Annotated in this window: 59 protein-coding genes and 1 pseudogene (2 of these 60 only partly in view); 20 read left to right on the top strand and 40 right to left on the bottom strand. The window is 64.9% G+C overall.

Features of this window, described 5'->3' with window-relative positions; all coding sequences use genetic code 11:
* From AC1DSF_RS05605 to AC1DSF_RS05580, 6 genes are all read right to left on the bottom strand, one after another.
* On the bottom strand, positions 1-914 hold the 5' portion of the coding sequence (locus AC1DSF_RS05605) for a hypothetical protein (RefSeq protein ID WP_478182443.1). The gene continues 502 nt to the left of window position 1, outside the view; only the first 914 of its 1,416 coding nucleotides appear in the window; the start codon lies at positions 912-914; its stop codon lies off the left edge, out of view.
* Positions 915-985: 71 nt separating this feature from the next.
* On the bottom strand, positions 986-1,378 hold the full coding sequence (locus AC1DSF_RS05600) for a DUF2946 family protein (RefSeq protein ID WP_478123867.1): 393 nt from the start codon (positions 1,376-1,378) through the stop codon (positions 986-988).
* A gap of 46 nt (positions 1,379-1,424) precedes the next feature.
* A complete protein-coding gene (locus AC1DSF_RS05595) occupies positions 1,425-3,209 on the bottom strand; it encodes a chloride channel protein (RefSeq protein WP_478123866.1) in 1,785 nt (594 codons plus the stop codon).
* Positions 3,206-3,631, bottom strand: coding sequence for a MarR family winged helix-turn-helix transcriptional regulator (locus AC1DSF_RS05590; protein WP_478182442.1), 426 nt, complete (start codon positions 3,629-3,631; stop codon positions 3,206-3,208). Before AC1DSF_RS05590 ends, AC1DSF_RS05595 begins: the two co-directional genes overlap by 4 nt.
* 67 nt (positions 3,632-3,698) lie before the next feature.
* Entirely contained in the window at positions 3,699-4,268 is a 570-nt protein-coding gene (locus AC1DSF_RS05585) for a ferritin-like domain-containing protein (protein ID WP_478123996.1), read from the bottom strand.
* Positions 4,269-4,325: 57 nt separating this feature from the next.
* On the bottom strand, positions 4,326-5,027 hold the full coding sequence (locus AC1DSF_RS05580; protein WP_478182441.1) for an RNA polymerase sigma factor: 702 nt from the start codon (positions 5,025-5,027) through the stop codon (positions 4,326-4,328).
* Between the two features lie 148 nt (positions 5,028-5,175).
* Here AC1DSF_RS05580 and AC1DSF_RS05575 point away from each other — a divergent pair, with 148 nt between their 5' ends.
* Positions 5,176-5,643 (top strand): hypothetical protein, encoded by a 468-nt coding sequence (locus AC1DSF_RS05575; protein WP_478123863.1) that lies wholly within the window; start codon positions 5,176-5,178, stop codon positions 5,641-5,643.
* 50 nt (positions 5,644-5,693) lie between these two features.
* Here AC1DSF_RS05575 and AC1DSF_RS05570 read toward each other — a convergent pair whose 3' ends face one another.
* Both AC1DSF_RS05570 and tsaE read right to left on the bottom strand, forming a co-directional pair.
* Positions 5,694-7,127 carry an N-acetylmuramoyl-L-alanine amidase gene (locus tag AC1DSF_RS05570; RefSeq protein WP_478182440.1) on the bottom strand — a complete coding sequence of 478 codons (1,434 nt, stop codon included), beginning with the start codon at positions 7,125-7,127 and terminating at the stop codon, positions 5,694-5,696.
* Positions 7,124-7,621, bottom strand: a complete 498-nt coding sequence (gene tsaE / locus AC1DSF_RS05565; protein ID WP_478182439.1) for a tRNA (adenosine(37)-N6)-threonylcarbamoyltransferase complex ATPase subunit type 1 TsaE — start codon at positions 7,619-7,621, stop codon at positions 7,124-7,126. Before tsaE ends, AC1DSF_RS05570 begins: the two co-directional genes overlap by 4 nt.
* Here tsaE and queG point away from each other — a divergent pair.
* A complete protein-coding gene (queG, locus tag AC1DSF_RS05560; protein ID WP_478182438.1) occupies positions 7,607-8,677 on the top strand; it encodes a tRNA epoxyqueuosine(34) reductase QueG in 1,071 nt (356 codons plus the stop codon). The genes tsaE and queG overlap by 15 nt on opposite strands.
* Here the strand turns inward: queG and AC1DSF_RS05555 are convergent.
* Together AC1DSF_RS05555 and AC1DSF_RS05550 are read right to left on the bottom strand one after the other, a co-directional pair.
* The gene (locus AC1DSF_RS05555) at positions 8,664-9,092 is read right to left on the bottom strand and encodes a hypothetical protein (protein WP_478144376.1); all 429 of its coding nucleotides are present in this window, start codon (positions 9,090-9,092) and stop codon (positions 8,664-8,666) included. The two genes, queG and AC1DSF_RS05555, sit on opposite strands and share 14 nt — an antisense overlap.
* Positions 9,093-9,129: 37 nt before the next feature.
* Positions 9,130-10,038, bottom strand: coding sequence for an AEC family transporter (locus AC1DSF_RS05550; RefSeq protein WP_478123858.1), 909 nt, complete (start codon positions 10,036-10,038; stop codon positions 9,130-9,132).
* 106 nt (positions 10,039-10,144) lie between these two features.
* Here AC1DSF_RS05550 and AC1DSF_RS05545 point away from each other — a divergent pair, with 106 nt between their 5' ends.
* From AC1DSF_RS05545 to AC1DSF_RS05520, 6 genes are all read left to right on the top strand, one after another.
* Positions 10,145-11,119: a tripartite tricarboxylate transporter substrate binding protein BugE gene (locus AC1DSF_RS05545; RefSeq protein ID WP_478123857.1), complete on the top strand. Its 975-nt coding sequence runs from the start codon at positions 10,145-10,147 to the stop codon at positions 11,117-11,119.
* A gap of 161 nt (positions 11,120-11,280) precedes the next feature.
* Positions 11,281-11,604, top strand: a complete 324-nt coding sequence (locus tag AC1DSF_RS05540) for a hypothetical protein (RefSeq protein ID WP_478123856.1) — start codon at positions 11,281-11,283, stop codon at positions 11,602-11,604.
* Between the two features lie 196 nt (positions 11,605-11,800).
* Positions 11,801-12,202 (top strand): RNA recognition motif domain-containing protein, encoded by a 402-nt coding sequence (locus tag AC1DSF_RS05535; protein WP_478123855.1) that lies wholly within the window; start codon positions 11,801-11,803, stop codon positions 12,200-12,202.
* A 102-nt stretch (positions 12,203-12,304) separates the two neighbouring features.
* Positions 12,305-13,207 carry a site-specific tyrosine recombinase XerD gene (xerD, locus tag AC1DSF_RS05530; protein ID WP_478123854.1) on the top strand — a complete coding sequence of 301 codons (903 nt, stop codon included), beginning with the start codon at positions 12,305-12,307 and terminating at the stop codon, positions 13,205-13,207.
* Between the two features lie 48 nt (positions 13,208-13,255).
* Positions 13,256-14,230, top strand: a complete 975-nt coding sequence (locus AC1DSF_RS05525; RefSeq protein ID WP_478123853.1) for a Bug family tripartite tricarboxylate transporter substrate binding protein — start codon at positions 13,256-13,258, stop codon at positions 14,228-14,230.
* A 273-nt stretch (positions 14,231-14,503) separates the two neighbouring features.
* The gene (locus AC1DSF_RS05520) at positions 14,504-14,971 is read left to right on the top strand and encodes a MaoC family dehydratase (protein WP_478144380.1); all 468 of its coding nucleotides are present in this window, start codon (positions 14,504-14,506) and stop codon (positions 14,969-14,971) included.
* Positions 14,972-15,006: 35 nt separating this feature from the next.
* On the opposite strand, the gene AC1DSF_RS05515 is transcribed toward AC1DSF_RS05520, so the two are convergent.
* The 15 genes and pseudogenes from AC1DSF_RS05515 to AC1DSF_RS05445 form a co-directional block, all read right to left on the bottom strand.
* On the bottom strand, positions 15,007-15,384 hold the full coding sequence (locus AC1DSF_RS05515) for a VOC family protein (RefSeq protein WP_478182437.1): 378 nt from the start codon (positions 15,382-15,384) through the stop codon (positions 15,007-15,009).
* Positions 15,385-15,414: 30 nt separating this feature from the next.
* On the bottom strand, positions 15,415-16,890 hold the full coding sequence (locus AC1DSF_RS05510; RefSeq protein WP_478182436.1) for an SRPBCC family protein: 1,476 nt from the start codon (positions 16,888-16,890) through the stop codon (positions 15,415-15,417).
* A 1-nt stretch (position 16,891) separates the two neighbouring features.
* A complete protein-coding gene (locus AC1DSF_RS05505) occupies positions 16,892-17,335 on the bottom strand; it encodes an SRPBCC family protein (protein WP_478123849.1) in 444 nt (147 codons plus the stop codon).
* 3 nt (positions 17,336-17,338) lie between these two features.
* On the bottom strand, positions 17,339-19,033 hold the full coding sequence (locus AC1DSF_RS05500; protein WP_478182435.1) for a flotillin family protein: 1,695 nt from the start codon (positions 19,031-19,033) through the stop codon (positions 17,339-17,341).
* 15 nt (positions 19,034-19,048) lie between these two features.
* Positions 19,049-19,888 (bottom strand): phosphoenolpyruvate hydrolase family protein, encoded by an 840-nt coding sequence (locus tag AC1DSF_RS05495; protein WP_478182434.1) that lies wholly within the window; start codon positions 19,886-19,888, stop codon positions 19,049-19,051.
* Between the two features lie 21 nt (positions 19,889-19,909).
* The gene (locus AC1DSF_RS05490) at positions 19,910-21,127 is read right to left on the bottom strand and encodes a Tm-1-like ATP-binding domain-containing protein (RefSeq protein WP_478123995.1); all 1,218 of its coding nucleotides are present in this window, start codon (positions 21,125-21,127) and stop codon (positions 19,910-19,912) included.
* Positions 21,128-21,628: 501 nt separating this feature from the next.
* A pseudogene (locus AC1DSF_RS05485) lies at positions 21,629-22,138 on the bottom strand (ABC transporter ATP-binding protein); the annotation flags it as partial.
* Positions 22,138-22,956, bottom strand: coding sequence for an ABC transporter ATP-binding protein (locus AC1DSF_RS05480; RefSeq protein ID WP_478123846.1), 819 nt, complete (start codon positions 22,954-22,956; stop codon positions 22,138-22,140). The pseudogene AC1DSF_RS05485 and the gene AC1DSF_RS05480, both read right to left, overlap by 1 nt.
* A 6-nt stretch (positions 22,957-22,962) precedes the next feature.
* On the bottom strand, positions 22,963-24,216 hold the full coding sequence (locus tag AC1DSF_RS05475) for an ABC transporter substrate-binding protein (protein ID WP_478123845.1): 1,254 nt from the start codon (positions 24,214-24,216) through the stop codon (positions 22,963-22,965).
* Positions 24,217-24,232: 16 nt separating this feature from the next.
* Complete coding sequence (locus tag AC1DSF_RS05470) at positions 24,233-25,357, bottom strand: branched-chain amino acid ABC transporter permease (protein ID WP_478123844.1); 1,125 nt, start codon at positions 25,355-25,357, stop codon at positions 24,233-24,235.
* An 88-nt stretch (positions 25,358-25,445) separates the two neighbouring features.
* On the bottom strand, positions 25,446-26,387 hold the full coding sequence (locus AC1DSF_RS05465; RefSeq protein WP_478123843.1) for a branched-chain amino acid ABC transporter permease: 942 nt from the start codon (positions 26,385-26,387) through the stop codon (positions 25,446-25,448).
* Entirely contained in the window at positions 26,384-27,667 is a 1,284-nt protein-coding gene (locus AC1DSF_RS05460; protein WP_478123842.1) for a metal-dependent hydrolase family protein, read from the bottom strand. Before AC1DSF_RS05460 ends, AC1DSF_RS05465 begins: the two co-directional genes overlap by 4 nt.
* 15 nt (positions 27,668-27,682) lie before the next feature.
* Complete coding sequence (locus AC1DSF_RS05455) at positions 27,683-28,975, bottom strand: metal-dependent hydrolase family protein (protein WP_478123841.1); 1,293 nt, start codon at positions 28,973-28,975, stop codon at positions 27,683-27,685.
* A 2-nt stretch (positions 28,976-28,977) separates the two neighbouring features.
* Positions 28,978-29,775 carry an alpha/beta fold hydrolase gene (locus tag AC1DSF_RS05450; RefSeq protein ID WP_478123840.1) on the bottom strand — a complete coding sequence of 266 codons (798 nt, stop codon included), beginning with the start codon at positions 29,773-29,775 and terminating at the stop codon, positions 28,978-28,980.
* 3 nt (positions 29,776-29,778) lie between these two features.
* The gene (locus AC1DSF_RS05445; RefSeq protein WP_478144647.1) at positions 29,779-30,645 is read right to left on the bottom strand and encodes a fumarylacetoacetate hydrolase family protein; all 867 of its coding nucleotides are present in this window, start codon (positions 30,643-30,645) and stop codon (positions 29,779-29,781) included.
* 171 nt (positions 30,646-30,816) lie between these two features.
* Between AC1DSF_RS05445 and AC1DSF_RS05440 the strand changes: the two genes are divergently transcribed.
* Complete coding sequence (locus tag AC1DSF_RS05440) at positions 30,817-31,611, top strand: TetR/AcrR family transcriptional regulator (protein WP_478123839.1); 795 nt, start codon at positions 30,817-30,819, stop codon at positions 31,609-31,611.
* Between the two features lie 3 nt (positions 31,612-31,614).
* Here AC1DSF_RS05440 and AC1DSF_RS05435 read toward each other — a convergent pair whose 3' ends face one another.
* Positions 31,615-32,424, bottom strand: coding sequence for a ferritin-like domain-containing protein (locus tag AC1DSF_RS05435; RefSeq protein ID WP_478123838.1), 810 nt, complete (start codon positions 32,422-32,424; stop codon positions 31,615-31,617).
* 37 nt (positions 32,425-32,461) lie between these two features.
* Between AC1DSF_RS05435 and AC1DSF_RS05430 the strand changes: the two genes are divergently transcribed.
* Together AC1DSF_RS05430 and hslO are read left to right on the top strand one after the other, a co-directional pair.
* Complete coding sequence (locus AC1DSF_RS05430; protein ID WP_478123837.1) at positions 32,462-32,986, top strand: gamma carbonic anhydrase family protein; 525 nt, start codon at positions 32,462-32,464, stop codon at positions 32,984-32,986.
* A 23-nt stretch (positions 32,987-33,009) separates the two neighbouring features.
* Positions 33,010-34,008 (top strand): Hsp33 family molecular chaperone HslO, encoded by a 999-nt coding sequence (hslO, locus tag AC1DSF_RS05425; protein ID WP_478123836.1) that lies wholly within the window; start codon positions 33,010-33,012, stop codon positions 34,006-34,008.
* A gap of 1 nt (position 34,009) precedes the next feature.
* On the opposite strand, the gene AC1DSF_RS05420 is transcribed toward hslO, so the two are convergent.
* From AC1DSF_RS05420 to AC1DSF_RS05390, 7 genes are all read right to left on the bottom strand, one after another.
* Positions 34,010-35,002 (bottom strand): hypothetical protein, encoded by a 993-nt coding sequence (locus AC1DSF_RS05420; protein ID WP_478123835.1) that lies wholly within the window; start codon positions 35,000-35,002, stop codon positions 34,010-34,012.
* A gap of 49 nt (positions 35,003-35,051) precedes the next feature.
* Positions 35,052-35,735: an AAA family ATPase gene (locus tag AC1DSF_RS05415; protein ID WP_478182433.1), complete on the bottom strand. Its 684-nt coding sequence runs from the start codon at positions 35,733-35,735 to the stop codon at positions 35,052-35,054.
* 23 nt (positions 35,736-35,758) lie between these two features.
* On the bottom strand, positions 35,759-36,034 hold the full coding sequence (gene ftsB, locus AC1DSF_RS05410) for a cell division protein FtsB (protein ID WP_478123833.1): 276 nt from the start codon (positions 36,032-36,034) through the stop codon (positions 35,759-35,761).
* A gap of 75 nt (positions 36,035-36,109) precedes the next feature.
* A complete protein-coding gene (gene eno, locus AC1DSF_RS05405; RefSeq protein WP_478123832.1) occupies positions 36,110-37,393 on the bottom strand; it encodes a phosphopyruvate hydratase in 1,284 nt (427 codons plus the stop codon).
* Positions 37,394-37,556: 163 nt separating this feature from the next.
* A complete protein-coding gene (locus AC1DSF_RS05400) occupies positions 37,557-37,844 on the bottom strand; it encodes a DUF1330 domain-containing protein (protein WP_478144392.1) in 288 nt (95 codons plus the stop codon).
* Positions 37,841-38,698 (bottom strand): 3-deoxy-8-phosphooctulonate synthase, encoded by an 858-nt coding sequence (gene kdsA / locus AC1DSF_RS05395; RefSeq protein ID WP_478123830.1) that lies wholly within the window; start codon positions 38,696-38,698, stop codon positions 37,841-37,843. Before kdsA ends, AC1DSF_RS05400 begins: the two co-directional genes overlap by 4 nt.
* Complete coding sequence (locus AC1DSF_RS05390; protein ID WP_478182432.1) at positions 38,695-40,365, bottom strand: CTP synthase; 1,671 nt, start codon at positions 40,363-40,365, stop codon at positions 38,695-38,697. Before AC1DSF_RS05390 ends, kdsA begins: the two co-directional genes overlap by 4 nt.
* A 187-nt stretch (positions 40,366-40,552) precedes the next feature.
* On the opposite strand from AC1DSF_RS05390, the gene coaBC reads away from it, so the two are divergent.
* From coaBC to AC1DSF_RS05375, 3 genes are all read left to right on the top strand, one after another.
* On the top strand, positions 40,553-41,794 hold the full coding sequence (gene coaBC, locus AC1DSF_RS05385; RefSeq protein ID WP_478123828.1) for a bifunctional phosphopantothenoylcysteine decarboxylase/phosphopantothenate--cysteine ligase CoaBC: 1,242 nt from the start codon (positions 40,553-40,555) through the stop codon (positions 41,792-41,794).
* Between the two features lie 42 nt (positions 41,795-41,836).
* Positions 41,837-42,283, top strand: coding sequence for a dUTP diphosphatase (gene dut / locus AC1DSF_RS05380; protein ID WP_478123827.1), 447 nt, complete (start codon positions 41,837-41,839; stop codon positions 42,281-42,283).
* A gap of 188 nt (positions 42,284-42,471) precedes the next feature.
* A complete protein-coding gene (locus tag AC1DSF_RS05375; RefSeq protein WP_478123826.1) occupies positions 42,472-42,963 on the top strand; it encodes an outer membrane lipoprotein in 492 nt (163 codons plus the stop codon).
* A gap of 101 nt (positions 42,964-43,064) precedes the next feature.
* Here the strand turns inward: AC1DSF_RS05375 and AC1DSF_RS05370 are convergent, their stop codons facing one another.
* Positions 43,065-43,589 carry an FKBP-type peptidyl-prolyl cis-trans isomerase gene (locus tag AC1DSF_RS05370; protein ID WP_478123825.1) on the bottom strand — a complete coding sequence of 175 codons (525 nt, stop codon included), beginning with the start codon at positions 43,587-43,589 and terminating at the stop codon, positions 43,065-43,067.
* 14 nt (positions 43,590-43,603) lie between these two features.
* Between AC1DSF_RS05370 and AC1DSF_RS05365 the strand changes: the two genes are divergently transcribed.
* From AC1DSF_RS05365 to AC1DSF_RS05355, 3 genes are all read left to right on the top strand, one after another.
* The gene (locus AC1DSF_RS05365; protein WP_478123824.1) at positions 43,604-44,743 is read left to right on the top strand and encodes a JmjC domain-containing protein; all 1,140 of its coding nucleotides are present in this window, start codon (positions 43,604-43,606) and stop codon (positions 44,741-44,743) included.
* Positions 44,733-45,245, top strand: a complete 513-nt coding sequence (locus AC1DSF_RS05360) for a hypothetical protein (protein ID WP_478123823.1) — start codon at positions 44,733-44,735, stop codon at positions 45,243-45,245. Before AC1DSF_RS05365 ends, AC1DSF_RS05360 begins: the two co-directional genes overlap by 11 nt.
* Before the next feature lie 88 nt (positions 45,246-45,333).
* The gene (locus AC1DSF_RS05355; RefSeq protein ID WP_478182431.1) at positions 45,334-45,603 is read left to right on the top strand and encodes a hypothetical protein; all 270 of its coding nucleotides are present in this window, start codon (positions 45,334-45,336) and stop codon (positions 45,601-45,603) included.
* An 87-nt stretch (positions 45,604-45,690) separates the two neighbouring features.
* On the opposite strand, the gene AC1DSF_RS05350 is transcribed toward AC1DSF_RS05355, so the two are convergent.
* The 6 genes from AC1DSF_RS05350 to AC1DSF_RS05325 form a co-directional block, all read right to left on the bottom strand.
* Complete coding sequence (locus tag AC1DSF_RS05350) at positions 45,691-46,467, bottom strand: MBL fold metallo-hydrolase (protein WP_478123821.1); 777 nt, start codon at positions 46,465-46,467, stop codon at positions 45,691-45,693.
* Positions 46,468-46,479: 12 nt separating this feature from the next.
* Positions 46,480-47,562 (bottom strand): outer membrane protein assembly factor BamC, encoded by a 1,083-nt coding sequence (gene bamC / locus AC1DSF_RS05345; protein ID WP_478123820.1) that lies wholly within the window; start codon positions 47,560-47,562, stop codon positions 46,480-46,482.
* 115 nt (positions 47,563-47,677) lie between these two features.
* The gene (gene dapA / locus AC1DSF_RS05340) at positions 47,678-48,604 is read right to left on the bottom strand and encodes a 4-hydroxy-tetrahydrodipicolinate synthase (protein ID WP_478123819.1); all 927 of its coding nucleotides are present in this window, start codon (positions 48,602-48,604) and stop codon (positions 47,678-47,680) included.
* A gap of 60 nt (positions 48,605-48,664) precedes the next feature.
* A complete protein-coding gene (locus AC1DSF_RS05335) occupies positions 48,665-49,225 on the bottom strand; it encodes a class I SAM-dependent methyltransferase (RefSeq protein ID WP_478123818.1) in 561 nt (186 codons plus the stop codon).
* The gene (locus AC1DSF_RS05330) at positions 49,225-49,365 is read right to left on the bottom strand and encodes a hypothetical protein (RefSeq protein ID WP_478123817.1); all 141 of its coding nucleotides are present in this window, start codon (positions 49,363-49,365) and stop codon (positions 49,225-49,227) included. Before AC1DSF_RS05330 ends, AC1DSF_RS05335 begins: the two co-directional genes overlap by 1 nt.
* A gap of 7 nt (positions 49,366-49,372) precedes the next feature.
* Complete coding sequence (locus tag AC1DSF_RS05325; protein WP_478123816.1) at positions 49,373-50,590, bottom strand: MFS transporter; 1,218 nt, start codon at positions 50,588-50,590, stop codon at positions 49,373-49,375.
* 123 nt (positions 50,591-50,713) lie between these two features.
* On the opposite strand from AC1DSF_RS05325, the gene AC1DSF_RS05320 reads away from it, so the two are divergent.
* From AC1DSF_RS05320 to parC, 3 genes are all read left to right on the top strand, one after another.
* Entirely contained in the window at positions 50,714-52,711 is a 1,998-nt protein-coding gene (locus AC1DSF_RS05320; protein ID WP_478123815.1) for a DNA topoisomerase IV subunit B, read from the top strand.
* 76 nt (positions 52,712-52,787) lie between these two features.
* Positions 52,788-53,642, top strand: a complete 855-nt coding sequence (locus AC1DSF_RS05315) for a lytic transglycosylase domain-containing protein (RefSeq protein ID WP_478182430.1) — start codon at positions 52,788-52,790, stop codon at positions 53,640-53,642.
* Positions 53,643-53,725: 83 nt separating this feature from the next.
* Positions 53,726-54,795 carry the start of a DNA topoisomerase IV subunit A gene (parC, locus tag AC1DSF_RS05310; RefSeq protein WP_478182429.1) on the top strand. 1,315 nt of this gene lie beyond the right edge of the window, so the window shows 1,070 of its 2,385 coding nt (coding positions 1-1,070); its start codon is at positions 53,726-53,728; its stop codon lies beyond the right edge, outside the window.

Below are 54,795 nucleotides of genomic sequence, written 5' to 3'. Positions count from 1 at the left end.
ACGAGCGCCTGGTCGCTCGCCTTCGCGTTCAACACTGACGCGCCCGCGCGCCAACTGCTGCTGTTGCCGATGTCGCCGCCCGTGTGCAGACTCAGTGCCGTCATGCCCGCGCCGTTGATGCTCGAATTGCTGCCCGGATAGGTGAGGCCGCGCCCGACTTCGGCGTTGATTTCCAGGTACTGGTCGATGGGCGCGATCCAGCTCAGCTGCATGCCGTCGTCGCCGTACTGGTTGCCCAGCATGGCCTGGTAGGCCAGCGGGCTGTCGACGAAGTCCCAGGTGTGCGAATGCTGCGGATTGAGATAGCCGATGCTGGAGAAGAAGCGGCCGCCCTTGAGCGACAACCCATTGCCGAGCGAAGTCGTCTGCACGTAGGCTTCTTCGATGGACACCGAGTTGTCCGCCTCCAGCGCGATGTTCGCGGCGCCGCGCAGCCAAGGGTCGATGCTTGCCGAGAACCCCAGTTCTGTTTCGGCCAGGCTGAAGCCGCGCGTACCAGGTCCGATTTCGGCGTTGGGCGGCAGCGGAAAGCCGCTGATCGTGTATTTGGCGGGGTCTTGCGATGTGTTGGTGTAGCCGCCCGAAAGGATCAGCGACATCGCAGGGTTGAAGGCATTCGTGCCGCCGCCGCCGCCGCCGGTGGACGCCACTGCCGACGCCGCCGGCGGGGCAGCGGGCGGTGCACCAGCAACCGTCGCCGGCGGTGCGCTCGTCGCTGCGGCGGTCGCACTCGCGGCAGTCGCTTCAGCCGCCTTGACGCGCTGTTCGAGTGCCTCCATGCGCGTCTCGTAATCCGCGCGCATGGATTTGATCTCCTGTCGAAGTGCTTCGACGTCAGAGGAAGATGAGTCGGCCATCGCGCCGAATGGCGTGGCCAGGGCCAGCGCAAGGCTGACCCGGGAAAGGGTATGCATGAAAAGAAAACTCCTCGCAAGGACGTTGGATGGCACCCGCCCGCTCTGTGAGCGGACCGGGGGGCCGGCGATCAACGGTCGAAGCGAGGTGTCGGGGGTGCGCGGCTTTCGTAGATGCGCGGGGGCAATCCTGGCCATACGCTTGCGACGGCTACAGCCGGCGCTTCGTGCGGCGCGGAATACGGTGCAAAGACAACCGGCGTGCTGGGCAGCGCGCCCCCGTGAATGGCCGCGGCGGCCAGGCAGAGGTCGCAATGTGCGGCGTCCGGTGTCTGCTTGCCCTTGAGGTCGCCACTCTCGGAATTGCCCTCGGAAACGGCCTCGGAACTGGCTTGGGCCGTGTGCGAGACCGTATGCCACGTCGTGGCCGCCTGCGCGACCGGAAGCAGCAGCACGAGCCACAGCAGCCATGCGAGATGGCGCGGGGGGCGGGTGCGGAAGCGAAGGGCGCGAAGGGCGGACATGGCGAAGACCCGCATCTTAGCGACTGCGGGAGCCTCGCCCGCCGGACTACGGCTGTGATCGCCAGGGCATGCTGCGCATCCGTTCGCGGTTTTCTTCTTCGTCGAAATGCACGATCGATGGCTTGATCAGATCGCTGCGCGCCACGATGCCGACGAGCGCCATCGAGACTGGATCGGCGACGACGGGAAGGCGTTCTATCCGATGCCTCGCCATCCGCGTGGCGACCGTGCGGCAGCTCTCGCCCGGCAGCGCGTAGTGTGGCACCGAGCCTTCGCAGGCGCTGCCCACCGTGGCGCCGGGCGTGCGAAGTGCATGCGCCAGCATCCCGCGATCCACGATGCCGCGCAGTGCACCGCCGCTGAGCACCGGGAACGCCCGGTGCGCCTGCCCTTGGCCGAAGTGGGTCGCCATTGCATGGTCGATGGTCGATGCGGCATCGATCGCCACGACGTCGCGCGTCATTACTTCCTCGACGAAATGACGCTCCAACGGATCGATGCCGTATTCGCGGTAGATGTGATAGCCGCGCCGCGCGATCTTTTCGGTGAGGATCGAGCGCCGCATCGTCAGCACGGTGAACCCATACGCAACGGCTGAAGTCGTGAGCAGTGGCAGCAGCGCATTGCTGTCGTGCGTGAGGCCAAAGGCGAAGATGGTTGCCGTGAGAGGCGCACGCATCACGCCACCCAGCGTCGCGGCCATGCACACCAGCGGCCACAGCATCGGGTCGTTGCCAGGCAGCACCTGGGCCAGGCCAACACCGAGGCCCGCTCCCATCATCAGCAGCGGCGCCAGCACGCCGCCCGATGTGCCGGAGCCAAGCGCGATCACCCAGATCACCGCCTTGACCGCAAGCAGCGCCAGGACGACGCCAATCGCAAGATGGTTGTGCAGAAGATCGCCGATGACGTCGTAGCCCACGCCGAGTGCGCGGGGCTGGAGATAGCCCCCGATGCCGACCGCCAGCCCGCCAATGGCCGGCCACCACATCCAATGGACAGGCAGCTTGCCGAAAAGATCTTCGACCTTGTAGAGCGAGGCGGACAGCGCCGCCGCCAGCAAGCCGCACATCAGCCCGGCAATGATGCAGGACATCATCGCCACCGGACCGGGCACGGCCGTCTGCAGCGGAAAGAGCGGCCCGGGATCCATGAGCAGCGGGCGGGTGAAGCCGGCTACCGCACAAGCGACAGCGACTGGCAGCAGGCTGCGCGGGCGCAACTCGAACAGCAATAACTCCACCGCGAGCAGCACCGCCGCGACCGGCGTGCCGAAGACAGCCGTCATGCCGGCGGTGGCGCCCGCCACGAGCAGCGCCTTGCGTTCGGCAGAGGAGAGGTGAAAGTACTGAGCGATCAGGGAGCCGATGGCGCCGCCCGTCATGATGATCGGCCCTTCGGCCCCGAACGGGCCGCCGCTGCCGATCACGATGCCCGACGAAAGCGGCTTGAGCACCGCGACCTTTGCCGACATCTTGCTTTTGCCGAACAGGATGGCTTCGATCGCCTCGGGGATGCCGTGGCCGCGGATCTTGTCCGAGCCATAGCGTGCCATCAAGCCGACGATGAGGCCGCCGATCACCGGCACCGCGATGACCCACGCGCCCAGTGTGTTCGTGGCCGGCGATCGCTCGGCGATGGACAGCGTCTGAAAGAAAAAGAGATTGGTAAAGAAGCGAATGAGGTCCAGCAGCACGAAGGCCGCGACCGTACCGAGCGCGCCGATGGCGGCGGCCATGGCCGTGATCTGCAAAAGCCGCGCATTGAGCGCGAAATCGCCGCGATGGCCGTGATGGCTGTTGTGGCCGCTATCGCTATGGGATTTGCTCATGGTGCGTCCGGGTGATCGATATGGGGAACCTGGAACACGCCCTTCAGGGACTTGAGCTCCGCCCGGTGAACGGCTGCGAGGCGCTGCAGCAGTTGTTCGCCGCGCTCCAGAAGGTGTACCTCGACCTGGCGGCGATCCGTCTCGCTCGGCCTGCGCTCGACGAGATGCAATGCCTCGCAGCGGGTGACCAGGGCCACCGCGCCATGAGCCTGCGATTGAAGCCGTTCGGCGACTTCACCCACCGTCGCCCAGTTTCGACCCGGGAAGCCCTTGATGTGCAGCAGCATCAAGTACTGCTGCGGCGTGATGCCGTCGGCTTGCGCCGCGCGCTCGGAGAAGCGCTCGAAACGGCGCATCTGGTAGCGAAATTCGGAAAGGGCTTCGAAGTCTTTCTTGATGAGTGCGCGTGCGGGAGGCGACATCGGGTGGCGGCGTAGAAAGCCGCATTTATATCACGACGTGATATATCTGAGCCGCCTCCAGGCCCCTTCAGGTCATGAACGCCGCAGGCACCGGCGCTTCGCCGACGGCTTGGCGCAGAACCGCCCAGTGCATGGCTTCGTCGCCGAGGATGCTGGCCGCCGCCTTCGCCAGATCGCGCTCGCTGAACAGTGGCACTGCGCCCAGATAGGCACTGACGGCGCCTTGTTCGAGCTTGGCCGCGAACTTCAGCACGTCGGCCTGTGATTTCAGCTGATCGGCCGGGAAGTCGTACTTCGCCTTGGCCGAGACGGGTTGGCCGCCGAGCTTCGCGACGGTGGCGGCAAGCAACGCCGCGTGCGCCTTGTGATGGCCTTGGAAGGTCACGGCGAGGTCGAGCACCGGCTTCTCCAGCAGTTTGCTGTCGGCGCCGAGCTGGTAGGCCGCAATGGCTTCGAGTTCAGCACCGAGCGCAGTGTTGAGGATCTGCACGTCGTTGCCCTCGGAACCGCCCGTTTTCGCTGCGAGCGCATCGTTTCCGGCCAGCAGCGCGACTGCGGCGCCCGACAACATCAACCCCGACTTGCCCAGGAACAGGCGCCGTGCGGCGACGGGTGTGGGCATTTGAAGAAAAGACAGGGACAGCATGATGATCTTCCTTTCGAGTGGTGAGGGGGGGTGGGTGGTGGGTGGTGATCAGCGGTTCGGGAGCCTGGTGAGCACGCCGGCGACGATGCGATCGCATCGCACGCCATCGAACGAGAAGGCGTCATCGACCGCAATATCGATGTCGCGCGAAAGCGATTCGCGCAACATGCTGCGGGCCCGCAGAAAGCGCGTTCGCACCGTTGCTTCGGTGAGCTCGAGCACCATCGCCGTTTCGGCCACGCTCATTTCTTCGACCGCGCGCAGTACAAACACTGTGCGATATGCATCGGGCAGGCGGTCGATGCGCCGTTCCATGAGTCGACGAATTTCCTCACGCATGGCGACACGCTCCGGCTGGTGGTCCGGGTCGTCGGGCGCCTGCGATTCCACCGTTTCTCCGGAGGCGGACACCGCCGGATCCAGGGGAATGACAAGTGCGCTTCGGCGGCGCAGGCGGCCCAGAGATTCGTTGATGACGATGCGCGCGAGCCAGGTCGAAAGCCGGGCGTCTTCCCGAAAGCTCCCGATCGCCCGCCAGGCGCGAAGGTAGGCCTCCTGCAAGGCGTCTTCCGTTTCGTCGTCGCTCTTGAGGATGCTTCGCGCCGTGCGGAACAGCAGCTGGTTGTGGCGCCGCATGATGCATTCGAATGCGAGGGGATCGCCGCGCGAGGCGCGTGTCGCGAGTTCGCCATCGGACGCCTCCCCAGGCGGGGGCGGTGCGGCGTCGAGGGTGGGGTGGGTGGAGGGCATGGCTTGTTTGCTTCCTTCGCCCATTAGATGGCTTGGCGGCGCGGCACGTTTCAAGTTTCTGGCTGGAGCGCCTCCTGCGGGCTTCGCGGGGCAGAAACTGCGGCAATATCGCTGCTTCGCCCGGAGAATCGGTGCAACAGGAGAAGTTATGGATCGGGTTCAGCGCATGGCGCGCGCGATCATGGTTCTGGTGCTTGCGTCGGCATTCGGCGGGCAAGGCAGCGCCGCGACGAAAGAAGACATGGAGCGAGAGATCCAGCGCTTCAGCGTCGCCTGCGCCAAGAACGAGATCTACCCCGAGCTATACGACTGCCAGTGCCTGACCGAGGGGTACCGGAAGGGTGTGCAGGCGGCGGATTCGACGCATCAACGCAAGGCGATCGTGCGCGAGCTGAAGCTGCTGGAGTCTTGCCCCGCTCCGAAGCCGAAGATCTTCGGATGGTTCAAGCGAGACTGCCTCACGAGCTTTCGCAAGCAGGCTGATCGTGTCGAGCGCTGCGACTGCGGCGCGGAGCGTTTCACGACGGCTTTTCATGGCAGCCCGCCGACTTCGCGCCGTGAGATGGATGCGATGAAGAAAAGCTCGCTGCAGGCCTGCGGGCTGCCGGGCAAATAGCTGCGCAAACAGCTGCGCAAACAGCGGCAGTGACCGCCTGTACGCCGCCGCTACAACTGCCGGCTGCGCGCCAGGGGCGGGTTCTGCGCAAAGTAGCGCTGGATGCCGCGCATGAGCGCGTCCGCAAGGTCTTCCTGGTAGGCGGTGCTGCGCAGCTTGGCTTCTTCTTCGGGATTGCTGATAAACGCTGTTTCGACCAGCACGCTCGGAATGTCCGGTGCCTTGAGAACGGCAAAGCCGGCTTGCTCGACCTGACCCTTGTGAAGACGGGCGCCGATGCTGCGGATCTCCCCTAGCATCGCGCCGCCGAGCTTGATGCTGTCGTTGATCTGCGCGGTGGTGCTCATGTCGAGCAAGGCGCGTTGGACCTGCACTTCGTGGCTCCCGACGTTCACGCCGCCGACGCTGTCGGCCTGGTTTTCCTTGTTAGCGAGCCAGCGTGCGGCGCTGCTCGACGCGCCGCTCTGGCTGAGGGCGAACACGCTCGCCCCGCGTGCATCAGGCGTGGTGAACGCGTCGGCGTGGATGCTCACGAAGAGGTCGGCCTGTACGCGGCGCGCCTTCTGCACGCGCACGCCGAGCGGCACGAAGAAGTCGGAGTCGCGCGTGAGAAAGGCGCGCATCGGATTGCCGTTGACGCTGCTGGCGTTGATGCGTTGGCGCAGCCGGTGCGCGATCTGCAGCACGATGTCTTTTTCACGCGTGCCGTTCGATCCGGTCGCGCCGGGGTCTTCACCGCCGTGGCCCGGGTCGAGCGCGACGATGATGATCCGATCGGTCTGGCTGGCGGTCGCGCCTCCGCGTGCAACGGCTGGGGGCGCTGCGGGTGGCGGCGCGCTCGCGGCGGGAGGCACTTGCAGCGGCAGGCCGGTGCCCGCGGGCGCCCGATTGCCAGGCGCCAATGAGGACGGCTGCGGCGGGCGTGCCGATTGCTGGGCCATCAGCTCACCCAACGGATCGGGTGCTTCCGGGCCGGGCCGGGCCGGTTGACTTGCAGCCTGCGGGGCCTTCTGGGCATCACGCATGCGCTCCGTGATGAGTGCTTCGAGCGGGTCAATGGCTTGCTGCGGATAGAGATCGAGCACAAGCCGATCGCGGTAGGCCGCCACCGGCGCGAGCGAAAAGACCTGCGGTGCGACCGCCTGCTTCAGATCGAAGACGATGCGTACCACGCTGGGCGCGAACTGCCCGACGCGCAAGCCATTGATGTAGGGGTCGTCGGGCTTGATCTTGCCGACGAGCTCGCGCAGGGCCGGATTGAGGTCGATGCCTTCGACGTCCACTGCCAGGCGGGGTGGGTTGCCGACCACCAGTTGCTGCGACTTGAGCCGGCCGTCCGATTCGATGGTGACGCGTGTGTAGTCTTCAGCGGGCCAGACGCGGACTGCCACGATGGTGGCGCCGCGGGCGATTTCCTGCACCCCGAGCAACAGGGCCAGGCTACCGCCTTGCAGCAGCGCGCGTCGCTTCAGTCCGGCGCTCATGCGGCGTCGGCCAGCAACCGGGTGCCGCGCGGCGTATTGGCACGAAGGGTCACGGTGCGAGTGTCGTCGGTCATTGCTTCGATTTTAATAGCGAGGTCCGCAAGTGGAATGCGCCCCGCGGCGTTTTCTGGCCACTCAGCCAACTTGAGGCCGGGGCCGGCGAAGATGTCGCGGAAGCCTGCGTCTTCCCATTCGCGCGGATCGCTGAATCGGTAGAAGTCGAAATGGAAGATGGCGAGCCCGTCCGGCGCCTCGTGCGGTTCGACCACCGCATAGGTTGGGCTCTTGATGCGACCGGTGATGCCCAAGGCGCGCAGAAGGTGGCGGACAAAGGTCGTCTTGCCGGCACCGAGGTCGCCTTGCAGCGCGATGAAGGCGTTGCGCAGGGCGGGCGATCGAGCCAGCGCGACTGCCAGTGCATCCGTGTCGTCCTCGGTGCGCCACACGCGCGTGGTGCTGTGCGTTTCTACAATCGGCAGGTGATCGGCAGCCATCAACTCGTCATTCGGATTCAGGCCTTGGCCCGGGAGCTCGGATTCTCCCAAATCGGGGTCGCAGGTGTCGACCTGTCGAGTGCGGAAGAGGGCCTGATGCAGTGGCTCGCCGAGGGATTTCATGGCGACATGCACTACATGGCCGCGCATGGGACCCGGCGCGCAAGGCCGGCAGAGCTGGTCCCGGGCACGGTTTCGGTGATCACCGCGCGCATGGACTACTTGCCGCGGGACACGCCTGACGGGTGGCAAGCCATCGAGTTCGCGCGGTTGCAGCGGCCCAGCGAGGCCATCGTGTCGATGTATGCGCGAGGCCGCGACTATCACAAGGTGCTGCGGTCCCGCCTGTCGAAGCTGGCCGAGCGCATCGCAGAAGAAGTCGGCCCCTTCGGCCATCGTGCGTTCACCGATTCAGCCCCCGTGCTCGAAGCCGAACTGGCGTCGCGCAGCGGCCAGGGCTGGCGCGGCAAGCACACGCTGGTGCTCGACCGCGAGGCGGGCTCGATGTTTTTCCTCGGCGAAATCTACGTGGACATGGCGCTGCCGCCCAGTGAGCCTGTCACGCCGCACTGCGGGAGCTGCAGCGCCTGCATCGACGTGTGTCCGACGCGCGCCATCATCGCGCCTCATCGGCTCGACGCGCGTCGCTGCATCTCCTACCTGACGATCGAACATGCAGGTTCCATTCCGCTCGAACTGCGGCCGCTGATGGCCAACCGCATCTACGGCTGCGACGACTGCCAACTGATCTGTCCGTGGAACAAGTTTGCAAAGAAGAGTGCGCTTGCCGATTTCGATGCGAGAGAGGGCCTCACGGGCCGGCAGCTCGGCGAACTCTTTGCATGGACCGAGGAAGAGTTTCTCCGCTACACCGAAGGCAGCCCGATCCGCCGCATCGGCCATGAACGCTGGCTGCGCAACGTGGCCGTGGCGCTCGGCAATGCGCTGCGGGCCGGCGACGAAAGCGCCCGTGCCGCATTGGCCGCGCGCCTCTCGCACCCCAGCGCGCTCGTTCGCGAGCATGTCGAATGGGCGTTGGACGTCAGTGTCGGATGATGGCCGAGATCTGCGCCGTGCCTGCGTCCATCGAGCGAATCGAACTCAAGCGGAGCGATGCGTACTTCAACGTCGGGTTGTTGAGCAGCTTGCCGTTGTAGTGGCCGTTGAAGCGCGTGTCCCTGCAGCCGCTCACATCGAGGTCGATCGATGCATTGATGGGCGAGACATAGTCGGTGCTGGACCCTTTCATCATGCAGGCCGCATCCGGCACGCTGCCACCCACTGCGCCGTCGGCCTCGATCTGGAGCGTGCCGGGATAGACCTCCGGCGGACCCAGCGCGCCGGTGTCCTGCTGCGCCACATAAAACAAGAAGGAACCATTCCAGGCGCCCTGATAGTGCGCGTAGTCCTGTGCCTGTGCCGCACCTGCAAAAGACGCTGCGGCGACAACGACCAGAAGGGAAGGGCGCATCGCCGAATGGTAGCCGTGGACCACGGTCAACGGGGCGCTACTTGCTGATCAGTGCCAACCCGAAAGGCAGGCTCGCCACGCCCAGCACGGTCGAGAGCGTCACCAGTCCCGCGACGTAGGGGCCGTTGTAGCCCATGCGAGCGGCCAATACATAGGCGCTCGAGGCGGTCGGCACGGCCGAGAAGGTCATCAGCACTGCGGCCTGCGCAGGATCGAGCTTCAACACCACGGCGAGGCTCCATCCGATCAGCGGCAGCGCCAGGTGCCGGATGGCGAGCACCGAAAAGGCAAGCACCTTGCCACGCGCGAGCGTCGCGAACTGCATGCCGGCGCCCGCAGCCATCAATCCCAATGCGAGCGATGCGGCACCGATGCGCGACAACGTCGGCGTCAACCAAGTCGGCACGCCCAGCCCGAGCAAGTTGGCGATGAGCCCTGTAACGGTGGCGATGATCAGCGGGTTGCGCGCCAATTGCCGCAGGAACCCGCTTTGCGCGTGTCTCGCCATCGGCCACACCGCCGCGATATTGAAGAGCGGCACGCAGACGCCGATCAGCACCGCAATCATGAGCAGTCCTTCAGGGCCCGCCAAGCGTTCAGACAATGCCAGACAGATGAAAGAGTTGAAGCGAAAGGACACCTGCGCACTCGCCGCGTGATCGCGTCGGTCGATGTGCGGCCCGATCACCGGCAGAAATGGCAATGCATAGGCCAGGGCGATGCCGGAAAGCCCGACTCCGACACCCGCCGTGATCAGGTTCGAAGTGGCGCCGAAATCGAGCGGGCTGCGGATGATCGAATGAAACAGCAGCACCGGAAAAAGAAAGTAGTACACCAGGCTTTCGACGTGGTCCCAGACCCGGCGATCGAGCGCCGTGTAGCGACACAGCAACCAGCCGCATGCGATGAGTGAGAAGTCGGGGAAGAGCAGTTGCGCATAGTTCACCCAGTCGAGGATAAACGGCGGCTGCCTGTGGGTTATCCACGAAGCGGCGCGATGACCGAGCCGGTAGCATGGCGGCTTTCGTTTACTGGCTCAAGGAGGCCAATCAATGAACCGTCGTCAATGGAATGCGATCGCCGGCGCCGCCGCGCTTGCCGCGTTCGCAACATCCAGCTGGGCGCAAAGCTATCCGAACAAGCCGATCGAACTGCAGGTCCCGTTTGCACCCGGAGGCACGACCGACATCGTGGCGCGCGTGATTTCGGAACCGCTGAGCAAGGCCCTTGGCCAGAGCGTGGTCGTCATCAACCGCGCGGGCGGCGGCGGCATCGTGGGCGCGGCCGAAACCGCGCGGTCCGCGCCTGATGGGTACAAGCTCGGCGTGGCAACGGTGTCGAGCACGGCGGCCAATCCGGCCATCAATCCGAAGACGCCCTACGACCCGATCAACGACTTCACGCCGATCGTCAACATCGCGGCCACGCCGAACATCATCGCGGTGAACCCGAGCTTCCCTGCGAAGAACTACGCAGAGTTTGTCGCCGAACTGAAGAAGAACCCGGGCAAGTATTCGTACGCCTCGTCAGGCACCGGCGGCATCGGGCATCTGCTGATGGAGCTCTACAAGAGCCTCACCAACACCTACGTCACGCACATTCCCTATCGCGGCGCGGGGCCGGCGCTGAACGATGTCGTGGCCGGACAGGTGGCGATCATGTTCGACAACATCCCGTCGACGCTGCCCTTCATCAAGGCCGGCAGGCTGGTGCCGATCGTGGTGTCGGCACCGCAGCGGCTGAAGGAACTCCCGAATGTGCCCACCTTCAAGGAAGTGGGCCTGGAGCCCGTGAACCGCATGGCCTATTACGGCATCCTCGGTCCGAAGGGCCTGCCAAAGGACGTGGTCGACAAGGTCAACGCGGGCGTCAAGAAGTCGGTCGAAGATCCGGCTGTTCGCAAGCGCATCGAAGACACCGGCTCGCTCGTCGTGGCCAACACGCCCGAGCAGTTCGCCGAGCAGATCAAGGCGGAGTTCGCCGTCTACAAGGACGTGGTCGTCAAGCAGAAGCTGCAGCTCGACTGAGGAGGAGCCGCGGAGGCAGGGCGGCGACACGACGCCCTGACGACGCGGCGACCTACAGCCGACCGCTTGAGATTCACCAGAGAATGACAAGGGCCCTCTCGACAAGGGCCCTCCCAAGAATCGTCGAAGGATGAAGCGCCGCCAGCCAAAGGAGATGGATCGTGCATGAGTTGACCTTTCGCACTCTCGTGTATCGCTACTTCTTCTTCGAGTGGCTTTTCGTCGACGTTACGCTGGGCAATGTCTTCGAACGATCCGCAGCCATGCGGCACAACCGGTCGCAGGCGCACTGGCTTCTCATCTATATGCGGCGGTGGCTGTGGTGCGCCGTGTTGTTTTTCGGCTTGGGTGGAATCGTCGAGATCCTGTTGGGCGCCCCCGCGATATCGGCACTGTTTTATGTGCCCAGCGCCCTGAGTGTGTCGGTCAATGCGGTCATCGCGGCTGCCTGGCTGGGACTCAAAACCCTTGCCGAGCCGGCTTGATGTTCAAACTGTTGCAATTAAACAAGACATTTCCCCCAAAAGGTCCGGAGTCGACGACAATAGCCGCGCGTCGCGAGCTTTACAGCCCGCACGTGAACCGGTGATCGGTCAGTTTCGCGCCACAGCGCCTGTTTAGTTTGTTGTGATATAGGGACTCCATCGCTTTGTGTTTTTGGTTTGATTTAGGAGTCCCTCCATGGGCAAGAAACTTTACGTAGGCAACCTCGCTTACTCCATCCGTGACAACGACCTCGAGCAGGCTTTCAGCCAATACGGCACTGTCGCCAGCGCCAAGGTCATGATGGAGCGCGACACCGGCCGTTCCAAGGGCTTCGGCTTCGTCGAAATGGGTTCGGACGCCGAGGCGCTTGCAGCTATTGAAGGCCTCCACGAGCAAGCGCTCGGCGGTCGCAACCTCACCGTCAATGAAGCCCGTCCGATGGAGCCACGCTCGCCCGGCGGCTTCGGCGGCGGCGGTCGCAGCGGTGGCGGCGGCTACGGCGGCGGCGGCGGCGGTGGTTACGGCGGTGGTGGTGGTGGTGGCAACCGCAGCGGCGGTGGCGGCGGCTACGGCGGCGGTGGTCGCGGCGGCTACTAAGCACACACTGCTGCAGCACCCTGCAGCGCACCGGCAACGGTAAAAAGGCTCCTTCGGAGCCTTTTTTGTTTTGGGCGCCCGTCTTTTGTTATCTTGCACCGCATGACCACGGCCATCGAAACGCCTGAAATCGACGACTTCATCGACGCCTTGTGGCTCGAAGACGGACTCTCCAAGAACACGCTGGCGGCTTATCGCCTCGATCTCGAGCTCTTTGCGAACTGGTTGGAGGCCGAGCGCGGCAAGCCACTGGGTGCCGCACTGGAGAACGACCTACAGGCCTACATGGGCGCGCGCCTCTCGGACAACGGCAAGGCGACCTCGGCCAACCGGCGCCTCACGGTGTTCAAGCGCTATTACCGGTGGGCGCTGCGCGAGCAGCGCATCGCGGCGGATCCCACCTTGCGCCTCGCGCCGGCCCGGCAGATGCCGCGCGCCATCAAGACCTTGTCTGAAAAGCAAGTCGACGACCTGCTGGCCACGCCGGACGTCGACACACCCCTTGGTCTGCGCGACCGCGCCATGCTGGAACTGATGTACGCAAGCGGGCTACGCGTGAGCGAACTCGTAGCGCTCAAGGTGTTTGAGATGAGCCTGAACGACGGCGTGCTGCGCGTGCTAGGCAAGGGCAGCAAGGAGCGCCTGGTGCCTTTCGGCGGCGAGGCCAGGCGCTGGATCGAGCGTTATTTGCAGGAGTCGCGTCCCGTCATCCTCGATGGCCAGCAGACTTCCGATCTTTTCGTGACCCACCGAGGGGCTGGCATGACCCGGATGATGTTCTGGGTCATCGTGAAGAAGACAGCCTTGGCGGCGGACATCCACGTGCCGTTGTCTCCGCATACCCTGCGCCATGCCTTTGCGACGCACTTGCTCAACCATGGTGCGGATCTGCGTGCGGTGCAGATGCTGCTCGGCCACGCCGACATCTCCACCACCACCATCTATACGCACGTCGCGCGGGAACGCTTGAAGCAACTGCATGCCAAACACCATCCGCGCGGCTGAATCGCTTCGCCGATTGCCGGAAAATCGCATGACCGAGGAGTTGAATCGATGCTTTTGAGTTCTTGCCGGCGCGCCGTTGTGGCCGCGCTGGGTCTTTCGTTGATTGCCGTGGCGGCGCAGGCCCAGGTCGTGCCGAAGACGGTGCGGATGGTGGTCGCTTATCCGGCGGGCGGGGTCAGCGATGTCGTCGCGCGCGCCTTGGCCGACAAGCTTGCAGCGCAGCTTGGCGTGACCTTCGTCGTCGAGAACAAGGCCGGCGCGAGTGGCACGATCGGCATGGATGCGGTTGCGAAAGCGCCACCCGACGGCGCAACGTTGGGCTTTTCGGCAATCAGTCCGTTGGTGCTCAACCCGCACCTGGGCAAGTCGCCTTTCGACCCGATGAAGGACATCGCCCCCGTCGCGAGCGTGATGTATTCACCCGTGCTGCTCCTCGCGACGACGGCCACCGGCACGCGCGACTTTCGCACCTTGCTGGATGACGCGCGTGCCCGGCCGGGCGCGATTCGATGGGCCACATCGGGGCAAGCTTCGCTGGGGCACGTCGTGCTTGAACAACTTCGTTCGGCGGCCAGGATCGACGTCACGCACATTCCGTACAAAGGCGGCGGGCAACAGCTCAACGATGCGATCGGCGGGCAGTTCGAGATCCTGTCGACCAATGCGGGCGCAACCGTTTCCGCGCAGATCCAGGCGGGCAGGCTGCGTCCGCTGGCCGTCGCTGCGCCAGCGCGCCTGGACAAACTACCCAAGGTGCCGACGCTGGCCGAGCTGGGCTATCCCGCTGCCAACATGTCGTCGCTCTTTGGCGTGTTTGCGCCGGGCGGCACGCCGTCCATCCTCATTGAAAAATACAACGTCGAGATCAACAAGGCGCTGAACAACCCCGATCTGCGCGCGAAGCTGCTTGCGACAGACAACGTGCCGACCGGCGGCCGGGTGGAAGATTTCGAGAACGAGATCGCGAGCGAGTACGAGAGCAACGGGCGCATCGTGCGGTCGGCGGGGATCAAATCAGATTAGCCTGTTGCTCGCCCCCAGGCTGCGCGCACTTCGTGTCGCTTCGCCTACCCCCTGACCGGGGGCAACACCGGTGGCCCGGCGAAGCCGGTTCCACGGTGTTCCTGTTGCTCGCCCCCAGGCTGCGCGCACTTCGTGTCGCTTCKCCTWCCCCCTGACCGGGGGCAACACCGGTGGCCCGGCGAAGCCGGTTCCACGGTGTTCCACTGAGGGGGCTGGCTGCGCAGGCCGGGGGACGAGTGGACAATGCGCGGGTCCACGATGGAGGAACACACCATGGCTCAATTGACGCCTGCTACGCGGAATCTTTATCTCGAAGATTTGAAGGTGGGGGATCGCTTTGTCAGCGACGAGCATGCGCTGGATGAGGCGCAGATCATTGAATTTGCTGCGCGGTTTGATCCGCAGCCTTTTCATCTGGATGCTGAGGCTGCCAAGAACACTTTTTTTCAGGGACTGGCGGCGAGTGGGTGGCACACGGCGGCGATCACGATGCGGTTGCTGGTCACGAGCGGGATTCCGCTGGCCGATGGCGTGATCGGATCGGGGGGCGAGCTTCAGTGGCCGAAGCCGACGCGGCCGGGTGACGTGCTGCGGGTCGAGAGCGAAGTGATGGAAGTGATTCCGTCGCGCTCGCGGCCCGAGCGGGGGATGGTGCTGATGCGCTGCGAAACGAAGAACCAGCACGGCGACGTGCTGCAGCGCTTCTCGCCGAAGATGGTTGTCTCGCGGCGGCCGACCTGACGGCTTAGGGCCCAAGGGCCCAAGGGCTTGAGGCGCTAGAGCGACTCGGACGGGGCGAAATCCAGCTCGACCTTTGCGCCGTTGGGATCGTGGCAGAACAACTGCCAGGTGCCCGCGCCGGGTATTTGGCGCAGTTCGTACTTGGTGCCGCTCTGGTCGAAGCGGGCTTTGACTTCCTTGAGGCCGCGCGCGGTGAAGGCCATGTGGTCGATCACGCCTGCGCGCTGTTCCGGCGGTTTGCGATCGAAGTACAGGTGCAGCACCGCTTGGGGCGCTTCGCCGTACAGCCATGCGCCGTCAAAGCCGAGATCGGGCCGTTGGCCAACCTTGAGGCCCAGCAGGCCGGTGTAGAAATCCAAGGTGGCTTTCGGGTCTTCCGCGATGACGGTGAAGTGGTTCATTCCGACGATCATTGCTTTCTCCTGGCAGAGTGGATTCGAGATTCAAGGCAGCAGCACGAGGGCGCCGATGGTGCCGCGCGATTCAAGGCGCGCATGAGCATCGGCCGCAGCATCGAGGCCGAAGCGTTGGATGGGCGGCAGTTTGATCGTGCCGTCTGCCAGCGCGCTCCAGACGCGTTGCGCGCGCTGCGCAAGTTGGTCGTTGGTGGCCACGTAGTCGAACACCACCGGACGTGAAAAGCTCAGCGACTTGGCGACGAGCGCGTCGGGCGGCAGGGGGGACAAAGGCCCGCTCGCCTGGCCGAGGCTTATCCAGTGGCCGCGCCTTGCGAGGGCGGCGAGGTTTTCTTCGCGCGCGGCATCGCCCAGACCGTCGATCACGACGTCGGCGCCTCCGCAGGCGCGCTGCACGGCGTCAGCGAAGCGGTAGTCGCGCGTCACGATGACGTGATCGCAGCCGTACTCGCGTGCGATGCGGGCTTTTTCTTCGGTGGACACGGTGCCCAATACAGTGGCGCCAAGACGGCGCGCCCATGCGCACACGAGCAATCCGACGCCGCCGGCAGCCGCATGTACCAGCAGACGTGTGCCGCGTTGCACGTGGCCGAGGTCGTGAAGCAGGTAGTCTGCCGTGATGCCTTTCAGAAGCACGGCGGCGGCGGTCTCGTCTTCCACGGCTGCGGGCAACCGCACCACCCAATCGGCAGGGACGCAGCGCACGCCGCAATAGGCACCGGGCGTCGGACCGAGGTAGGCGACACGATCGCCAGGGAGAAAGCCTGTCACCTGAGGACCGACGTCGAGCACACTGCCCGCGGCTTCCATACCCGGCACGCCGGGCGCTTGCGGCGAAACCGGCATCAGTCCCGGCACCCAGCCCCGACGCAGATACACATCGAGATAGTTCACGCCGACAGCGCGCTGCTGAATGCGAATCTCGCCCGCGCGAGGCGCTTCCACTTCGCTGGCTTGCGTGTGCATCACTTCGGGTCCGCCATAGCGCTCGACGGCGACGCGGCGCGTGGGGAGGGGCAGGGCGGTCGGCATCGCCGCGCTGCCGGCAGGTCGCAAATCGCCGCCGCGCCGCAGATGCCGACGCAGGTTCTCGAAGCCTGCTTCGTACACGTCCTGGGCAACCATGTCGCGCAATTCGCGCTCCCTGCCCGGTGGCGTCGAGAAGGTCGACGTCCAGTGCCAGAAGGTGCGGTTGCCGTCCGTCACGCGCTTGAGGGTGAGTGTGGAAACGTAGCGCTGCAGCGGCACGGTTGCTTCGACGATGCAGTAGGTGCTCTTGTGCTCGGTGTCCGACAGCGTCAGCAATTGTTCGCGGATTCGATGGCCGTCGCGCAACGTGAAGCTGCGCACACAGCCGACCTGATCGCCGCGCTCCTGCGCTTCGATGCGGCTCGCTTCGACGACGTCGTGCCATTGCGCATGGCTGTTGAAGTCGCGCAGCACGGCCCACACGCGCTCGATGGGCGCATCGATGACGGTCGATCGAACCACGCGCTGGAGCATGTCAGCGGCTCGATCCGAAGTGGCGCTTGAGCGCGTCGAAGCCACCCTGGAACACGCCGCCGCCGATGGTCTCGGTCAGGTCGCGCTCGCGGCCTTCGTCGCAATCGAATTCGACGCTCCATTCGGCAAAGCAGCGCGCACCGTCAGTCACCGGCGTGAGCTTGAGCGTCGAGATGTAGTTCGACACGCCCATCGGGCTTTCGAGGATTTCGTAGGTGCAGCTGTACTCGTAATCGGACAGCGCCAGCAATCGCTCGCGGATCGCACCGCCATCGCGGGTGTGAATGTGGCGGATGCAGCCGACTCGATCGGCCGGCTGGCTGTTCTCGATGCGGCTGTCGGCGATGCCGGGGTGCCAGAGCGGCAGGCCGTTGAAATCGCGGATGCGGGACCACACATTGTCCGCGCTGGCGTCGATGACGCTCGAGACGTAGACCTGCACCATGCGCTATTCCCTTTCCTGGGGAGCCCCCGATGGCAACGCCGTCTGTGCGCCGCTGACCTCGCTGACGAGACGCTGGATGTCGCCGCCTTGAATGCCGATTTCGCGCAGCAACTGATCGACCAGTGGCGCCTGTGCCCGGAATCGCAATGCCGAATTGACCAGCCCGTCCGCGAAGCCGCCGCCGTCGCCGTTGCGCTCGCCGCCGCCCGACGAGCCGCCGAGGCCGTCCACGTGCAGGATCTTGATGCCCTCGATGCGCTCCATCGGCTTCACCGACTCGCGAATGATGGCCTCGGCCTTCTCCACCAGCTTCATGCGCAGTGCCGACATGCGTGCTTCGGGCGACAGCATGTTGTGGGCTTCGTTCATCATGCGCATCGCCTCCGCTTCGATCTCTGCGCGGACACGCATCGCCATCGACTTGATTTTCTCGGCGTCGGCGTCGGCTTCGGCTTGCGCGCGCACTGCCGCACCCCGGTCGGCGCTTGCATCCTTCTCGGCCTGCGCGGCAGTGGTGAGGCGCAGGGCGTCGCGCTGGGCGACCTGTGCGGCGCCGATCAGGTCGATCGCCTTCTTGCGTTCGGCCATCTCGACCTCGCGTGCGGTAAACACCTTTTCTTCGGCAGAGACGGCCTGGGCGCGCGCCGTTTCGGCCTCGGCCTGGGCCTCGCTCTGCGCCTTGCTCTCGCGGGCGATGGCGATCGCACGCTGTTGCTCGGCGAGTTCAAGCGACAAGCGGCGCTCGATCTCGGCACTCTGGATCGCGCGCTCCTTGCCGATGCGTTCCTGCTCGATGGTCTGTTCGGAGCGGATGCGCGCCGTATCGATGCTCTGCTTGGCGGTGATCTGTGCGCTTTCGGCATCCTGCTCGCGATGGGCGCGCTCGGCGGTCAACTCCGCGCGCTGCCGTGCGCGGGCGATTTCCACTTCCCGCTGCTGGGCCAGGCGGGCATGCTCGCCTTCGCGATCGATCTCCAGCGAGAGCTTCTCGGCTTCGAGGTTCTTGTTGCGGATCGCGATGAGCGTGTCCTGCTCGACGTCGTTGCGTTGCTTCTTGCGGTGCTCGATCTGTTCTGTCAGCCGTGTCAAACCTTCGGCGTCGAAGGCATTGCTCGGGTTGAAGAATTCCATGCCGGTCTGATCGAGTTGCGTGAGCGATGCGGCTTCGAGTTCGAGTCCGTTCTTGGTCAGGTCCTCGGCCACCGATTCGCGCACCCGCTTCACATAAGCGCCGCGCTTTTCGTGCAGTTCTTCCATCGTCATCTCTGCCGCCGCAGTGCGCAGCGCATCGACGAACTTGCCTTCCACCAGTTCCTTGAGCTGATCCGGCTCCATGGTGCGCAGGCCGAGCGTCTGCGCAGCGGCGGCGACGGCTTCAGCCTTGGCTGCCACGCGCACGTAGAACTCGGCAATCACGTCGACGCGCATGCGGTCCTTGGTGATGAGCGCCTTGTCGCGCCCGCGGCTGACTTCGAGCCGCAGCGTGTTCATGTTGACGGGGATCACGTCATGCACGATGGGCAGCACGAAGGCGCCGCCGTCGAGCACCACCTTCTGGCCGCCAAGGCCCGTGCGCACGAAGGCCCGTTCCTTCGAACTGCGGAGGTAAAGCCAGTGCAGCAGCCAGACCGCGAGCGCGACGATGATCGCGACCACGATGAGACCAAGGATGAAGTTGCCGAATTGAGAACCTGACATGGACGTCGTCTCCTCTTATTGCGTGTCGCGTGTGATCTGGACGAAGCGGCGCGTCGTCTCGGTGAGCGCCGTTTCCGCAGGCAGCCGCTCCATCGAGCTGGCGCCGTAGAAGCCGTGGCATTCGGGACAGCGCGAGAGCACATAGCGCGCGTCGTTCGGGGTGGCGATCGGGCCGCCGTGACACAGCACGATGGCATCGGGCTTGATCTTCTTCGCCGCAGCCGCCCATTGGTTGATGTGCTCTACGCAGCCGTCGAGCGTCAGCGCCGTTTCGGCGCCGATCGCGCCGCCGGTGGTCAGTCCCATGTGGCAGACCACGATGTCGGCGCCGGCCCTTGCCATGGCGCGCGCATCGTTCTCGCTGAAGACATAGGGCGTCGTCAAGAGATCGAGCTTGCGGGCGCGTTCGACCAGTTCGACTTCCAATCCGTAGCCCATGCCCGTCTCTTCGAGATTCGCGCGAAAGGTGCCGTCGATGAGGCCCACCGTTGGAAAGTTCTGGATGCCGGAGAATCCGAGCGCGATCAACCGCCGCAGGAACTCGTCCGGAATCATGAACGGATCGGTGCCGTTGACACCCGCAAGCACCGGCGTGTGCTTCACGACGGGGAGCACTTCGCGCGCCATCTCGCAGACGATCTCGTTGGCATTGCCATAAGCGAGCAGGCCAGCGAGCGAGCCGCGCCCCGCCATGCGGTAGCGACCCGAGTTGTAGATCACGATCAGGTCGATGCCGCCGGCTTCCTCGCACTTGGCCGAAAGGCCCGTGCCGGCGCCGCCGCCGATGATGGGCCGGTCGGCCGCCATCTTGGCGCGCAGGCGTTGCAGGAGCGTGGAGCGATCGATGCGTGGCATAGGGCTGGGCTGCTCCTGGGTTCAGGCGCGAAGGGCGCTGGTGGTCGGGCGCGATACCTCGTGCCACGCGGCAGCCAGCGCATCCGCAAAGGCTTCGTCGTTGATGTGCAGCGGCAGCCGCATGAGCTTGCGGTTCCCGCCGGGCCGGAACCCCTGCTCGATGGCGGCGAACAGCGCGCGGTCTGCTTCGGGATCATGAAACGGCTGGCCGGGCCGGTCGATGGCGGACACGCCGCCTTCCGGAATGAGAAAGCGCACCGGCCCGCGCATCGCGTTGAGCTTGGCGGCGATGAATTCGCCCATGGCGCGGCATTCGTCGGGTGTGGTGCGCATCAGGGTCACCGTGGTGTTGTGCCGATAGAGCTTGCGGGCGCGAAAGCGCTCGGGCACGCTGTCCCAGGCGCCGAAGTTCACCATATCGAGCGCGCCGCACGAGCCCACGTAGGGGAGGGCATGGCGCGCGAACACGTCCATGCGCGTGGGGCCGGCGGAGAGCACGCCTCCCGCAATCTCGTCGGCGATCTCGGTGGTGGTGACATCGATGACGCCGGCCAGCAAACCGGAGTCGGCGAGCTTCTCCATCGACTGGCCTCCCACCCCTGTCGCATGGAAGACGAGGCAGTCGTGGCTGTCTTCCAGCCGCTTCGTCAGCATCTGAACGCAAGGCGTGGTGACGCCGAACATGGTGAGTCCGACCGCCGGCTTTCCGTCATTGGAGACAACGGGCGGGTGAGCGATCATGCCGGCCAGCGCGTTCGCGGCGTTGGCAAGAACGCGTTCGCTGATCCGGTTGATTCCCTGTACATCGGTGACCGAATACATCATGCAGATGTCGCTCGGGCCGACATAGGGGCGCGTGTCGCCGCTCGCCATGGTCGACACCATCATCTTCGGCACGCCGATGGGCAGCGCGCGCATGCCTTGCGTTGCCATCGAAGTGCCGCCGGAGCCGCCTGCTGAGATGATTCCACCCAGATCGCGCCGCCCTTGCACGAAGGCTTCGAAGGCGAGCGCCATTGCAGCGGTCGCGTTGCCGCGGTCGCCGCTGAAGACGGCCGATTCGCCATTGGGATGGTGGCGCGCCACTTCGCGCGGATGCACGTTGGCAGGCGAGGTCTTGCCCGAGGTCGACAGATCGACGGTGACGACCCGCAGACCGAGCCGCTCCAGGCATTGCCGCAGGAAGAGCAGCTCTCGACCCTTGGTGTCGAAGGTTCCGGCGACGTACGCGGCGCGCACGCTGCTGGCAGCGACGGGAAAGTCGAAGATCTGCGGTGCGGCGGTTTTCGGAGGCGCAGCCGGCTGGCGCTCGATGTCGGCCACCGGCGCTGCGGTGCCGCCGGCGTTCCAGCGATTGAAGCCTCTCACCGTGCGCGGCGCGAGGTCGTCGAGAGTGGGCGCGCCATCGCCATGCGTGCGGCGCACCGTGAAGACCTGCGTCGGCTCGGGGGCGCCCTGAGTCGCCAAGCCGGCACTTTCGGCAGCTTCCTCGTCGTGCCCGTTGGAACGCACGCCGAGCAGCCTTTCCTGCAAGTCGAGATCGGCCGCCAGTTCGGCTGCCGGCATCTGCTGCGCAATCCGGCCATTGACCATCACGCCGATGCGATCGGCCACCGAGATGGCGACGCCGAGGTTCTGCTCGATCAGCAGCACGGCGATGCGGCCTTCGACTGCCAGGTCGCGCAGCGATTGCGCCACCTGCTCGACGATGATCGGCGCGAGGCCTTCGGTGGGCTCGTCCATCACCAGCAGCTTGGGATTGAGCAGCAACGCGCGCCCGATGGCGAGCATCTGCTGTTCGCCACCCGAAAGTTGCGCGCCGCCGTGCCCGCGCCGTTCAGCAAGGCGGGGGAACATCGCGTAGATGCGGTCGACCTCCCGGCGCCGGCTCGCGACCAGCCGCAATGTTTCGTCGACTGACAACGACGGCCATACGCGGCGACCCTGCGGCACGTAGGCGATGCCGCGCCGCGTGATTTCGTTGGGCGCGAGGCCGAGGATCTCTTCGCCCGCCAGCCGGATGCTGCCGCGCGCCGGGACCATGCCGGTGATCGCGTTGCACAGCGTGGTCTTGCCCATGCCGTTGCGACCGACGATGCCGAGCACGCCGCGTTCGACCGACAGGCTCACACCTTGCAATGCATGGGCGTGGCCGTAATACACGTCGAGGCTGTCGATGGCGAGCACCGGCGTGTTGCCGCCCACCACGTTGTCGCCTCCGCTCTCGCGCTTGATGCCGAACCAGGCCATCAGTGACGGCTCCCCATGTAGATCGCCTGCACCTGGGCGTCGCCTTCGATTTCTTCAGGGCTGCCAGTGCGCAGCGTGCGGCCGTTGTGCATCACAGTCACCCGATCGACCACGCGCAGGGCAATCTCGAGGTCGTGCTCGATCAGTACGAAGCTCATGTGCGACGGCAGCGAGCGCAGCAGCGCGACCAGTTCGCGGCGCTCTGCCGGCGACAAGCCTGCCGCCGGTTCGTCCAGCAGGATCAGCCGTGGCGCGCCGGCCAGCGCCATGCCAATTTCGAGTTGGCGTTGCTGCCCATGCGCGAGGTTGGCGACCTTCTCTTCCGCGATGTGCGTCAGCCGCGTGCGTTCGAGCAGGTCCTGCGCGGCCCGGGTCGACGCATGCCCTTCGCGTGCCCGCAGAAAGCTGAAGCGCCCATTGGCGACGCCGCGCACGGCGAGGAAAAGGTTGTCGCGCACCGTCAGCTCCCGGAACAGAAGCGACGATTGATAAGTACGGCGCAACCCTTTGCGGATGCGCTCATAGGGCGGCAAGTCCGTGATGTCCTCGCCGAAAAAATGGATGCGACCCGCCGTCGGCGGAAAGTCGCCGGTGATCGCGTTGAACAGCGTCGTCTTGCCGGCGCCGTTGGAGCCGAGGATGGCGTACTTCTCGCCGGCTGCGACGGTGAGCGAAACATCGTCCACCGCACGCAGTGCCCCGAAGGCACGCGTCACCCCCGCGAGCCGCAAGGCATCGCCCGTCAGCAGCTGGGTGCTGCCGCCGGCATTTACGGCACCGCGTGACGCGGCCGATCGCAGGGGGGTGATCGTGGCCATTCGGGCTCAGGTCCTGCAGTCGGGTACGTCGCGCGTGCCGAGGCCCATCTTCTTGAATTCGGCTTCAGGCAGTCCCAAGGTTTGCGAGATGTCGGGCACTGTCTTCACGACTTTGTTGTAGAAGGAGCCGTCCGGTGCCTTCGTCACTTCGGTGATGTAGGTCGTGCCGACGCCGTTGCGGTTGCCGTCGATCTTCACCACACCGGCCGGCCCTTGGAAGTTGGTCTTCTGAAGCGCCTCGCGATAGGCCTTCTGTCCATTCGAGAGATCGCCCTTGACTGCATCCAGCGCATCGAGCGTCGCCTTGGTGTTGATGTAGTAGAGGTAGGCAAAGAGCGAGGGGCTCGGGAAGCCGTCCTTGAAGTTCGCCTTGTAGTCGGCCACGAACTTCTTCCACTCCGGCGTGTCGATCGAATCGGCCATCGGGCCTGCCGATGCAGTGCCCAGCAGCGACTCGCGGCGCTTGCCCTTGAAGTTGAGGACCGTCTGGTCGACCGTGATGGAGCCGCCGATCATCGGCTTGTCGCCGCCGGCTTGCTCATACTGCGTGAGGAAGTTCACCGCGTCGGAGCCGCCCAGCACCACCAGCAGCGCATCCGCCTCTTTGGGAATTTTCGCGATCACCGATGCGTAGTCCTTGGTGCCCAGCGGCACCCACGCCTTGTCGATCACCTTGCCGCCCTTGGCGCAGTAGCTGGCCATGAAGCCCTGCACCTGCGAATACGGAAAGCCGTAGTCCTCCGCAATCAGGAAGGTCTTCTTGTAGCCCTTGGAGAGCGCATGCTCGCCCAGGCCCACCATCCATTGAGCGCCTTCGGTGTTGAAGCGATAGAAGTTGGGAGCAGGGTCTGCAAGCGTCGCGCCCTGCGCACCTGAGGAGCCGTTGATGAAGGTGATGTTGGGCTGCGTCTTCGCGTAGTTCTTGACCGCGATGCCTTCGTCGCCCGACAGCGGGCCGATCATGATCTGCACCTTGTCCTGCTCCACGGCCTTGCGGGTGGAGTTCACGGCCTTGTCCGGCGTGGCGTCGGATGAGACCTTGACGAACTCGATCTTCTTGCCGCCCGCCATGCCGTTCTTCTGCTTGAGCGCGAGGTCCGCGCCACGCATGCCGTCCTGCCCGGGCGCTGCGAACGGGCCCTCCAGCGATGCGAGGAGCCCGATTTTCACGGTCTCCTGCGCGTATGAAATTCCGGTCACTGCAATCAGCGCCGCCGCGGCGACGATGCTGCGCCCGAACATTCTTCTGCCTTTGCTCATGTCTCGCTCCTGGTTGTCATTGATGAATGCGGCTCCGGCCGCGCTGGGTGAAAAGGCGGGCCAGGCGTGTGCGGCTCTGCCACAAGCCCAGAAGCCCGTCGGGGGAAAACAGGACGATCGCGAGGAAGACGCCGCCGATCACGAGATTGAAGCGTTCGCGATCGACGAGGTCGATGGCGAAGTTCTGCAGCAGCACGAAGACAATCGCACCGACGAAGGCACCGATCGGGTGCTTCATGCCGCCGAGCACGGCAATGATGAGGATGTTGATCATCGCGCCGGTACCGATGGTGCCGGGCGAGATGCGGCCGTTGTACCAGACCATCAGCACCCCGCCGACCGCAGCCAGGAGCCCCGCGACGGCATACGCGGCGACTCGGTGCGCGGTGACGTTGTAGCCCAGCGCCGCCATGCGGCGCGGGTTGTCTCGAATACCTTGCAGCGCAATGCCGAAGGGCGCGCGAATCAGATACTTGACCCAGAAGTAGCCCGCGAGCGTGCAGGCCAGCACCAGGAAGTAGAAGGGGACCGGCTCGTGCAGGTCCAGCCCGAACACGGTCGGCGGCCCGAGCTTGCTGAAGCCCTGGAAGCCGTTGAACATCGTGTAGTTCTGCTGCGCGAGATAGAAGAAGGCGACGCCGACCGCGAGCGTGATCATGATCGTGTAGATGCCTTCGGTGCGCACCGAAAGCCACCCGATGCCGGCCGCGAAGATCGTGGCCAGCGCAACGGCAATCACGAGTGCCAGCCACCATGGCCAGCCGAGGCTGATCGCGATGTTGCTGCTGCTGCCGAAGATCGCAAGCATGTAGGCCGCGAAGCCCGCGATCGTCATCTGTGCGAGCGAGACCATTCCGCCATAGCCGCCCAGGAAGGTGAGCGACAGTGCGATGAGCCCGAGTGCGAGCGATTGCGCGCCGATCTGGAAGGTGAAGAAAGGCGAAGCAACGAAGGGATAGACGAGCACAAAGGCCAGCACCACCACGTGATACCAGTGCACCGCCCGCCACGCGGAACGCCAGCGCTGAGATGGCGCGCTTGTGGCCAGGCCCGTGGCGGTCGGCGCCGTTGCAACCGGATGAAGCCTACCCGTCTCACCACCGCGCCGCGCGACGCCAGCCGCCGCAGCCGATGAGTTCATGGCCCGTCGCCATTGCGCTGCGCTCATTACGTAACCTCCGTGCTGCGCACTGCGGTGCGAGCTTGCTTGGGGCGGCCCGGCGCGGCGCTCATGCGTTTCTCCCCATCAGCCCGCGCGGCTTGAACGCCAGGGCGACCACCATGATCACGAAGGTGAACACCACGCTGTACGTCGGCGCGTACGCCAGCCCGAATTGCTCTGCCAAGCCAATGAGCAGTGCGCCAATCGCCGCACCGACCACGCTGCCCATGCCGCCGACGATCACCACCACCAGGGATGCGAGCAGGTAACGCGTGTCCTCTCCTGGCGAGATTGAAAGCGCGGTGCCGCCGACCACGCCGGCGAGCCCGGCCAGCCCCGCACCGATGGCAAAGGTCAGCGCAAACACGCGTTGGACGTTCACGCCCGATGCCGCGAGCATCCCGCGGTCATCCACACCGGCGCGGATCATCATGCCGATGCGCGTGCGTGCCAGCAGCAGCCACAGGCCGACGCCGATCACGATGGAAGCCAGCAGCACCATCAGCCGATAGGTCGGGAATTTGTTCACCAGCGGCAGCGTGGTCGAACCGTAGATCCAGGCGGGAGGATCGAAGGTGTAGATCTCCGCGCCCCAGATCCAGAGCGCGACGTCGGCCATCACGATCGAAAGGCCGATGGTCACCAGCGTCTGCCGCAAGTCCTGGCCCTGCATGTGCCGGAAGATCAGCACCTGCATCAGCAGCCCCAGCACCGCTGCCGAGAGAAAGCCGGCAACGACCGCGAGCACCCAGGAGCCCGTGTGTTCGCCGACGACCCATCCGACGTAGGCACCGATCAGATAGAGCGAGCCATGCGCCAGATTGACGTTGCGCATCAGCCCGAACACGAGCGTGAAGCCGCTCGCGACCAGAAAGTAGAGTGAAGCCAGCGTGAGCCCGTTGAGCAATGTCTTGAAGAAGAGCGATGCGTTGTCCGTGACCGCCCAGACTGCGAACACGGCGACCGGGATGCCGAACACGAGCAACGGCACCCACTGGCTGCGTTTCATGCGGCGCGCTCCCACAGGCGCTGCGCGCTGAACTCCGGCGCCTTGGCGAACTCCCCGTCCTTCATCACGGCCAGGATGCGCTTTGGGTCACGCAGGATCGAGAGATTGGCGAGCGGATCGCCATCCACCAGCAGCATGTCGGCGAGGTAGCCGTCCTGGATTGTGCCGAGTTCGTTGCCGCGCATCATGATCTGCCCGCCGTAGAGTGTGGCCGAGCGGATTGCCTCCATCGGCGTGAAGCCGAGATACTTGACGAAGAACTCCATGTCGCGCGCGTTCTGGCAATGGGGCGTGAAGGCAAATCCGTAGTCGCCGCCCGGGAGGATGCGCACGCCGCGCCGGTGCATGGCCTTGAGCGACTCGATGGCGGCATCCCATTCGATCTGGTAGCCCATTGCGCAGGCCTTCTCGTAGGTGATGCCGTAGGCCTCGGCTTCGTGCAGCATCGCGTAGATGATGGCAATGCCAGGTGCGACGAAGACGCGGTCCTTCGCGGCTTCGAGCATGTCGAGCGTTTCCTCGTCCGTGAAGCTTGCGTGATAGATCACGTCGATGCCGTGCCGCAGCGCCTGCTTGACCGATGCGGCTGAGCGCGCGTGCGCCGTGCCGCGCTTTCCGCGCACGCGCACTTCGGTCATGGCCGCATCGACCTCGGCGTCGCTCATCCAGGTGGTCTCGGCCGGCGAATCCGGCGTGAAGTTGTCGCCCGAGAGATTGAGCTTGATCGAGTCGACACCGTACTTGAGGAACATCCGCACCACCTTGCGCATCTCGTCCGCGGAGTTGACGTTGACACCGAAACTGAACTCAGGAAAGGGCAGATGCGGCAAGGTCTCGTCGCCCAGTCCGCCGGGCACTGTGATCTCCTGGCTGGCCGCAAGATAGCGCGGCCCCGGAATCTGGCCGGCAGCGATGGCGTTGCGGATCACCACATCCAAGCGAGGCTTGGCGCAGGCGGCGCCCACGCAGGACGTGAAGCCCGCCTGCAGATATCGACTGGCGACTTTGGCGCACCACAGCACGTGCTCTTCGAGCGGCATGCGCTGGATGGCGGAGAGGGTGGCCGCGTCATTCCACGAAAAGTGCGTGTGCGCCTCGCACATGCCCGGCATCAGCGTGGCGCCCGCGGCGTCGACGACCATCGCACCACTGGGTGCGATCGGTGCCGTGCTGCGCCCCACCTGGCGGATGCGATTTCCACGCACCAGCACGCTGCCGTTGAAGGGGTTCTGCCCCGTGCCGTCGATGATTCGAACGTTAGTGAAGACGACGTCAGCCATGATCTTCTCCTGTGTTCAAGCAGTTGCCCAGCGCGTGGTGTGCGAGCGTCGCACGGGCGGAGCGCGATGAAACTCACCATCTTTCATCACGGCCAGGATGCGCGCCTTGTCCTGCAGCACCGTGATGTCCGCAAGCGGGTCGCCGTCGATGAGGAGGATGTCCGCGAGATAGCCTTCGCGGATGTAGCCGAGCACTTTGCCCATGCGCATCATCGGACCGCCCCATGCGGTGGCTGACAGCAGCGCTTCCATGGTGCTCATGCCCACATACTTGACGAAGTACTCCAGGTCCTTCGCGTTGGTGCCGTGCGGTGTCCACGCAAAGCCATAGTCGCCGCCCGGCAGGATGCGGATGCCGCGCTTGCGCATCGCGCGCATGCTTTCGACCGCTGCTTCGAGTTCCCGGTGATAGCCCATCTTGCGGGTGACTTCGGGCGTGAGGCCCCATTCGCTCGCGTGATGGCAGGTGTTGATGAGCCATGCCAATCCTGGCGCGATGAAGTGCTCGAACTTGTGCGCTTCAAGCATGTCGAGCGCTTCCTCGTCGGTGAAGCTCGCGTGGTAGATGACTTCAATGCCCTGCTTGACGCACTGCTTGATCGACCATGTGGAGCGCGCATGCGCCGCGACGCGCCGACCCCATGCCTTGGCCTCCTGCACGCAGACGGCGATCTCCTCTTCGGTGAACTGGCTCATCTCGCTGGGCATGCCGGTGATCGATTCGCCCGACAAATTGATCTTGAGCGAATCGACGCCGTACTTGACGAACATGCGCACGCAGCGCCGCATCTCCTCGACCCCACTGACCACTGCGCCGAATGCGAATTCGGGCTGCGGCAGGTGCGGCTGCGTGGTGTCGCCCAAGCCACCAGGGACGGTGATCTCCTGGCTCGCGGCCAGGTAGCGCGGGCCGATGATGGTGCCGTCGGCAATCGCGTTGCGGATCACGACATCCAGGCGCGGCTTGGCGGTCGCTGCGCCGACGCAACTGGTCCAGCCCATGTCGAGATAGCGCTTGGCGACTTCGGCGCACCACAGGATGTGTTCCTCAGGCGGCATGCGCTGGATTGCATCCAGGCTAGGCTGGTCGTTCCATGAGAAATGCGTGTGGGCCTCGACCATGCCGGGCATCAGGAAGGCGCCCGCGCCATCGATCACGCGCGCTCCGGTGACCGGCGCGGATTGCATGCCATAGCCGGTCCGCACGACACGTGCGATACGGTTGCCCTGCACCAGCACATCCCCGGTGAAGGGCGCTTCGCCGCCCCCATCGAAGATGCGCACATTGGTGAACATCACATCGGCCATGTTCAGGTCCTCGCTTGTGCCGCCAAGAAGTCGCGCAACTCGCGCTGGCATTCCTCATGGCGTTCGATGGGTGTCCAGTGGCCGCAGCGCGGCAGCACTACCACGCGCTTGCTGGCTGCACGGTGCAGCTTGTCGGCCATGGCCCTGACGGATTGCGGCGGTGCGACGCCGTCTTCGTCCCCGGTCACCAGCAGCACGGGCGCTTCGATGCGCTCGACCGCCGCCGCCTGCGCGCCTGCCAGAGCCTCGCAACTGCGCGCGTAGGCTTCGCCGTCCTGGCGCATCAGGCTTTCGCGCACGAAGGCGACGGCGACGGGAAGGCGCTCGCGCGTGTCGGCGGAGATCGCGCCCTGCAGCAATGCCTGGGTGATCTCCTGCATGCCGGCCGCGCCTTCGCGTGCCTTCAAGGCGCGAGCCTTCATTGCGGTGCGTGCGGCATCGGGTGGTGCGATCAGCGGACCGAAGAGCGCGATGCTCGCCACCTTCCCGGGATGATCGGCTGCGATGTGCTGGCAGACGATGGTGCCCATCGAATGTCCGATCCAGTGGGCACGGGAGACACCGAGCCGCTCGCAGAGGCGCAACAGCGTTTCGACATAGCGCTCGATCGTCAGCTCGCCCTCGGCACGCTGCGAGCGCCCGCTGCCGGGCAGGTCCACGCGAATCACACGGTGCCGGGCCATCGCGGGCATCAGCGGCGTGAAGGTGTTGCCGCTGCCGCCCAGGCCGTGTACGCAGACGATGGCGGGGCCTTCACCTTCTTCCTCGACTGCGATTCGATCGATCAGTTGAAATGCCATGGCTTACTCGAATCTGTTTTCAATGACGCCAATGCCGTCGATTTCGATGCGCACCACGTCGCCCGATTTCAACCAACGTGGTGGATCGAGGCCCATGCCGACGCCGGCAGGGGTGCCCGTGGCGATCACGTCGCCGGGATAGAGCGTGATCCCGCGCGAGCAGGTTTCGATGAGCGTGGGGATGTCGAAGATCATGTCCTTCGTCAATCCGTCCTGCCGCAGTTCGCCGTTGACCCAGCCTCGCACCCGGGTCGCGCGGCCGTCGACTTGATCCGCGGTCACGATCCATGGGCCCATCGGACAGAAGTCGTCGAAGCTCTTGCCCAGGTCCCATTGCTGGTGACGCATCTGCACGTCGCGTGCCGTCACGTCATTGACGACGGTGTAGCCGAACACGTGATCCATGGCGCGGGATCGTGCGATGTCGCGCCCACCGCGGCCGATCACGACGGCGAGCTCGGATTCGTAGTCGACCTGCACGGTGGTGGAAGGCGAGGGCAGCCGCACTGCATCGCGAGGCCCGATCACGCATTCACCGAGCTTGCCGAAGACGATCGGCCAGGGATCGCTCGCGGGCATCGATTCGCGGAAGACTGTGCCGGCAAGCTCCTTCGCATGCGCCCGGTAGTTGCGTCCGACGCAGAACAGGCTGCGCAAGGGGCGTGGCAGTGGGGCGCGCAGCGTGATGACCTCGATCGGCAGACGCGTGCCCGACGGCTGCGGGAGCGGTTCGCCGCGGTCCAGCGCCTGGATGAGCGGCAAGACGCCCGCGGAAGCATCGCGCACCGCAAGCGGCGCGGCTTCGCGACCGTCGGCCGAGATCGTGCCGACGTGCTCGCGTCCACCCCAACTCCAGCTGGCCAAGCGCATGCCGTTGTCTCCGGGTTGTCTCGCGTTGCTCAAGCCTTGCGCTCTTTGCCGCGAAGATCAGGGAACCTGCGTTTTTGAGACTTGCGTCTCAAAACGGGATCGGTGCATCATACGATCCGTCCTCGGACACACACAAGCCAAGTCAGGCCCCCTAGAACCCGTATAAACCCCATGGCTCGCCTGAAACACAAGCTGAGTGAACCCCCCGTCCCGCCGGAACGCGGCGTCAAGGCCGCTACCTTCAAGTTGCTGCTCGGCGCAGCGATGGACATCATCCAGCAGAGCGGACACATTCCTTCGGTCGCGGAAGCGGCAGCGCGCTCGAAAGTGTCGCGCGCCACGGCCTACCGTTACTTCCCGAGCCGCAGCGCGCTGGTCACCGCCGTGATCGACAGTTCGCTCGGGCCGGTCAGAAAGCTGGCTTCGGACATCCCGACCGGGCGCGAGCGCGTCCACGAACTCTTCCTGCAGACTTTTCCACGCTTCAAGGAATTCGAGGCGCAGTTGCGTGCTGCCGCGCAGCTCTCGCTGGAGCAGTGGGGGTTGGAGCGCGCCGGCCTTCTTGAAGAAGAACCCTACCGGCGAGGCCATCGCGTGCGCATCCTCGAACATGCGATTGCGCCGCTTGCACCGCAGTTGCGCCCGGCCGTGAGAGACAGGCTGCATCGCGCGCTGTCAGTGGTCTATGGCATCGAGCCTTATGTGATCCTGAAGGACATCTGGGGGCTGCGCGACCGCGAGGTCGAGCGCACTGCGCTGTGGATGGCCGATGCGCTGATCGACGCCGCGTTGCGCGAGTCCGCGCAGAAGGCGCCGCCGCGAGTCGTGCGTTCCAATGGCGCGGCCGGTGCGGCCCGCTCGGCTGTGGCAGCAAAGCGGAACGGCGTTTCTGGCCGAAGTCCCGCCGTAAAAAAGCCGAAGTCGCCACGCGGGTCGTCACGCGGCCAAGCGAGGATCGCCGAATGACCGTCAGGCCTGTGCAAGCGCCTGCAACTCTTCTTCGGTAAAGCCGGCGCGGGCGCGCGCATCCATGTTGAACGGCGCCTTCAGACGCGGCGCCTCGTGCCGGCGATAGAGCAGGCGATAGTGCAAGACCGGATCGAGCGCATCGCGTGTGCACAGCCAGCGGTACCAGCGATTGCCGATTGCCACATGCCCTACCTCGTCGCGCAGGATGATGTCGAGGATGGCGCACGCCTCCAACGCATCAGGCGTGTTGACGCGGCGCAGCTTGGCCTGGATCAACGGCGTCGCGTCGAGGCCGCGGGCTTCGAGCGTACGCGGTACCAGGGCCATGCGCGCGACCACATCGTCCTTGGTCTTCTCGCACATGTTCCAGAGGCCGTCATGGCCGCTGAAGTCGCCGTAGCTGTAGCCCATGCCACGCAGGTGATCGTGCAGCAGTGTGAAATGCTGTGCTTCCTCGTCGGCCACCCGCAGCCAGTCGCTGTAGTAGGCCTCGGGCATGCCGTCGTAGCGCCACGCGGCATCGAGCGCGAGATTGATCGCGTTGAACTCGATGTGGCAGATCGAGTGGATCAGCGCGGCGCGGCCTTCGGGCGTGAAGGGCGAGCGCTTTTCGACGGCGGTGGCGGACACGCGCAGCGGTCGCTCCGGACGGCCGGGGACGCCGGCTTCGTCACCGGGCTGTCGCACGGGCGTGGCGAGGGCGTGAGCGCCTGGCGCACCGAGTTGCGCGAAGACCGCGCGCGCAGCCCCCACCTTCTGTTCGGGATCGGTCAGGCGAAGCGCTGCCAGAGCGCGAAGGCGGGGGTGCATCCCTACAATTCTAGTTTTTGACCTTGGAGACTCCGCGATGGCCTTGTATGAACTCGACGGCGTGGCGCCGCAGCTTGGCGAAGGCGCCTGGGTCGCCGACAGCGCGCAGGTGATCGGCAATGTCGTGCTCGCGGAAAACGCGAGCGTCTGGTTCGGCGCGGTGCTGCGCGGGGACACCGAATCGCTCAGCATCGGTCGCAACAGCAATGTGCAGGACCTGTCGGTGCTCCATGCCGACCACGGCTGCCCGCTGACCATCGGCGAAAACGTCACAGTCGGCCATCAGGTCATGCTGCACGGCTGCACCATCGGCGACAACTCGCTGGTCGGGATTCAGGCGGTGATCTTGAATAACGCCAGGATCGGCCGCAATTCGATCGTTGGCGCCGGCAGTGTCGTGACCGAGGGCAAGGAATTCCCGGACAACTCGCTCATCATCGGCTCGCCCGCCAAGGTGGTTCGCACGCTCGACGATGCGGCTGCCGCCAAGCTGCGGCAGAGCGCCGAGCACTATGTGGAAAACGGCCGTCGCTTTGCGAAGGGCCTCAAGAAAATCGCCTGAAGCGGCGGGAGAGCGAGTTCCAATTGAGCGAGTTGCACAAGTTCCTGTTCGACGGCCTGCCGGTGCGCGGGATGATCGTGCGCCTGACGGATGCCTGGCAGGAAATCCTGGCGCGCCGCGCGTCCAATACGGCGACAGGCGCGTATCCCGCGCCCGTGGCTGAGCTCCTCGGCGAGATGACGGCCGCGGCCACGCTGATGCAGTCCAACATCAAGTTCAACGGCGCGTTGATCCTGCAGATCTTCGGTGACGGCCCGGTCAAGATCGCCGTCGCGGAGGTCAAGCCGGATCTCAGCCTGCGCGCCACCGCCAAGGTGACTGGCGAGCTGTCCGCCGACGCACGGCTCCCTGACATGGTCAACGTGCACAGCAAGGGGCGATGCGCGATCACGCTCGACCCCAAGGACAAGCTCCCGGGCCAGCAGGCGTACCAGGGTGTGGTGCCGCTCGTCGGTGACGAGGGTCAGAAGCTCGATCGCCTGAGCGACGTGCTGCAGCACTACATGTTGCAGAGCGAACAGCTCGACACCACGCTCGTGCTGGCGGCCGACGACAAGGTGGCGGCGGGCTTGCTGATCCAGCGCCTGCCCGTCAAGGGCGAGGCCAATCTCGAAGGCACCGCGAAGGGCAATCAGGACCAGGCCCAGCAGGACCAGATCGGTTTCAACGAGGACTACAACCGGATTTCGATCCTTGCTTCGAGCCTCACGCGCGACGAACTGCTGACGCTGGACGTCGACACCATTCTTCGCCGCCTGTTCTGGGAAGAAAAGGTCCTGCGCTTTGAGCCGCAATCCGGAATGCTGGGGCCGCATTTTGCGTGCACCTGCGGACGTGCCCGCGTGGAGGGAATGATCCGCGGGCTCGGTCAAGAAGAGGCCGAGAGCATCCTCGCCGAGCGCGGCGACATCGAGGTCGGTTGCGACTTCTGCGGCAAGCAATACCGTTTCGATGCGGTCGATGCCGCGCAGATCTTCACGGCGCCGGGCGACCAGATGCCCGGCACGGCCATCGTGCAGTAGATCAGTCGCGCGGCGATGCCTCGAATCCGCTGAAGCGGATGTCGGGTGCGCTGGTGTTGTGACGCGATGGAATCGTTCGTCCGAAGCGGACTTGTGCGGCCTGCAGCGTCGTGACCTGCTGCAGTGGCGTCTTCTGCGGTTCGGCCGACCGGCTTGCTTGCCATTCGATGTCGCTCATGTCGGCGTTGTCGGCCGCCACATACATCGATCGCAGCACCGCGAATGGCCGCGTGGCCTGCGTCGGCGGTTGAAGTGCCACGTCGAGCGCGGTGCGCTTCTGGCTGATCTCGGCAACCTTGACCACCGCGCTGCCGCCATCCGCGAAACGAAGGTGAATCGACAAGGGCTGCGGCTGGATCGTGATCGAGGCGATGTTCACCACCGGGCGGCCATCTTGCGCCACCGGCCCCATCAGGAAAGACGATCCGTACACGCCATCGCCAAATCCGGGCAGCGGCAGCGGCTTGAGGCGCCAGTAGCCGTCGGCGGGATAGAGCACCAGCGCCTCCATCGGTTTGCTACCGTGACCTTTTGCTTTGCCTTTGGCGAAGATCTGGATCAGGTGGAAATCGTCGCCCGAGTGCGCACCCACCTTGACCGGCACCCGGTTGGGGCGCCAGAAGGTCGGCAGGGTCATTCCGACGATCGTCCATTGCTTGCCGTCGTGAAGCACGACGCGACGCTGCTTGAATGCGAAGCTTGGATCCGTCGGATGCGCGCCGCCGTCGAAGTTGCAGCCGGAGAAATCCGGTGCGGTGACGTCACCCTTGATCGAATTGATATACGCCGGCTGCAGCGCTTCGACCCGGAATCGCCGGATGCCTTCGCCCCGAAGCGTCAGGGAGACGTTGTCTTCCTCGGCGCAGGCCGTGGGGCGCGTCTGGTTTTCGACGATGACGCTGGCTGGCGCCGCCCAGGCTGCCCCGAAGGAACAAGCCAGAGTGATGAGAAAGCCGGCGGCGGCAAAGGCTCTGGAGTGCAACGAACTTGCCATCTGGTCTTTGATCGTGAATGAGGTGTGGACCCGGGGTGCGCCGTGAACTCTAAGAGCGCTTGGCCAGGAGATCGCGAAACAGCCGGTGTTCGCAAGCCGGATCGGAGCATTTGTCGCAAGGCCAGAACCAGGGCCTCTCGCCGTTCGCCGATCGGCCTGAGGTGGACGATACGCCCGCCGATTCGGCACGGGAATTGATCGCGTTCCATGCGCTGGCAAGACGCTCCGGGCCGCGGCCGTGGATGACGGCGAAAGGTGAGCCAAAGCGCGTGAGGGCGGCTCGCAACAGGGCATCGGTCCTTTGCGCTCGATCATTCGTCGCGGGCTCTTCCCGGCGTGGCAAGTCGAGCGCCATCAGCAGCGTGACGGCATAGCCGCGGTGTGCGGCCAGTGCCAGTTGATACAGGGAGTTCTCGTTCGAGGGGCCCGACCGCTCCGATCGCACTTCGCCTTCGACCGCCGTGGTCAGGGCGGTGGTGTCCGCGACGACCACGCCCTGTTCAGCCGCCGATGCGATGCGAAACGCTTGTTCGGCGGCCATTTCGGCCCGCTCGATATCGTCCGGTTCACGCGCGAGGCGCGTCCGCCATTCGAGCGAAACGTCGGGCACGAGTTCGGCGGCGATGCCGCGCTGCACGAGGCGCGCGGTGAGAGCGCTTGCGAGCTGGGTCTTGCCGGTGCCTTGCGCACCTAGAACCGCGATGACACAGCCAATGGGGAGAGCGGGCGTCACGTTGCCGCCGAGCTTGAAGCCATTCAGTGCGTGATTTGCACGAACACTTCGTTGGGCTTGACCATGCCCAACTCCTGGCGGGCGCGCTCTTCGACCATTTCCAGCCCCTCCTTGAGATCGTTGACTTCGTTCGCCAGCCGCTCATTGGCGAGCGCGGCGCGGGCGTTGGCCTCTTTTTGCTGGGTCAGCTTCTCTTGAAGTTGCGCCACGTCGCGGACGCTGCCGCGCCCGGTCCAAAGCTGCCATTGAACAATCAGCAGCAACAGGACAAGGATGATCGGGACGATGCGTGAGCGCATGGGAATGGCCGGTACGCCTTCAGGCGGACTTCACCGACCCCAGGGCCGCTGGATCAGTGATCCTGGGGGCGGGCTTCATTTCAGGTTGTAGAAGGCCGCACGGCCGGGGTAGCTCGCGACGTCGCCGAGGTCTTCCTCGATGCGCAGCAACTGGTTGTACTTGGCGATGCGGTCCGAGCGCGACAGCGAACCCGTCTTGATCTGACCGGCGTTGGTGCCGACTGCGATGTCCGCGATGGTGCTGTCTTCGGTTTCGCCCGAGCGGTGGCTGATGACCGCGGTGTAGCCCGCGCGCTTGGCCATTTCGATGGCGGCGAAAGTTTCGGTCAGCGTGCCGATCTGGTTGATCTTGATCAGGATCGAATTGGCGATGCCCTTGTCGATGCCTTCCTGCAGGATCTTCGTGTTGGTCACGAAGAGATCGTCGCCGACCAGCTGCACGCGCTTGCCGAGGCGCTCGGTCAGGTGCTTCCAGCCGTCCCAATCGCCTTCGTGCATGCCGTCTTCGATGCTGATGATCGGGTACTTGTCGACCCAGGTCGCCAGCATGTCGGTCCAGCTTTCGGCGGAGAGGCTGAGGTTTTCGCCGGAGAGGACGTACTTGCCGTCCTTGTAGAACTCGCTGGCGGCGCAGTCCAGGCCCAGGGCAATCTGTTCGCCGGCCGTGTAGCCGGCCTTGTCGATGGCTTCGAGGATCAGCTGGATCGCCGCTTCGTGGCTTTCGACGCTCGGCGCGAATCCGCCTTCGTCGCCCACCGCCGTGCTGATGCCGCGGTCGCCGAGGATCTTCTTGAGCGCGTGGAACACTTCGGCGCCGTAGCGCACGGCCTCGCGGAAGCTTGTCGCGCCCACGGGGATGATCATGAACTCCTGCAGGTCGAGACTGTTGTTGGCATGCGCGCCGCCGTTGATGACGTTCATCATCGGCACCGGCAACTGCATGCCGCCCATGCCGCCGAAGTAGCGGTAGAGGGGCAGGCCCGACTCTTCGGCAGCCGCACGGGCCACGGCCATCGACACGGCCAGCGTGGCGTTCGCGCCCAGGCGGGCCTTGTTGTCCGTACCGTCCAGGTCGTTCAGCGTGCGGTCCAGGAAAGCCTGTTCGCTGGCGTCCAGGCCGAGCACCGATTCGGAAATTTCGGTGTTGATGTTCTCGACTGCCTTGAGCACGCCCTTGCCGAGGTAGCGGCTCTTGTCGCCGTCACGCAGTTCGATCGCTTCGCGCGACCCGGTCGAAGCGCCCGAAGGCACGGCCGCGCGGCCCATGGTGCCCGATTCGAGCAACACGTCGCATTCGACGGTTGGGTTGCCGCGGCTGTCGAGGATTTCGCGCCCGACGATGTCTACGATTGCACTCATTGTTCTCTTGCTCCGAAAAAAACCTTGTAATCACTCAGCGATCAAAACATGCACAGTCTCATCCCAGGGATACCGCAGAACCGGCTTCGCCGGGCTGCTGGTATCGCCCCCTGAAAAGGGGGTGGGCGGCTACACGAAGTGAGCCAACCTGGGGGTCAGCTTATTAAATACCTTCGACGACGATCATTCGCATGACCGCGGCACCCTGGCGCGAAGCACGCGCCTTGCTGTATTCGGGCGAATCATTGAATTTCTTCGCGGCCTCCACGTTGGGAAACTTGAGGATTACGATGCGCTCGGGATGCCAGTCGCCTTCGAGCACTTCGACCTTGCCGCCGCGCACGCAGACCTCGGCGCCGTGCGCCTTCATGGCTTCCGAGGACCACTTCTTGTAATCCTCGTACTGCGTCGGATTGGTGACCTGGACGTTGGCGATGATGTAGGCGCTCATGCTTGAAAAGTATCCTCGAGGAATGGGTTCTTCTTGGTAACGGTGTCGAGCGCGACCAGCGTTTCGAGCAGCGCCTTCATGTGCTTGAGAGGCACGGCGTTGGGGCCGTCGCTCAGTGCCTTGGCAGGGTCTGGATGGGTTTCCATGAACAGGCCTGCCACGCCCACCGCCACTGCGGCACGCGACAGCACGGGCACCATCTCGCGTTGTCCGCCGGAAGTGGTTCCCTGGCCGCCGGGCAACTGCACGGAGTGCGTGGCATCGAAGACCACCGGGGCGCCGGTCTCGCGCATGATCGCGAGCGAGCGCATATCGGAAACGAGGTTGTTGTAGCCGAAGCTCGCACCCCGCTCGCATGCCATGAAGAGGTCTTCGGGCAAGCCCTTTTCCTTGGCCGCCGCACGCGCCTTGTCGATCACGTTCTTCATGTCGTGGGGCGCGAGGAACTGGCCCTTCTTGATGTTCACCGGCTTGCCCGATTGCGCCGCGGCGCGGATGAAGTCGGTCTGGCGGCACAGGAACGCGGGGGTCTGGAGCACGTCGACCACTGCGGCCGCAGCAGTGATGTCGTCTTCGGTGTGCACGTCCGTCAGCACCGGCAGGCCCAGTTCGCGCTTGACCTTCGCGAGGATCTCAAGACCGCGCTCCCGGCCCGGACCGCGAAAGCTCGTGCCCGACGAGCGATTGGCCTTGTCGAAGCTGCTCTTGAAGATGAAGGGGATGCCCAGCGAGGCCGTGATTTCCTTCAGCGTGCCGGCGGTGTCCATCTGAAGCTGCTCGGACTCGACCACGCACGGGCCCGCGATCAGGAAAAACCTTCTATCCAGCCCGATGTCGAACCCGCAAAGCTTCATGCCACCACCTTCAAAGCCTTCTTGTCCGCATTCTGGTGTTCCAGCGCTGCCTTGATGAACGCGTTGAACAACGGATGGCCGCTCCATGGTGTGGACTTGAATTCGGGGTGGAATTGCACACCCATGAACCACGGATGCACGCCTTGCGGCAGTTCGACGATTTCAGTCAGGTGCTCGCGCTGGGTGAGGGCCGAGATCACCAGGCCGGCACGGCGCAATTCGTCGAGGTAGTTGACGTTGGCTTCGTAGCGATGGCGGTGGCGCTCGGTCACGACGTCGCCGTAGATGCTGTGCGCTAAGGTGCCGGGCGCCACGTCGGAGCTCTGCGCGCCGAGGCGCATCGTGCCGCCGAGATCGGACTTCTCGTTGCGGACCTTGACGGTGCCGTCCGCGTCCTTCCATTCGGTGATCAGCGCGATCACGGGGCAGGGCGTGTCGGGCTCGAATTCGGTGCTGTTGGCGTTCTTGAGGCCGGCCACGTTGCGGGCATATTCGATCGTCGCCACCTGCATGCCGAGGCAGATGCCCAGGTACGGAACCTTGGTTTCGCGTGCGAAACGCGCGGCGGCAATCTTGCCTTCGACGCCGCGCTGGCCGAATCCGCCGGGCACCAGGATCGCGTCGTACTTGGCGAGCCGCGCAACGTCCTGCGGCGTGATGGTTTCGGAGTCGACGTAGTCGATCTTCACGCGCGCATGGTTCTTCATGCCCGCATGGCGCAGCGCTTCATTCAGCGACTTGTAGCTGTCGGAGAGGTCCACGTATTTGCCGACCATTGCAATGGTGACTTCCTTCTGCGGATGCTCGACCTCATACACGAGGTCGTCCCAGCGCTTGAGCTTGGCCGGCGGCGTGTTGATGCGCAGCTTGTCGCAGATGAGGCCGTCCAGACCCTGCTCGTGAAGCATGCGCGGCACCTTGTAGATGGTGTCCACGTCCCACATCGAGATCACGCCCCATTCGGGCACGTTCGAGAAGAGCGAGATCTTGGCGCGCTGGTCGTCGGGAATGGGCCGGTCGGCGCGGCACAGCAGGGCGTCGGCCTGGATGCCGATTTCGCGCAGCTTCTGCGCGGTGTGCTGGGTTGGCTTGGTCTTGAGTTCGCCGGCGGCGGCGATCCAGGGCACGTAGCTCAGGTGCACGAAAGCCGAATTGTTCGGTCCCATGCGCAGGCTCATCTGGCGCACGGCTTCGAGGAAGGGCAGGGATTCGATGTCGCCGACCGTGCCGCCGATCTCGACGATCGCGACGTCGACTTCATGGGCGGTACCGATACCGGCGCCGCGCTTGACGTATTCCTGGATTTCGTTGGTGATGTGCGGAATGACCTGCACCGTCTTGCCGAGATAGTCTCCGCGACGCTCTTTTTCGAGCACGGTCTTGTAGATCTGGCCGGTGGTGAAGTTGTTGGCGCGCCGCATGCGGGTCGTGATGAAGCGCTCGTAGTGGCCGAGGTCGAGGTCGGTTTCCGCCCCGTCGTCCGTGACGAACACTTCGCCATGCTGGAACGGCGACATCGTGCCCGGGTCGACGTTGATGTACGGATCGAGCTTGATGAGGGTGACTTGGAGGCCGCGCGATTCAAGAAGGGCGGCGAGCGAGGCGGAAGCGATTCCCTTGCCCAGGGAAGACACCACGCCACCGGTGACGAAGACAAATTTGGTCATGCCAGCTCCGGATGCAGATCCGGGAAGTGGGAAATGGGGATTGTATAGGCTCCCCCCCAGGCTTCGCGCACTGCGTGTCGCTGCGCCTACCCCCTGCCGGGGGCGGGCCGGCCGCTTCGGGCGGCCGCGCGCGGCGGCCCTCGCGAACACCCAGTGCGGCGCGCGTGGGCGGCATTAAACTGCTTTGATGCAACAAGAACTTGCGGGCAAACACATCGTTTTGGGACTGACGGGGGGGATCGCCTGCTACAAGTCGGCCGAGCTGTGCCGGCTGCTGGTGAAGGCGGGCGCGACCGTGCAGGTGGTGATGACGGAAGCGGCGACGCAGTTCATCACGCCGGTCACTATGCAGGCGCTGTCGGGGCGGCCTGTATACACCTCGCAGTGGGATGCGCGCGAGCTCAACAACATGCCGCACATCAACTTGAGCCGCGAGGCGGATGCCATCGTGCTGGCGCCCGCGAGCGCGGATTTCATCGCGCGGCTAGTGCAGGGGCGCTCGGATGAACTGTTGAGCCTGATGTGCCTCGCGCGGCCGATGGATCGCGTGCCGCTCTTGATCGCGCCGGCGATGAACCGCGAGATGTGGGGCCATCCGGCGACGCAGCGCAATCTCCGCCAGGTGGACGCCGATGGTGCGCGTGTGCTGGGGGTCGGAAACGGCTGGCAGGCGTGCGGCGAAACGGGCGATGGACGCATGCTGGAGGCCGAGCAGCTCTTCGAAGAAATCGTCGCGCAGTTCCAGCCCAAGGTGCTCTCGGGCCAGCGCGTGGTCGTCACCGCCGGGCCGACTTTCGAGGCACTCGATCCGATCCGCGGCATCACCAATCATTCGTCCGGAAAAATGGGCTTCGCCATCGCACGGGCAGCACGCGATGCCGGCGCCCAAGTCACCTTGGTGGCCGGACCGGTCCATCTGCCGACGCCGCGCGGCGTGCAGCGTGTCGACGTCAAATCCGCGCAGGAAATGCTCGAAGCGACTCTCCGCTCCGTGGCGACGGCATCGGTCTTTGTTGCGACCGCGGCGGTGGCCGATTGGCGTCCGGCTTCTCACAGCGCGCAGAAGATCAAGAAGGACGGCAGCGGCAAGCCGCCCGTCCTGCACTTCGTCGAGAACGAGGACATCCTCTTGACGGTCGCGCAGGGCAAACGAGCCAAGGGTGGCGAACTCTTCTGCGTCGGCTTTGCGGCGGAGAGTGAGAACCTCCTCGAGCACGCCAAGGCCAAGCGAGAGCGCAAGGGCATTCCGCTGCTGGTGGGCAACATCGGTCCGCTGACCTTCGGGCAGGACGACAACAGCCTCCTGCTGGTCGACGCGAATGGTGTCCGTGAACTGCCGAGGGCGCCCAAATTGACGCTGGCGCGCGAGCTGGTGGTGGAGATCGCCTCGCGGCTCCCCGCCTATGCCGCCGCCGGCAAGAATCCGTAGATCAACCCATCCCAACCCATCCGAAAGCCAAAGGCATCTTCAGTGAAAGTCGACGTTCGCATCCTCGATCCCCGCATGCAGGACCAACTGCCAGCCTACGCAACCCCGGGCAGTGCCGGGCTGGACCTCCGGGCTTGCCTGGATGCGCCCATCACCCTTGAGCCGAACGGCTGGCAGCTGGTGGGAACCGGCATCGCGATCCATCTCGCCGACCCGGGCTTTGCCGCGATGATCCTGCCGCGCTCCGGGCTCGGTCACAAGCACGGCATCGTGCTGGGCAACCTCGTGGGCCTGATCGACAGTGACTACCAGGGCGAACTCAAGATCAGCGCCTGGAACCGCAGCGACACGCCCTTTGTCCTGCAGCCGATGGAGCGGCTGGCGCAACTCGTGATCGTGCCAGTGGTGCAGGCGCAATTCAACGTCGTCGGCGAGTTTCCGCCCAGCGAACGTGGCGAGGGCGGTTACGGCTCGACCGGTAAACACTGATCGCTTTTGTAGGCAGCCACTCGCACTGCCTTGAACACGTTTCCCACGCGTAAAGACAGGAACCCGATACGCGCCGCAGCGTCGAAAGTTTCAGCATGTGTCCACGTCAGTCATCGTGGCCGCTGCCCGGACGTTAAGTCATGGATGGGGCGCGTCAATGGCGCCGTATTTTGAGGAAGCAATACATCATGAAAAATCCAACCCGTCTCTTGGCTGTCACCGCTTCGGTGCTCGCCATTTCTGCTCTTACCGCTTGCGTGGCGCCGCAACCGGTTTATGAAACGGGGCGCTATCCGTACCAGCCGCCGCAACCTGTGGCGCAAGGGCCCTACGTCGAATACGGTCGCGTGGCCAACATCGAGGTCATCCGCAGCCAGTCGTCCGGCGCGCCCACTTCTGGTGGCGGTGCAGTTGCCGGCGGCTTGGTCGGTGGTGTGCTGGGCAACCAGATCGGCAGCGGAAACGGCCGCGCAGCGGCAACCGCGCTGGGCGTGGTCGGCGGTGCCTTGCTGGGCAACAGCGTCGAAGCCAACAACAACCGGCCTCGCGTGTATGAAAGCTACCGCGTGTCGGTCCAGACGGACAACGGCGGCTATCGCGCTTTCGACGTTCCTTCGCCCGGCGACCTTCGCATCGGCGACCGTGTGCGAATCGACAACGGCCAGATTTCGCGCTACTGAGCAGCGCGTCGTAGCGGTCCGGTCCAACGGAAAAAGCCGGGCAATGCCCGGCTTTTTTATGCCCGTTTCCGGATGGTTCGCGGATGGTCTGCGGGGGATGCTCAGTGCAGGAGATCATTCCCCGGCGCCGTCGTCGGGATCTTGAAAAAGCCGGTGCCGGCTGTGCCGCGTCCGATTTCTTCTTCCGTCGCTTCGCGCACCGATCTCACCGTCATGTCCAGCCGGATCGCGATACCGGCCAGAGGATGGTTGCCGTCGAGCACCAGGTGATCCGGATAGATCTCGCTCACTGTGTAGAGGACATCTTTCGGCATGTCCGGGTTCACGCCTGCCGGAAGTGCCGCACCGTCGAAGGTCATGCCTTCTTCAGTCCCTTCGGGGAAAAGATTGCGAGGTTCAAGAAACAGCAATTGGTCGTTGAAGTCGCCGAAAGCCTGCTCGGGCTCCAACTGCAGTTGCACCCGGGCGCCCGGCTCATGGCCAAGCAGCGCAGCTTCGATCGCGTCGAAGAGATCCTCACCACCGACGAGGAATTCGACGGGCTCGTCCAGCACGTCCAGCACTTCGCCCAGCGTGTCTTTCAGCGTCCAAGTCAAGCCGACCACGCATTGTTCAGAGATTTCCATTGCAGAATTCTCCCATGGAGATTGATCAACCCTTGCCCCTGCTTGGCGGCTTAAGTGCTCAGCAGTTCATGCGCCGTCACTGGCAGAAGAAGCCGCTGCTGATTCGACAGGCAGTGCCCGACATGGTGCCACCAATCGAGCGGGCACAACTGTTCGATTTGGCTGCGCAGGAGGGCGTCGAATCTCGCCTGATACGCCATGCGAAGACCGGTTGGTCACTGCGACACGGGCCGTTCGCTCGGCGGGCGCTGCCGTCATTGAAGCAAGCCGCGTGGACGCTTCTGGTCCAGGGAGTCGATCTGCACCATCAGGGTGTGCATGAGTTGTTGCAGCGGTTTCGATTCGTGCCCGACGCGCGGCTGGACGATTTGATGATCAGCTACGCGAGCGACGGCGGTGGCGTCGGGCCGCATTTCGACAGCTACGACGTGTTTCTGCTCCAGGCGCAGGGTCGCCGCCGCTGGTCGATCGGTCGTCAGCGCGATCTGCGGCTTCAACCGGATGTCCCGCTCAAGATCCTCGCGCAGTTCGAGCCTGAACAGACTTTCATCCTCGAGCCTGGCGACATGCTGTATCTGCCGCCGCGCTATGCGCACGATGGCGTCGCGGTTGGCGGCGATTGCGTGACCTACTCGATCGGTCTTCGTTCGCCTGCCGCTGCGCCGCTCGGCGCCGACCTGCTGGCGCGCATCGCCGAAGCGCAGGCCGATGCCGTGCAGGACGCAGTCGGCCAAGCCGCGGTGCACTACCGCGACCCCGCTCAGCCTGCGCTCGCCAATCCCGCGGAAATGCCGGCTGGGCTGCAAGCTTTTGCGCGCCAAGCCGTCCTTGCCGTCATGCGCGATGAAGACGTGATCGATCGCGCACTGGGCGAATCCATGACCGAACCCAAGCCGACCGTCTGGTTCGACCAGGGCGAGCCGCCTGCCGATCTGAACGCCATTGCACTGGATCGGCGCACGCGCATGCTGTATGACGCGCGCCATCTCTACATCAACGGCGAGAGTTTTCGTGCCTCGGGTCGCGATGCCAAGCTCATGCGCCGGTTGGCGGACCAGCGCACCCTCGGCCCGCGCGACTTGGCCGCCGCGAGCGACGATGCGCTAGCGCTATTGAGCGACTGGTGCGAAGCAGGATGGGCCCATGCCGAGTGAAAGCGAGGGCGCCGCCGCCATTCAACTGCCCAAAGGCGCATTCGACGGTCGCGATGCGTTCGACCTTCATCTGCGCAGCGCCTTGGCGGCCGCATCGCAGCAGAATTGGCGCGAAGTCGTATGGAGCGATCCGGACTTCAACGACTGGCCCCTCGGCGAACGCTCGGTCATCGAAGCGCTTCAGGCATGGGCGTCTTCGGGTCGCAGTCTCGTTCTGCTCGCCAGGACCTTCGATGTGTTTCAGCGCCACCACGCGCGATTCGTTCACTGGCGCCGTATGTGGGGCCACATCATCGACTGCCGCGTTTGCGATGGACCGGGTCTTCCGCAGGTGCCGAGCGCCATCTGGACGCCATCATGGTTTTTGCATCGCATCGACGTTGAGCATGTGCGGGGTGTCTGCGGGCACAGTCCGGAGGGGCGCCGTGCCATTCGCGAGCGTATCGAAGAGTGTCTTCGCCATGCGAAATCCGGCTTTCCGACCTCGACTCTGGGCTTGTAAGCCAATGCCGCGAATCGGGGCCTGAGACTTATCCGCGTGCAGATGCGGGTCTAGAATTTTCGAAACCTTCATCCAAAGGAGCCACGTAATGAAGAAGTCTCTCTTGCTCGCATCATTGATCGCCGCCGCCGCGTTGACGGCCTGCGGAAAAAAGGATGAGTCTGCGGTCCCACCGGCAGCACCAGCAGCATCAACAACGCMCGCTCCGGCGACAACCGCTCCGGCGCCTGCACCTGCTGCGCCTGCTGCATCGTCGACAGCGACGCCCGGCGCTTCGTCTTCAGCGCTCGACGCGGCCAACTCGGCGACGGATCAGGCCAAGAAGCAGCAGGACGGAACGGCTCCTTCCAAGCCCTGATGTGTCCATCCGTGAATGCGAAGGCCGCCCGAGGGCGGCCTTTTTCATGGACTGGGTTCTGATCTTCAGAGCGAGTCCATCAGATCGTCAGAGATCCAGCCAGGGCGAGCCTTCGGCGGCGGTGGCGGTGAGCATCTCGTGTTCGCTCGCACCCAGAGCTTCGGCCATGGCACGCCGCACGACGTCCGGCCTGTTGTTCTGCTCGCTCAAATGAGCGCCAACCACATGCCGAAGCCCCGGATGACACACCGCGCGCGCAATGGCCGCCGCGGCGATATTCGACAGATGGCCGTAGTTGCCCCCGACGCGCATCTTGAGAAAGGGTGGGTATGCAGAGCCCGCCAGCATTTCGCTGTCATGGTTGAACTCGAGCAACAAGGCGTCCAGCTGCATCAGCCGGGCCAGCACGTGCGGCGTTGCATGGCCTAAATCGGTCAGGATGCCGAGGCTGCGCGCGCCATCGGTGCAACGAAGCTGTAGCGGTTCGCGCGCATCATGCGGCACGGTGAAGGGCTGCACGAGCAGATCGCCCATCACGATTTCGAGGCCGTCCCTTGCGAGGTTCAGGCGGCCCTGGAAATCGCGGCCACCGGTGGCGAGCCATGTTCCTTCGCTCATCCAGACCGGAATGCGTTCGCGCCTTGAGAGCGCGTGCGCGCAGCCGATGTGGTCGCCGTGTTCATGCGTGATGAAAACGGCGTCGATGTCACAGGCAGCGACGCCGGCGTGCGCGAGGCGGGCGTCCAGGTGACGCAGCGCAAAGCCGCAGTCGACCAGGAGCCGTGACGTTCGGCCGCCGCTGGTCGCTTCGACCAGCGTGGCGTTGCCGGTGCTGCCGCTGCCCAGGCTGCGGAAGCGGAGCATGCGAGCCTGGCTTTACTTCAGGTCGTCAGCGATGACCTGGACGATGCGCTGCGCGTTGGCGGTGCTGTCCGGTGCGCCGGTGCCGTCGAGCACAGACACGGTGCTCGTATCGCCCTGGCTCTTGACGAGGATGCGGAACTTGAGCGGTGCCTCGGACTTGCTTGAGCCGAAGGTGAACAGCTTGCCGAAGAAGCCCGCCTCGTTCTTGTCTGCCTTCGGCGGCACGTAGCGGACGAAGTAGGTGCCGGCGCTGCGGTCGCGGTCTTCGACGGTGAAGCCGGTACGGTCGAGCGCCAGGCCCACGCGGCGCCATGCGCGTTCGAAGCCTTCGCTGATTTGCACGACCGGTTGGCCGCTGACGTTCGCGACGCGGGCGGTTTGCGCAGGGGCGGCAGCCGCGGCGAGCACCTTCGATTGCTCTTGCGACACGCCGAGCTTCACCATCAGGCGGCGGAGGAATTCGGCTTCGAGTTCAGGATCGCTCGGGCGCGGCTGCCACACCGTCTGGTCCTTGGTGTTGGTGCTGTAGACCTCTTGCATGCCGCGGTGGCTGATGAAGATCTCGGTGCCCGTCGGCGTGCGTTCCATGCGCGTGCGGAAGCGGTCGAGTTCGCCGGTCGAATAGACCGAATCCATGAACCTGCCGACCGTGCTGCGGATGATGTCCTGCGGCAGCTTGGCGCGGTTTTCGGCCCAGTCGGTTTCCATGATGCCGAGGTTGCGCTGCTCGGTGGTGAGCAGAAAGCCGCTCTCTTGCCAGAAGTCCTTGACGGGCTCCCAGAGTTGGTCCGCCGGTCGGTTGATGACCAGCCAGCGCTGCGTGCCCGAGCGTTCCATGCGCACGTCGCCCACGGAGCTCACGGCCGTCGGAAGGCTCGGCGCATTGGCAAGGCCTGCCTGGTAGCTGTTGGCGGTGACGGCACCGCCGGGCACCACGTAGCGGTTGTCGCGCGACAACTGCGTCAGGTCGGGCGGCACTTCGAGTGTGGGTGCCTTGCCGGCGCTCTTGTAGTCGATCTTGTCGCTTTCGAGGACCGAGCAAGCGGCAAGACTGGTGACCAGCGCCAGCAGTGCGAATCGCGAAATGGTGTTCAACGTCGTCTTCCTTCTAGGAATGTTTAGCTCAATCGATGGGCTGCAGCGCCCGCAGTTTCAGAGCGCAGTCCGGGCAAAAGGTTGCCGGGTTCGCAAACAGCGCAGTAAAGATGGGTCAATCCTTGAGGAGGCCGCTGGCGCGCAGGGCTGCCTCCACGACCGGCCGGCCGGCTTCGGCAAGCTCGGTCAGGGGCAGGCGCAACGCGCCGCCGCACAGGCCCAGCCGTGCCATGGCCCACTTGACCGGAATGGGGTTGGGTTCAACAAAGAGATGGCGATGCAGCGGCATCAGCTCGAACTGGATCTGCATCGCGCGCTTCACGTCGCCGGCGATTGCCGCCACGCAAAGCTCGTGCATCTTGCGTGGCGCCACGTTGGCGGTGACGCTGATGTTGCCTTGACCGCCGCATAGCATCAGTGCGACGGCGGTGGGGTCGTCCCCCGAATACACCGCGAAATTCTTGGGCACTTCGCGGATCAGCCATTGGGCGCGCTCGATGTTGCCCGTCGCTTCCTTGATGCCGATGATGCCGGGCACTTGCGCGAGGCGCAGCACGGTGTCGTGCGCCATATCGGCGACGGTGCGGCCTGGCACGTTGTAGAGCACGATCGGGAGGTCACCCACAGCTTCGGCGATGGCCTTGAAGTGCTGGAACTGGCCTTCCTGTGTCGGCTTGTTGTAGTAGGGGACGACCTGGAGCTGGCAATCGGCGCCGACGCCCTTGGCGAACCTGGCGAGCTCGATGGCTTCCTTGGTGGAATTGGCACCGCAGCCGGCCATGACTGGAACGCGGCCCCGGGCCTGTTCGACCGAGACGCGGATGATTTCGCAGTGCTCTTCGACGTCGACGGTGGGGGACTCGCCGGTGGTTCCGACCACGCCGAGACAATCCGTTCCTTCGTCGATGTGCCAGTCGATGAGTCGGCGCAGTGCGGGATAGTCGACGCTGCCGTCGTCAAGCATCGGCGTGACCAGTGCGACGATGCTGCCTGTCAGTTGCTCCAAGGGGATCTCTTTGTCGGTTGGACGAAAAGAGAGCATTCTACTGATCCGCCGCGGCGCCCGACTCAGGACCTGCCCGTGGTGAGCAGGGCCGCGAGCCTACGGGTCCTGGAGCGGATACCGCGATGGCGCGCCCGGCGCCGTCGGCTCCGGACGGACGGCCGCGATGCGCTGGACGAAGCGATCGGGCGAGGCGAGGAAGCCGTTTTCATACGCGATGACCTGCAGGTCGGCGCAAGCGGCCAGCAGCTCGCCGGGCTTCAGCAGGAAGTCGGGCCGGGACGGTTTGCCGACCGTTTCGTTGCCTTGCGCAAAGGTTTCATAAAGCAAAACCCCGCCCGGCGCGACGGCTGCCACGATATCTGGCAGCCGCGGACGCCAGAGATACCGGGTAACGACCACTGCGCCGAACACCTGTCCGGCGAAAGGCCACGGGCCTTCCTCGATGTCGGCCTGAAGAACCCGCCCGTAGGGTGCCGCCGTCGCGACCGCTTCCGGCGACCGATCCACACCCGTGACCGCATGGCCGCGTTCGGCGAACCAGCGCATATGGCGGCCCGAACCGCAGGCGACGTCCAGCACGGTAGCGCCCGGCGCCAGCAAAGACGACCAGCGGACGATCCAGGGCAACGGGGCCAGCGAGTGGTGATCGGGTGGCATCAGAAGCAAGCCCAGAGCTGGTCGATCAGGGTCACGAGGAACGCGGGGCGCGTATAGAGGGCGAACACGCCCGCCAGCGCGGCCATTGCTGCCGCGAGCCAGCCGGCGTGGATCAGGCGTTCGCGGTTCGGGCTTCGCATGGCGCTCTCAGGCCGGTTGCGCCGCCGGGCGCACGATGGCGCCTTCCTTCACCGGCAGGTTGATCAGCGCCGCGAACACGCCGAGCGCGATGGCCATGTACCAGACGACGTCGTAGCTGCCGGTGCGATCGTAGAGATAGCCGCCAAGCCACACCCCCAGGAACGAACCCACCTGGTGGCTGAAAAAGACGACGCCGCCCAGCATGGAGAGATGCGCCACGCCAAAGATCTGCGCCACGATGCCGCTCGTCAGCGGCACGGTCGACAGCCACAGGAACCCCATCACGCTCGCAAAGACATACACCGTCAGGGGCGAGATCGGAACGACCACGAACAAGGCGATCGCCAGCGCGCGGGCGATGTAGATCGCTGCGAGCAGCTTGCGCTTTGCCAGCCGCGCGCCGAGCGCTCCGGCGGTGTACGTGCCGAAGACGTTGAAGAGGCCGACCAGCGCGAGCGCGTAGCTCGCGACTTCGGGCGGCAGGCCCTTGTCACGCAGGTAGCTCGGCATGTGCACGCCAATGAACGCCAGCTGGAAGCCGCAAACCAGATAGCCGGCGGTCAGCAGCATGAAGCTCCGATATTTGAGGGCTTCCCGGATGGCTTCGCCAATGGTCTGGCTGCGGCGCACGGAACTCGCCGCCACGCGCGGCTCGCGAAGGCCGAAGGCCAGTGGCACGATGATCAGCACCATCATTGCGAGCACCACCAGTGCGGTCTGCCAGCCGAGATGGGCAATCAGCAGCCCTTCGACCGGCACCATGAGGAACTGCCCGAACGAGCCCGCGGCCGCGGCCACGCCCATGGCCCAGGAGCGCCGCTCGGGCGCGATTTGCCGGCCGATCACGCCGTAGATGACTGCGTAGGTCGTGCCGGCCTGCGCGGCACCGATCAGCACACCGGCCGTCAGCGCGAAGATGAAGGTCGAAGTCGAAAAGGCCATGCCGACCAGGCCCAGCGCATAGAGCACGGCGCCGGCCAGCAGGACGCGGAAGGCCCCCAGCTTGTCGGCCAGCATCCCGGCGAACACGCCGATCACGCCCCAGGAAAGATTCTGGATGGCGATGGCCAGCGAGAAGGCCTGCCGCGACCATCCGTTTTCCTGCGTGATCGGCTGCAGCCAAAGCCCGAACCCATGCCGGATGCCCATGGACATCGTGACGATCATGGCGCCGCAGATGAGAACCTGCTTGACGCTGAGAGGCTGGGTGGGGGAGGAAGTCATTCCGGGCAATGTACCGAAAAGGCGCATCGCGCGTGTGCGGCGAACGCGATGCGATTGTTGATATTTGCTCATCGGACTGATGCGCCACCGCGCTGTCGGGCGCGAGCCCTAGAATCCCGCGCCATGGCAAGCAAGGAACCAGGCAGTTACGGCGAGGCGTCTATACGCGTCCTCAAGGGGCTCGAGCCCGTCAAGCAGCGGCCGGGCATGTACACCCGCACCGACAACCCGCTGCACATCATTCAGGAAGTACTGGACAACGCCGCCGATGAGGCGCTCGCGGGGTACGGCAAGAAAATCAAGGTCACGCTGCACGCCGACGGCTCGACCAGCGTCGAAGACGACGGTCGCGGCATTCCATTCGGGTTGCATCCCGAAGAAAAGGCGCCGGTCGTCGAGCTGGTGTTCACGCGCCTGCACGCCGGTGGCAAGTTCGACAAGGGCTCCGGCGGCGCCTACAGCTTCTCCGGCGGCCTGCACGGGGTGGGCGTGTCGGTGACCAACGCGCTTTCGAAGCGGCTGGAAGTGACGTCGTACCGCGAGGGCTCGGTCGCGCAGATCGCTTTTGCCGCCGGCGACGTCATCGACAAACTGAAAGTGCGCCCGCAGGAAGTCGCGGCCGCCTCCAACGGCGACGGCCCGCGTGACCGCAAGCAAGGCACCACGGTGCGGGCATGGCCCGATCCGAAGTACTTCGAATCGCCGGCGCTCCCGATCAACGAGCTCACGCATCTCCTGCGAAGCAAGGCTGTTCTGATGCCGGGCGTCACCGTCACGCTCGTGGTCGAAAAGACCAAGGAAACACAGACGTGGCTCTACAAAGGGGGTCTTCGCGACTACCTGATGCAGACGCTCAACGGCGACCCTGTCATTCCCCTTTTCGAAGGCGCAGGACATGCGGACAAGAACGCCGACAACTTTGCCGAAGGCGAAGGCGCGGACTGGTGCGTCGCCTTCACCGAAGACGGCCAGCCCGTGCGCGAGAGCTACGTCAACCTGATCCCGACCAGCGCCGGCGGCACGCACGAGAGCGGCCTGCGCGATGGTCTCTTCAATGCGGTCAAAAGCTTCATCGAACTGCATTCGCTGCTGCCCAAGGGCGTGAAGCTGCTGCCCGAGGACGTCTTTGCGCGCGCTTCGTACGTGCTCTCGGCCAAGGTGCTCGATCCACAGTTCCAGGGCCAGATCAAGGAACGGCTCAATTCGCGCGATGCGGTGCGGCTGGTGTCCAGCTTTGTCCGGCCGGCGCTGGAGCTGTGGCTCAACCAGCATGTCGACTACGGCAGAAAGCTCGCTGAACTGGCGATCAAGGCTGCGCAGACGCGCCAGAGGGCCGGCCAGAAGGTCGAGAAACGCAAGGGTTCCGGCGTGGCCGTGCTGCCGGGCAAGCTGACCGACTGCGAGAGCAAGGACATCGCGCACAACGAAGTCTTTCTCGTCGAAGGGGATTCGGCTGGCGGCAGCGCCAAGATGGGCCGCGACAAGGAAAGCCAGGCGATCCTGCCGCTGCGGGGGAAGGTGCTCAACACCTGGGAGGTCGAGCGCGACCGGCTGTTTGCCAACACCGAAATCCACGACATCTCGGTGGCGGTCGGCGTCGATCCGCACGGGCCGGACGACACGCCCGACATGACCGGCCTGCGCTACGGAAAGATCTGCATCCTGAGTGATGCGGACGTCGACGGTTCGCACATCCAGGTGCTGTTGCTGACGCTGTTCTTCAGGCACTTTCCGAAGCTGATCGAAACGGGCCACGTGTATGTGGCCAAGCCGCCGCTCTTTCGCGTCGACGCGCCCGCACGCGGCAAGAAGCCGGCTTCCAAGGTGTATGCGCTGGACGAAGGTGAATTGACCGCGATTCTCGACAAGCTCCGCAAGGACGGCGTGCGCGAAGGCGCATGGAGCATCAGCCGCTTCAAGGGCCTTGGCGAAATGAGCGCCGAGCAGTTGTGGGAAACGACGCTCAACCCCGATACCCGCAGGCTGCTGCAAGTCCGCCTCGGGCGTTTCGACGTGCTGGGCACGCAGGGCGAGATCACCAAGCTCATGGGCAAGGGCGAAGCCGCCGCGCGCCGGGAACTGATGGAGCTGCGCGCAGACGACGTCGAGATCGATGTGTGACCTCCTCGAACAATTTGTGACGTTGCGGACGGCCTGGCGGGGTCGCACGACCTCATAGTGGCGGATGGTCGTTCCCATGCGGATGTCTTTGCTGTCGATGTTGCTGGCCTGTGGGCTGGCCGTGTTGGCGCCACCGGCGCGGGCGGCTGACATCTACGGCTACGTCGACGACAAAGGCGTGGGGCATTTCGCATCCGAGAAGCTCGACGGCCGTTATCAGCTTTTCTTTCGTGGCGGGCAGAGCTTCGATACCGCGAATGGCATTGGCATGTGGGGTCGCGCCGGCAAGCGCCCGATCGACGGCAAGGTGCCGCGCGCATCCCAGGCGTTGCTGGCGATGTTCGAATCGTCTCCCGGCTACAAGACGGCGCAGGGCGCGATGCGCGAGTCGGCGCGCCAGCTTTCGATCGACTACGAACTGCTCCAGGCGCTCATTGCCACCGAGTCAGGCTTCGATGCGCAGGCCGTGTCGCCCAAGGGCGCGCTCGGTTTGATGCAGGTGATGCCGGCGACCGCCGAGCGCTACGGTGTCGCGGCCGACAAGCGATCGTCGATCGAGAAGAAGCTCTTCGATCCGCGCATCAATATCGCCACCGGCTCGCGCTACCTGCGCGACCTGCTCGGCATGTTCCCCGGACAGCTCGAGCTGGCGCTGGCCGCCTACAACGCGGGCGAGGGCGCCGTCCAGCGTGCGGGCAACAGGGTGCCCAACTATCCCGAGACGCAGAACTACGTGACCACCGTGTTGCAGCTTTACGCCTATCTCAAGCCTTCGGCTGCGGTCGGCCGAGGCAAAGCGCCGTCGCGCATTCGCATGGAAATGGGTGTGCCGGCGGGTGGGGCGCTCGGCCGTGGCAATATGCCGCCCGACGCACGTGACAGGCCGGTGATGCCGGCCTTGCCCGAGCCGGCGGGTTCTCCGTTGCAATGAGTTCGCAAGTTTCCACATTGGGGTGAGCACGCCGAGGCCGCTCACCCTGCTATCAATTTTTTCCTGTTTTTCCTGATCTCTCCATGGACTCCCAACCGACGCTCGATTTCCAGAGCCCCGAAGACGACAGCGCGCTGACGCTGGCCGACTATGCGCAGACCGCGTACCTCGAATACGCGCTGAGCGTCGTCAAAGGCCGTGCATTGCCCGACGTCAGCGACGGACAGAAGCCCGTGCAGCGGCGCATTCTTTATTCGATGTCCCGCATGGGCCTGGGCTTCGGCGGCGCCAACGGCACCGTGGGCGCCAAGCCCGTCAAGAGTGCGCGCGTGGTCGGCGACGTGCTCGGCCGATTCCATCCGCACAGCGACCAGGCGGCCTACGACGCGCTGGTGCGCATGGCGCAGGATTTCTCGCAGCGCTATCCGCTGGTCGACGGGCAAGGCAATTTCGGCAGCCGCGACGGCGATGGCGCCGCGGCCATGCGCTACACCGAAGCCCGTCTTGCGCGCATCACCAGTTTGCTGCTCGACGAGATCGATGAAGGCACGGTCGACTTCATCCCCAACTACGACGGCTCGACCGAGGAACCGCGCCTGCTGCCGGCACGGCTGCCCTTTGCGCTGCTGAATGGCGCGAGCGGCATTGCCGTTGGCTTGGCCACTGAAATCCCGAGCCACAACCTGCGCGAGATTGCCGACGCCTGCGTGGCGCTGATCAAGTCCAACGGCAAGCTCGGCGATGAAGAACTGCTGGGCTTCGTGCCGGGGCCGGACTATCCGGGCGGCGCGCAGATCATCAGCAGTGCGGCGGACATCGCCGAGGCCTATCGCACCGGCCGGGGCTCGCTCAAGGTGCGCGCGCGCTGGAAGATTGAAGACCTCGCGCGCGGCCAGTGGCAACTCGTGGTCAACGAACTCCCGCCCGGCGTCAGCACGCAGAAGGTACTCGAAGAGATCGAGGAAATCACCAATCCGAAGGTGCGTGCCGGCAAGAAGGCCTTGAGCGCCGAGCAGACGCAGTTGAAGGCTGCCGTGCTGGCCGTGCTCGATGTCGTGCGCGATGAGTCGAGCAAGGACGCGCCCGTCCGTCTGGTGTTCGAGCCCAAGACCTCGCGCATCAGCCAGGAGGAATTCATCGGCACGCTGCTGTC

Source organism: Variovorax sp. 01N429, assembly GCF_056399425.1.
Note: the sequence above shows the minus strand (reverse complement) of the source record. Positions and strands in the feature narration are given on the sequence as shown.

Bases quoted from the DNA above. Each gene is read 5' to 3' on its own strand.
- AC1DSF_RS05450 (WP_478123840.1), bottom strand. From the start codon at position 29,775: ATGGCATTTCAACTGATCGATCGAATCGCAGTCGAGGAAGAAGGTGAA.
- AC1DSF_RS05360 (WP_478123823.1), top strand. From the start codon at position 44,733: ATGCCGAGTGAAAGCGAGGGCGCCGCCGCCATTCAACTGCCCAAAGGC.
- AC1DSF_RS05435 (WP_478123838.1), bottom strand. From the start codon at position 32,424: ATGCACCCCCGCCTTCGCGCTCTGGCAGCGCTTCGCCTGACCGATCCC.
- AC1DSF_RS05495 (WP_478182434.1), bottom strand. From the start codon at position 19,888: ATGCCACGCATCGATCGCTCCACGCTCCTGCAACGCCTGCGCGCCAAG.
- AC1DSF_RS05375 (WP_478123826.1), top strand. From the start codon at position 42,472: ATGAAAAATCCAACCCGTCTCTTGGCTGTCACCGCTTCGGTGCTCGCC.
- AC1DSF_RS05480 (WP_478123846.1), bottom strand. From the start codon at position 22,956: ATGGCCACGATCACCCCCCTGCGATCGGCCGCGTCACGCGGTGCCGTA.
- AC1DSF_RS05445 (WP_478144647.1), bottom strand. From the start codon at position 30,645: ATGCGCTTGGCCAGCTGGAGTTGGGGTGGACGCGAGCACGTCGGCACG.
- AC1DSF_RS05575 (WP_478123863.1), top strand. From the start codon at position 5,176: ATGGATCGGGTTCAGCGCATGGCGCGCGCGATCATGGTTCTGGTGCTT.
- AC1DSF_RS05510 (WP_478182436.1), bottom strand. From the start codon at position 16,890: ATGCTCCAGCGCGTGGTTCGATCGACCGTCATCGATGCGCCCATCGAG.
- AC1DSF_RS05330 (WP_478123817.1), bottom strand. From the start codon at position 49,365: ATGCGAAGCCCGAACCGCGAACGCCTGATCCACGCCGGCTGGCTCGCG.
- AC1DSF_RS05400 (WP_478144392.1), bottom strand. From the start codon at position 37,844: ATGAGCGCCTACATCATCGCCAACGTCCAGGTCACCAATCCGACGCAG.
- AC1DSF_RS05420 (WP_478123835.1), bottom strand. From the start codon at position 35,002: ATGGCAAGTTCGTTGCACTCCAGAGCCTTTGCCGCCGCCGGCTTTCTC.
- AC1DSF_RS05535 (WP_478123855.1), top strand. From the start codon at position 11,801: ATGGGCAAGAAACTTTACGTAGGCAACCTCGCTTACTCCATCCGTGAC.
- AC1DSF_RS05335 (WP_478123818.1), bottom strand. From the start codon at position 49,225: ATGCCACCCGATCACCACTCGCTGGCCCCGTTGCCCTGGATCGTCCGC.
- AC1DSF_RS05500 (WP_478182435.1), bottom strand. From the start codon at position 19,033: ATGTCAGGTTCTCAATTCGGCAACTTCATCCTTGGTCTCATCGTGGTC.
- AC1DSF_RS05430 (WP_478123837.1), top strand. From the start codon at position 32,462: ATGGCCTTGTATGAACTCGACGGCGTGGCGCCGCAGCTTGGCGAAGGC.
- AC1DSF_RS05520 (WP_478144380.1), top strand. From the start codon at position 14,504: ATGGCTCAATTGACGCCTGCTACGCGGAATCTTTATCTCGAAGATTTG.
- tsaE (WP_478182439.1), bottom strand. From the start codon at position 7,621: ATGGCTGCCGATCACCTGCCGATTGTAGAAACGCACAGCACCACGCGC.
- AC1DSF_RS05600 (WP_478123867.1), bottom strand. From the start codon at position 1,378: ATGTCCGCCCTTCGCGCCCTTCGCTTCCGCACCCGCCCCCCGCGCCAT.
- AC1DSF_RS05350 (WP_478123821.1), bottom strand. From the start codon at position 46,467: ATGCTCCGCTTCCGCAGCCTGGGCAGCGGCAGCACCGGCAACGCCACG.
- dapA (WP_478123819.1), bottom strand. From the start codon at position 48,604: ATGCTCTCTTTTCGTCCAACCGACAAAGAGATCCCCTTGGAGCAACTG.
- AC1DSF_RS05505 (WP_478123849.1), bottom strand. From the start codon at position 17,335: ATGGTGCAGGTCTACGTCTCGAGCGTCATCGACGCCAGCGCGGACAAT.
- AC1DSF_RS05475 (WP_478123845.1), bottom strand. From the start codon at position 24,216: ATGAGCAAAGGCAGAAGAATGTTCGGGCGCAGCATCGTCGCCGCGGCG.
- AC1DSF_RS05440 (WP_478123839.1), top strand. From the start codon at position 30,817: ATGGCTCGCCTGAAACACAAGCTGAGTGAACCCCCCGTCCCGCCGGAA.
- AC1DSF_RS05315 (WP_478182430.1), top strand. From the start codon at position 52,788: ATGCGGATGTCTTTGCTGTCGATGTTGCTGGCCTGTGGGCTGGCCGTG.
- AC1DSF_RS05545 (WP_478123857.1), top strand. From the start codon at position 10,145: ATGAACCGTCGTCAATGGAATGCGATCGCCGGCGCCGCCGCGCTTGCC.
- AC1DSF_RS05470 (WP_478123844.1), bottom strand. From the start codon at position 25,357: ATGAACTCATCGGCTGCGGCGGCTGGCGTCGCGCGGCGCGGTGGTGAG.
- AC1DSF_RS05455 (WP_478123841.1), bottom strand. From the start codon at position 28,975: ATGGCCGATGTGATGTTCACCAATGTGCGCATCTTCGATGGGGGCGGC.
- AC1DSF_RS05525 (WP_478123853.1), top strand. From the start codon at position 13,256: ATGCTTTTGAGTTCTTGCCGGCGCGCCGTTGTGGCCGCGCTGGGTCTT.
- AC1DSF_RS05320 (WP_478123815.1), top strand. From the start codon at position 50,714: ATGGCAAGCAAGGAACCAGGCAGTTACGGCGAGGCGTCTATACGCGTC.
- AC1DSF_RS05555 (WP_478144376.1), bottom strand. From the start codon at position 9,092: ATGCGCCCTTCCCTTCTGGTCGTTGTCGCCGCAGCGTCTTTTGCAGGT.
- coaBC (WP_478123828.1), top strand. From the start codon at position 40,553: ATGCAACAAGAACTTGCGGGCAAACACATCGTTTTGGGACTGACGGGG.
- AC1DSF_RS05365 (WP_478123824.1), top strand. From the start codon at position 43,604: ATGGAGATTGATCAACCCTTGCCCCTGCTTGGCGGCTTAAGTGCTCAG.
- AC1DSF_RS05465 (WP_478123843.1), bottom strand. From the start codon at position 26,387: ATGAAACGCAGCCAGTGGGTGCCGTTGCTCGTGTTCGGCATCCCGGTC.
- AC1DSF_RS05595 (WP_478123866.1), bottom strand. From the start codon at position 3,209: ATGAGCAAATCCCATAGCGATAGCGGCCACAACAGCCATCACGGCCAT.
- AC1DSF_RS05390 (WP_478182432.1), bottom strand. From the start codon at position 40,365: ATGACCAAATTTGTCTTCGTCACCGGTGGCGTGGTGTCTTCCCTGGGC.
- xerD (WP_478123854.1), top strand. From the start codon at position 12,305: ATGACCACGGCCATCGAAACGCCTGAAATCGACGACTTCATCGACGCC.
- AC1DSF_RS05590 (WP_478182442.1), bottom strand. From the start codon at position 3,631: ATGTCGCCTCCCGCACGCGCACTCATCAAGAAAGACTTCGAAGCCCTT.
- AC1DSF_RS05515 (WP_478182437.1), bottom strand. From the start codon at position 15,384: ATGATCGTCGGAATGAACCACTTCACCGTCATCGCGGAAGACCCGAAA.
- eno (WP_478123832.1), bottom strand. From the start codon at position 37,393: ATGAGTGCAATCGTAGACATCGTCGGGCGCGAAATCCTCGACAGCCGC.
- AC1DSF_RS05570 (WP_478182440.1), bottom strand. From the start codon at position 7,127: ATGAGCGCCGGACTGAAGCGACGCGCGCTGCTGCAAGGCGGTAGCCTG.
- AC1DSF_RS05370 (WP_478123825.1), bottom strand. From the start codon at position 43,589: ATGGAAATCTCTGAACAATGCGTGGTCGGCTTGACTTGGACGCTGAAA.
- AC1DSF_RS05325 (WP_478123816.1), bottom strand. From the start codon at position 50,590: ATGACTTCCTCCCCCACCCAGCCTCTCAGCGTCAAGCAGGTTCTCATC.
- ftsB (WP_478123833.1), bottom strand. From the start codon at position 36,034: ATGCGCTCACGCATCGTCCCGATCATCCTTGTCCTGTTGCTGCTGATT.
- AC1DSF_RS05460 (WP_478123842.1), bottom strand. From the start codon at position 27,667: ATGGCTGACGTCGTCTTCACTAACGTTCGAATCATCGACGGCACGGGG.
- kdsA (WP_478123830.1), bottom strand. From the start codon at position 38,698: ATGAAGCTTTGCGGGTTCGACATCGGGCTGGATAGAAGGTTTTTCCTG.
- AC1DSF_RS05580 (WP_478182441.1), bottom strand. From the start codon at position 5,027: ATGCCCTCCACCCACCCCACCCTCGACGCCGCACCGCCCCCGCCTGGG.